Origin of the sequence: Leptospira vanthielii serovar Holland str. Waz Holland = ATCC 700522, assembly GCF_000332455.1 — a bacterium.
Taxonomy (GTDB): domain Bacteria; phylum Spirochaetota; class Leptospiria; order Leptospirales; family Leptospiraceae; genus Leptospira_A; species Leptospira_A vanthielii.
Window position 1 is genome coordinate 1 of the sequence record NZ_AOGY02000081.1, and the last position, 56,213, is coordinate 56,213.

The window sequence follows — 56,213 nt, forward strand, 5'->3', positions numbered from 1 at the left end:
ACGCCACGTATAAAAGCCAGTAACGGAAAAAATCGGATTAGTTTTGGTCAGTTGAAGATACTCATTACAGGGATCCAATCCATCCAAGCAAGTTCTGAATTGGACCGGTTGTATGTGAAAGAAAATCTTTTTGATACAAGGCCTGACTACGGATGGTCCTCCAAAAAGAAAGAAGAACCGGAAGAGGAATATTTGATTTTGGATATGGGTTCAGTGAACCGCATTGAAGAAATGCGAATGCTCACAAAAAATGATCCAATCACAAATTTCCCGGAACGTTTTGTTACTTATTATAGCGAAGACGATATTACTTGGCACCAACTACATGAAGAGAATTCTTTTATCCGAGCCAGGTACTTGGTATAAATGGAGATTCTCTGCTGTAAATTTAAGGTATTTGAAATTGGTTTTCTTTCAGGAGAAACAACCAAACAAAAAAGACTACATTACAGAAGTCATAGAACTTGAGTTATACTCGAGTCCAGATAAAAAAGATTATGGTGGCCCAACAAGAGAACCCCTCCCCTATGCCTCAGTTCTTAGGTCAGGGATCATTCGCCTTGCTGTGGATGGAGAAGTCAAAGAAGGAGTTGTCGTTCAGGCAAATGACAGGCGCCTTCGAGATGCGACTACGGAATACCGTGGGATTGTGGAACTCGCATCTGACGGGGAAGAAAAACCTGGGGTTGCTGTACAAGGAAATGATAAACGCCTAAAAATCGCCACCGAACTAGGTCATGGTCTTGTTCGATTGTCAAGAAGTGGAGAAGCAAGACCTGGACTTGTAGTTCAATCAGATGATGAGCGTTTGCGAAGTGCCTCCACCGACCATCCAGGAATCGTTGAGCTTGCGTTAGACGGAGAAACTCGTCCTGGTGTGGTTGTTCAAGCCAATGATTCTCGTCTTCGTGTTGCCACAAAAAAATCCATTGGTCTTATACAACTGGCGGATGCAGGAGAAGTTGCCGTTGATAAAGTGGTTACTGGAGATGACCCAAGACTCAGGGATGCTACCAATACTGCAAAAGGGATTGTACAATTGGCATCAAACGGTGGAGAAGAACCAAACACTGTTGTCCAAGGCAATGATAAACGTTTGAAACATGCCAGTACAGAATTACATGGGATTGTTCAATTAGCGCACTCAGGTGAAACGAAACCCGGTACTGTTGTGCAAGGAAACGATAAACGATTGGCGAAGGCTGGGTTTCAGGATGCCGGTATTGTTTTACTCGCAAACCACGGTGAAGCTGTTCCTGGTAAGGTGGTTCTTGCGGATGATCCTAGATTGTCTGACAAAAGAGATCCAAAGCCACATACCCATCCTTATGCAGAAAAAGAACATGATTTTAATTCACATACAGGACTTTTGAAAATCACAGGAGAGGCGGAAGCTTCTTCTAAAGGATTTGTACCTCCGCAAGCAAACGATGCAGTGATCTACGGAAAAAATACGAAAGTGGGGACAGGTGTTGTGGGTGTATCCTCCGGCACGGGTGTTTCTGGGTTTGGGGATTCTGTTGGTGTGTATGGAGTTTCCAAAGGAAAGTTTTCCAAACAGTCGGCAGGAATTTTAGGTGCCGGTACGACGGCGCCGGGTGGTCGGTTTTTATCTCAGTCTGATTTTGCGCTCGTAGTGGATGGGAAAGGAATTCCTGAGATGGAGCTTTCTGGATCCGGCAAAGCAATTTATGCAAATGGAGAATCTCTGTTTGAAGGAAATCTTCGCATTACAAAAGAAGGTGGTGAGGAGTGTATTGCTCGTTACTTCCGCTTGGATGGAAAGGATGTTGTGACTGCGGGGGACCTACTTGTGGCAACGGAAGAACCAGGAGTTCTTGGAAGGTCCAAACACCCCTACTCCACAAATGTCATAGGAGTTTGTGTCACAAATGCTCATGTGGTTTTTGGAAAACAAGAAAAGGCTGTGGAGTATGTTCTTGTGGCACTTCTTGGAATTACTAAAATGCATGTGGACGCATCACAAGTACCGATTTATCCGGGAGATCTTTTGGTTTCTGGATTATCGTCTGGTCATGCTGTAAAAGCAGACCCCACAAAATTAAAACCGGGAATGCTTGTGGCAAAAGCAATTGAAGCCTGCAAACGAGACAAAGGAAATATCCTTTGTTTATTAACTTTCTCCTAAAAACAAAGGTAACGGGGTGGGTTTTTTGATAAAACCTGCCTCGATGGCCCGTTTCAAAAGATATTCCACTGCCTCGTGTCCTTCTTTCCCTAAATTTTTTGTAAATTCATTCACATACAAATTGATGTGAGATTTGATTACTGCATCTTCTTTGTTTTGCGAATTGGTCCGAATATAATCCATCATTTCTTTTGGTTCCGCATAGGCGGCACTCAGACTTTGTCTCAGATTGGTTTGGAATTTTAGTGCCTCATCTTTAGGTATATCGCGGCGGATGGCAATGGCACCTAAAGGAATGGGATAACCCGTAGATTCCTCCCACCATTCTCCAAGATCCACTACCTTTTCCATTCCCCGTCCTTTATAGGTAAATCGTTCTTCGTGGATGATCACCCCAAGGCTATCTTCTTCACTCATCACTTTCGGAATGATTTCATCATAACGGAGTGCGCTTGGGTTATGTTTTCCATTAGTATATAAGGACAAAAGAAGGTTTGCTGTTGTTAACATCCCTGGGATATAGAGTTTTTTGTAATTCGTAAGATCCGTTTTGGAATTTTTCTTTCTAATAAGTAAGGGACCACAACCTCTCCCGAGCGCGGAACCGGTTTCGAGTAAAATGTATTTGTCGATGATCTGGAAATAGGCAGCAAACGAAAGTTTTGTGACAGGAAATTTTCCTTGGAAGGCAAATTCGTTTAAGTTCTCTACATCGTATAATTCTTCTTTGACCGGGTAACTTGCGTTACGGATTAGGTGATAGAATAGAAAGGTATCATTGGGGCATGGGGAGTAAGCAAGAGATATCATAGATTTAAGAAAAACTCCTTTGTGGGTGTGATCCAGAGGATCCGAATGATTAAAAATACAAACAGGGTAATGGAGATGCCAAGAAATAGGCGCAAAAAAGGCCTTTTTAGTGCCCCTTCCAATAATAAGGAAAAAGGTAAAATGAGTGTGAACATTCGACTTAAGTTATCAAAAGACCTCCAATAACCCTGTTCTGCAATCAGGATTACAAAGAGACTTCCGAAGATCGGGAAAAGTAGATCAATATTTCTGGAAAAGGATTCTTTGAGCGATTGGATGCTGACAACAGACAGAGCAATTAAAGAGATAAAAAAAAGAATTTTTGGGAATTCTTTCAGTTTGAATTGGAAAGATCCACCTTCTTGGAAACTTTTAAAAAATCCAAATAGAGGAAGGTCTGTCATATCACGAAATCCAAGGGGATTTGTTCCCAGGTGGTTTGGAGGATGGATTAAGCCATATCCCACCAAACAAAGAAAAGCGATTCCAGGGAGGGAGTAAAGAACCATTTTTCTCCATCTTTTTCCGAAGAGTGCTTTGAAAACAATGGGCACAAGAAATAAAACTCCTAACTCACGAGTGATTACCATAAGTAGGAAAAAGAAAACAGCGAGAAGGTCTTTTTTGTTTTTAAAGAAATAGAAGGCGATGATTCCAAAGCTGACAAAAAGAGAGTCGGCAACGAGAAGTAGGTTTGCATTTAGTGAGAAAGGAGAAAATAAATAAAAGACAACAAACCATTTTTTTCTTTCTGGAAGTAGAGAATACAAACAAAAAACCGATACGGAAAATGTCAAAAATAGAAAAAGGAGAGTGACCAGGGGATAATGAGAGAACCCAACTACCTTTGAGACTGCGCCAACAAATAGAGAAAGCCCCATTCTATGAAAACGAAAGTGGTAAGAATCAACTATAAGGTCCCAATCACCACCAACAAACAGATCTTTTGCGAGAAAATAGAAAAATTGTCCATCGTAACCACCTGATGTATAGATTACAAAATTTGAATCGACAAGGTTTGGATTGATTTCGTAGAACCCTTCCCAAATCCCGATGAGTGCCGAAAGGGAGTGTTCATAGGGAGCTGTTTTGCAGTAGATAAGTCCCCCTACCCCTAAAAGGAAAAAAAACAATAAAAACCAAAGTTGGTGCCGCTTCACACTTCCATTTTGCAAAATTTAACAGATTCGAAAAGGAATTTCTCTGGAATTTTACGAAGATTCTGACAGTTTGTATCCAAAGTTGGGGCAAATGAAAGAAGTTCTCGTTACAATCCAAAGTGTGTATCAATATTTAGAAAAACTTGGCCCCAAAAAATCCTTTCAGATTTTGAAGAATCTTGGTTATGAAAAATTACTTTCGTTAACCGGAAAGGTTCCTAAAGAAAGACTTATTGTTCTCACTCAGAAGTTAAGTGAAGATACTGTAGTTGAACTAGTAAAACAAATCCCGGAAAAAATCCTCGTGGAGATGATTCGGGAGAATGATGACGATGATTTGGTTTATTTTATCCACTCTCTTCCAATGGCAGATTTAGCCCTTGTTTCACGGAGCATACCTCCGCATGATGTGGGTTTACTTGCAAAAACTTTGGGTAAAGAAACTAGTGTGGAAATTCTTAAAACTTTAGGAATTGAAAAATCCATTGCTCTTCTCAAAGAGATTCCAATGAAAGACTTCCTTTGGTTGGTGGATGAAATTCATGTGGGACCAGTCATCCAACTTGTGAGTGAACTTTCTGTTGCAGATTGTAAAAAGTGGATCAAACAACGGGGCCTTGCGGAACTTCCGATACTCGTAAAATTTTTTGGAGTCACAAATGCTCTTGTAATTTTTAAAAAAATGGGTATGAACCAAGCTTTAGAAATGATGCAACTGTTAGGAACTCGAGAGATGTTGGAATTATCGCTTCTTTTGTCGGGAATGCATTTAGAAGAAAAGAATATGCCGGGTTTGGCTGTGCTTAAGCCAAACGAATTAGGTTCAAAAAATAAAACAAAACCGGTAGCGAAGAAAAAACAAATTCCGAAGAAGAAAAAAACATCTAAACGCTAATATTAACTTTGGGGAAGTAAAGGGTAAATCTGCTTCCTTCTCCCATGGAGCTTTCTACAAAGATTTCTCCGGACATTTTGTCCACTAGGGATTTAACAATCGAGAGTCCAAGTCCAGTGCCTCCAATTTTTTTATTATCAGAAGATGGGATTCGAAAGAAACGATCGAAGATTTGGTTTTTGTAATTTGGGTCAATACCTATTCCTGTGTCTTCCACGGTGATTTCAATTTTACCGTTAGTTTCGCGGATAGAGATTCCTATTTTACCTTTGAATGTATACTTCAAAGCATTCACATAAAGATTGGTGATGATTTGTGAAAATTCAAATTTGATTCCTCGTAAGAAAAAACCTTTTTTGAGTGAGAGGTCCCATTCGATTGGTTTTCCTTTTGCAAGGTGAGAGTTCATGTGAATGACGTCTTCAATTACAGAGACTGGGTCAAAAATCTCTACCACTTCCGCTTCTTTATCCTTTTCTCTGGATGTAGTTAGCTTCAATAAGTTTTCAATTAAAAAGCTAAGTCGTTTGGCATTTTTGTCGATGACTTCCAACATATTTTTATGTTCGGTGTTAAACGGCAAAGAAGTGTCGGATTTAAAAAATTCCAAATACCCTCTAATGTTTGTCATTGGGCTTCTGAGTTCGTGACTTACGTTAGAAATGAATTCGTGTTGCAAACGTTCTTGTTCTTTTCTTTCCGAGTTGGGCCGGAATTGTACTTGGTAACGTTTTTTTGGTGAAAGTAAAATGGATGTAAAACTTATATCGACTTCTAGTTTGGTTCCATCTTTTGCGAGGATTTCCACATCGGGAAGAGATAACATTGTATCTGAAGAGAGGTCGGAACCAAAGCGGAGTTGGTTGGATACTTGGTTTCCTAAAATGATATCTTCAATATTCATTTTTGTAATGTCGCCACGCGTATAACCGGTTAGTAAACGAAACTGGTTATTTGCTTCTAATATGCTGCCGGTATCTGCATCCACTAGGGCAATGGCTTCTCTGGAAAACTCAAACAAATACCTATATTTTTCTTCTGAGTATTGTAAATCTACAGCAGACCTATCTAGTTTAATTTCTAAAATAGAGATCAAATTTTCGAGTTCGGTGATCTCCTCTCTTTGTAGTTCTAACTTTGCATTAAAAGAGTCTAACATCGAGTTTACGAGAACTTTGACTCGATTGTCTAGTTGTAATGTTTCATCTGAGTTGAGTCTTGAGTTGTAATTGCCTTGGAGGATGTCCAAAACTACAGAATTCACGTCAACGATGAGGTGCCTAACGGCATTGAGTTTTCTGTAGTTAATTTGGGAAGGAGCATGGAGTTTTGTTTCGGTTGGCTCTTGAAAACTACTAAGTTTACGCACATCAAATAATTTCTTTGGTTCCAGTGCCGTTAGGATTTCATCAAAATCGAAAGCAGTTTTAACAGCATCTGGTTGTATGACCCTTCTTATGAGTCGGAAATACACGTCTTTTAAGAGAGGGTAAAGTGTGGTAACATCTCCCTTGTAAGAGAAGATTCCCTTTTGGATAAGAGGGTGCGCATTGAGAAGGTTTTTTGTCTCACCTACTCGGAGGTGTGGGTAAAAATGAGAGAGTTGTAAATCTTCCCAAAGATTTCCGTTATTGAGCTGGTTTGTGTTTTGTAAGAGATCGATGGCTTTTTTGACAGCAAGAAGTACGCCTGAGACTTCCCTCCCTGTTTTTAACACAGCATCACCACTAAATGCGAGTAAGGTGGACGGGAAAAGGGATTTTGTTTCTAATATCGGCAGCTCTAACGTATTGGCAAAATCTTGGAAATTTCGAAGGAAAGGGCTAGAGAACGGATCGGATACAAGGCCAAGACAAGACGGTTTTAGAAATTCTTTTTCCTCTAAAAAACCTGGTGTGTCGATGTATCGGACTTTGACTGGATTTTTTGGAGCATATTCTTCTAGAAATTTCTCCGCGTAGAGTCTTTCTATTGAATATTGGTGCGGAACGGGTAAGATGTATGCTTTGTTTCTTGTGAGATCTTCTGGTTTGAATTGGAACCGGGAGTAAAATGAAAGTGGTGAGTGGTAAAGATAGATTCCTTTATAGATACGTTTGAGTTTGGATTTTTTTAAGTAACTATCTTGTAAGTAGGCAATGGTCGGAACTTCTCCCGCTTCTACTCGACCAGCGTCTAGTAATGGCATAATTGCCTTATGATGTGTGTTGACGTGGAGAGTTACTTTGACGCCAAATTCTTCAAAGTATCCCTTTTTGTAGGCAACTACTACCGGTAAAGAACTAAGGCGACTTGTTATACAAATCTGGATCACATGGCAACAATTCCAAGATTAGGAATCATTGCCAAATCTTTCTATGTGGTTTTGTCTCTAAGCAGAAAAAATCTCTTGGAGGAATTCCGTTGTTCTTTTGGTATATTCTGAAACTTCTTTTTCATCCATAACCTTTGCCGAGAGTAAGGAAAGGTCATAAATGATCCTCGCCAATTTTTTTCCTTTTTCTGGATTCACGCCTTCAAACGCTTGTAAGGCGGATTTTACTAATGGGGATTTCGAGTTAACCATAAGTGTATGTGATTTCAGGATGTTTTTCATGTCTTCACGGTTTAACATTGAATTCATTTCCGACATTCGTCTCATAAACTCTGGCAAAAGGATGACACCAGGTACATCTAAAGATTTTAAGGCCTCTACTTTGACTTCCACACCTTCGGAAGGTAACGAAGATTGGAACAAGGATTGAATTCTGTCGGATTCTGTTTTGTTGTCTTCATTTACCAATTCTTTGGGAGTTTCCTTGTCTACGATCTGGTCTGCAATTTCCGAATCCACTCTTTGGAACTTCCAATCTGGATTTTTCATTTCTAAGTGTTGAATGAGGTGGAAATCGATTTTGGAATCAACGAGGAGTGCTTCTAGCCCTTGAGACTTTAGAAGCTCCATATAAACAGAACCCATTTCCGTTTCATTTGCGTAAAAAATTTTGTTTTGGTTCTTCTCTTTATTTTTTTCCCAATATTCGGAAGTAGTGGAATACCCACCTTCAGAATTTTTGAAAACCAGATGGTCCTTCATTGCATCGTAAAACTTTTCGTCAGTGAGGACTCCATACTTTACAAACAAAGATATATCATTCCAGTTTTCTTCGTAATTACTTCTATTCTTTTTGAAATCATCAATCAGGCGATCAGCTACTTTTTTGATGATATGGTTTGAAATCTTTTTTACTAATGGATCGTTTTGTAAATAAGACCTAGAAACATTCAAAGGAAGGTCGGGGATGTCGATGGTTCCTTTGAGAATGGTAAGGAATTGAGGGATGAGTTCACTTGCATTGTCACTTACAAATACATGGTTACAAAACAGTTTGATCCCATTTTTGGAAGCTTCTAGTTCATGTGTGAGCTTTGGGAAATACAGAATTCCTTGTAATCGGAATGGATAATCCACATTCAAATGAATATGAAAAAGTGACTCACCAGAAAATGGGAATAGATAGGAATAAAAATCTTTGTAGTCCTCTTGAGAAATCTTTGCCGGTTCTTCTGACCACAGCGGTTTTTCTCTGTTTGCTTTTTCACCTTGTATATATATTCCTACTGGTAAAAAGTCGCAGTATTTTTTGATTAACTCTTTTAGTTTCCATTTGTCTAAGTATTCGCCGGATTCACTATCTAAGTAGAGAGAAATTTTGGTTCCTCTGGTTTCTTTTGTTATTTGGGAAATGGTAAAGTCAGTTCCTGATTCACTAGACCACAGAACGGCTGCTTGGTCTTTTTTGTAAGACTTTGTTTCTATCGTGACTTTTTTAGAAACCATAAATGAAGAATAGAATCCAAGTCCAAAATGACCAATGATTTCGGCTTTGTTTTCTGCATTTTGGTATTGTTTTGCAAAATCAGTAGCACCAGAAAATGCAATCTGGTTAATGTATTTTTTGACTTCTTCAGTGGTCATTCCCACGCCGTTATCCTCAATGGAGAGGATTCTGTTCTCTACATCGAAGTTTAAGTCAATTTTGTATTCGTTTCCACCTTCGAATTCTTCCGATAAGGAAATTTTTTTTAATTTTGTGATGGCATCGCTTGCATTGGATACTAATTCTCTTAGGAAAATATCTTTTTCTGAATATAGCCATTTTTTAATAATGGGAAAGATGTTTTCGGTTTCGACACTGATTTTTCCTGTTTCTTCAGCTGACATATGTTATTCCTTGATTTTTAATTGTTTATTTAATAGTAAAACTTTGGTTCTTTCCGAGCTGGATAAATTCCTGAAAGATTCTTTTATAGTTTGATTATCAAAATCTCCTAGAAGGGTTACAAGAAATTGTGTATCTTCCTTCGAGATTTCTTTTTTTTCTAAAAAGTCGGCCAGGAATACATTTCTTTTTTTTCCAAAGTTCTGAACCATTCCTAGAAATTCCTTGGACTGCTTGTTAAACGTATAACGTTTATATCCTAGAAAGGAAAAACCAGCTAAAACGGCAAGAAAAACTAAAAGAAAAATGGATGGAGGGTTTGGTAAGTTTGGTTTTGTCGGTAGAGTTTGCGTCTCTCGTTTCTTTTCAGGAAGAACTGAGATTTCTGGAAATTGAATGGATAATGTTTTATATTGATTTTCTTTCAAAGAGAAATAACTGAACTGAAATGGTGTAAGTTGTAGTTTATTTAACGATTCGATTTGATAACCGTAAAGGAACTGGACCACCGAATAGAATCCGTATTCTCCCGAGTCTAGTTTTCGAAAGGTTTTGGATCTGTTCTGTGAAATGAGTTGGATTTTTTGGTCTGATTGCGGGAGAGGAGAAATCCCTTCGTATCCACCCTCCCCTTCAACTGTGACTTCAAAATATGCGGTTTCCTTTTGGTGGACGTTTTTAGGAAAGTTAGTTAGGTTTAATTTGAAATTTCCAATAGCTCCCGTGAATTCTTTTGGTTTATTTGGGGGAAGGTCAAGGACGGTTACTGTTGCAGGAGTTGTGTTTACGGTCTCTTGTAGGGAGTTGAATCGTAAACTATCTCCGGAAATGAATTTAGTTTTCCCAATTTGAAACCTTCCTGATTTAATAGCCGTTAAAGCATAGATTTCTTTATCATATACTAAGGTTTTTTTTAAACGATTGTTTCTTAGAACTTCTGGTTCAATTTGTACGGATACTTGCCTTAAGGTTTCTGATAGAAAATAGGGGAAGGAAATGGACTGGTTTGGATCTCTTTCTAAGAAGGGTTGTCTGTATCCATCATAGTAGAGCACGTAGTATCCTACTATTGGTTCCCCTTTATAAAAAACAGATTTATTCGTATGAAATGATACTTCAGGAGATTCGTTGGAGGGAGTTTCATCGATTTCTATAGGGAAGGGATTGAAAAATTGGTTTTGGGAGTGTTTACTCCTTTTGCTGACTTTAAACTGAATGGGCGGAGCTGTATAGGTTTTGTTGTCATATTCAACAGTAATTTCGGGAAGTCTGAATGTCCCTTCTGATTCTGTATCTACATAAAAGTTTAATATTTGAGACTTTAAAACTTTGAAATTGATAATTTGTGTTTCCGTACCACTGCCAACAAATCGGACGCGAACTCCATTTTGTTTTAAATTGGTTTGCCGGGCTCGAAAAGTTTTATCGCCATGGGCCTTAACTTCTAGTTTTGCGTGTTCTCCAAGTGAGAACTCATTGGGGAAAAATTGAAATTCCACATCAGAGGCAATGATCGTAGTAAAAGGAATAAAACAGAAAAGGAGATAGAAACTAAGTTTACCAGAATTTTTCATTATCAAAAGAACCTCCTTTTTTATTTTTTAATATACTGTCTTGTGAAAAAGGGTCTAGAATTTTCTCCGCATCAGACTTCTCTTCCTTTTTGTTTTCTTTTTTGTTTTTCTGTGTGGGTCCTTGCTTCGGTTCATTCTCGTTTGATTTTGGATTTTGCTCTTGGTCTAATTTTTTAGTTAGGTGCTCTATGTTTTTTTTCGCCGCAAGATAGTCGGGATCTATTTCTAATGTTTTTGTATAGGATTTTAAGGCATTCTTTTTATCACCTAATTTTGAGTAGATGTTTCCGAGATTAAAATTGGCTTTTGCTTTTAAGTCGTTGTCTGCTTTGGGATGGGTAAGTATTTTTTCGGAGAGTTCTTTGGCCTCCTTGTACTGTCCCAACTGGTAAGCAGATGCCGATTCATTGTAAATAAGTTTTGGATTGTCTTTAATATAATCTTTTGCTTTTGCAAATTCCTTTTGGCTTTCATTGAAGTTTTTATTATTATACGATTTAACTCCACGTTCAATAGAATTTCCTCCTGGATCGAGTTCCCAGGCTTCCAATTTTCCCCAGCTCAAAGAAAGTAATAGTAGAAGGGCCGTATAAATGCCTGCTGGTATTTTTTGTAAGAACAGATTTAGGATGCGTTCCAAAACTAAGAAGAAAAAAGCAGTAATTAAAAATGGATGGGCTCCATCTTCATTTTTGAAGTGTTCAATAGTTTGGATTTTCTTTTTTTTGACAGTTTGAATTGTATCTAAAAGAGCATAGGCGCCATCAGCTTTGAAAGAAATATTGTAGTAGGTTCCGTTGTTTTGGTCTGCTATGGATTTTAATCTTTCTGAATTCATTATTGAAGTAACTAAATTAGGTGCTGTAGGAGAATCTGAAATTCCGGCGTCCATAGTCACATAACCTCCCCTTCCTGTTCCGGGATCGCGGTATTCGATAAAACCACCCTCTGGTGTTCCAATTCCCCATACGATCACCTCGCCGTCGATAGGTGGTAAGTTCTGGTTTTCGTGATCTTCACCATCGGAGACTATAATGGTGATTTGGGAGGATATATTATTGTTTTTCTTTCTGATTTTGTTAACTCTTTCGAGTGCTAGAGAAAGATCTGTTCCTTTAGCACCAACCATTTCTACACCTAGTGCTTGTATGTAATCGGAGACGGCAGTAATGTCAGAAGTTAGGGGGCAAAAGGAAAAGGACTGACCTGCAAAGACAACGATACCCACACGATTACCTTTTAAGTTCGGAAGGATCCTTAGCGCTAAGTCTTGGAATCTTTTGAGCCGGCTCGGTTTAACGTCAATAGCATTCATTGATAAACTCACATCGACAACAAATAAGATGTCTGCGGATTCAAATTCTTTGGTAGATTCCATCTCTGTAGATTTAATTTTAAATAGCGAATAAAATGCAAAAATGAGAGAAAGTAGGAAACAAAGAATCCTTACGAGATAAATCTTGGTGTTGCCTGTATATATTCTGTTTTTTAGGTTCGGATGTTCCTCCTTGTATTTGTTAGCCTTTATATTTATATATAATTTCCATGAGAAAATAATGACCCAAATTGCAATCGAGAATATAGAAACAGTTGTGATAAAGTTTATACTCATCATAGTTTTTCCGTAAGTGGGTAGATTGTAAGTGCAGCTACAACTCCGAGCAGTGCGAAAAAAGCAAATACTGCAGAGGGGAAATATGTTTCGAGAATTTCTATTGGTTTGGATGGAAGTTCGACAGTCTCCAATCCATTAATCTCATTTAGAACTTCTTGTAATACTTCTGGAGATTCTGCACGAAAAAACCTTCCACTTGTACTTTGCGAAATGGTTTCCAATGATTCGTAATTGACTTCGTATTGGCCTTGTTCTTTCCCAATCCCTATACAATAGACTTTGATTCCAAAGGCTTTGGCAGCGTACGAAGCAGTTTCTGGATCTAATTTCCCTGTGTTGGATACACCGTCAGTGAGAAGTATAATGACTTTTGATTTTGCTGTGGAATCTTTGAGTCGGTATGTGGATAAAACAAGCGCATCCCCAACGGCGGTTCCTTGTTCGCTGATATCTTCATCGGATGTATCTGTGATCAGTTCGTCTAACGCATATCTGTCGTTTGACAAAGGAGATTGGAGATATGCAGCTCCCGCAAATAATACAATGCCAATTCGATCATACAGACGTTTTTGAATGAACTCTCTGAGTAGCTCTTTCGATACGGTAAGTCTATTTTTAGGTAAAAAATCATAAGAATTGACCATCGAACCTGATATATCTAAGGCAATCATGATATCTATTCCATTTGTAATGTCAGGTGTTAGTTTGTATTTTTTTCCTGGCCCCGCTGCGGCAAGTATGAGAAATATACCCGCTACATAAATGAGTGCTTCGGATAATTTTAAGAAGAGGATCCGAAGTTTTATATAAAAATTTGTCTCTGGTGGCTGAAATCTGTCAGACTGAATGAGTAAGATAACGCCGAGAGGTTTTTTTCTCCATTGGTAGATCCCAAGTAACAAAAAAGGAAAAATCAACAATAAAAGATAAGGTCTTTGGAACTGGTCCATATTTATAATGCAAAATCCCTTTTGATTTTTTCCCAAATAGAGTTTGCATCCTCTTTGTTAAGTTCAGTTTGGTTGTAATCATACTTTGTCTTTCTGAAGTAAATTCGTAATTCCCGAAGAATAGAATCTTCGATATGGGTTCTATCGAAGAGTTCTGCTAGAAATTCGGAATCTGTTTTTCCTCGTAAGTCTCTTTCTAATTTTTGTGAGTATACTTCTTTTAGGTATTCGCTTATTTTGAATGCCAGCTCTTTTTCCGAAATTAGTTCCGATTGCAGATAGGTTTGTATATTATGGAGACGTTTGGTTGTTTCCTCCAATACTGGTTGTTTTTCCCAAATAGCATCCATTACCTTGGGTTTAGATTTCCAGTATATGTATATAGCATACAACAAATAAACATTGATTGCCGTAATCAAAAGGATAATGAATAAACGAAAGAAATACGGTCCCGAAAAATTCATAGGAGGTTCGATATCTTCAATATCAGCCTCAGAGCCAAGAAGTTGTGACTTAACTTTGATTGTGTTTGTGGATTTGATTAGTTCTTTATTTTTGATCCAGCTGACAGGTATTATGTAGCTTCCTGGTTTGAAGAATATTATGGATGCTTTTAGTTTTGTTTCTTCTTTTGCTATGTTAAATATTTTATAAGAAGGCATTGTATCATCTTCGTAGATATCTCCTTCCAATAAATCTAAATTGGATTCATCAGGTTCTGTCAGTTCTATTTGGTAATGGATGGTATCCCCTACATAAATATCAGTTTCTAAAACGATTTCCTTTGGCTGCGCAAATACAGAAACATAGGATATTAGAAATGTTGCGATGTACTTAGCCATTTTTTTTGATTTTGAATAGAGGTAAAATCTGAGTTGAAAGTTTTGTGTTTGGATTGATTTGCACTAAATTAACACCAAAGAATGCCTTCGCTGCTTTTAAATCTTTGGAATATGCACTTTCTGAACTACGGAAGCTGATTTTTTCTTCCGAGATTTCTCGGAACATTCGAAGCCAAAATGGATATTGTAGGATATCCAATTCGTCTTCTATCCAAATACCAATCGGCTCCCAAACTTTGAATGGTTTGTTTGATTTTGTATAGTTCGCGAACTGGTTAAAATCAGAGATCCAGTAACTGGTTGCAAATTTTGGATAAAGTCTAAATGCAAATTGATATGCTTCTGAATAGTTGGTTCCATCACCTTTGGTTTGTTTTGTGATGTTGGTAAATGTAAAAAAAACTTCGGTTTCAGTCCGTAACCATTTACCTGGAGATTTTTGATTGTCGGAAAAACTGATCAGTAGAACCCGATTCCCCATTTTTACATGGAATAATGATAAAAAAAGAGCCATTTGAAATGCAGTATTTTTTTTTAAACCACTGAGCGATTCACTTATATCGTAAAAGATAATTATCGAAGCGTCGCGCTCTTCATAGAATTCTTTTGTATGTAACTCACCAGTTCTCGATGTTACATTCCAATCAATATAACGTATGTCATCGCCGTAGTGATAATTTCTTACTTCTTTGAAATCAAGCCCCCTTCCACGTTCTGACATTGCCAAAAATCCTTGCCTTGTGGAAGAAAACTTCTTTTTTGTTTCCCATTGTAAAACTTGAAGTAAACGTTTTAACTCTGGAGATAACATTTAGGGGACTTCCGTTACAGATAGGATTCGTTTAATAATTGAATCTGTGCTGATATCCTCGCTAATTGCATCGATTGTTAGGTGGAGTCGATGTTTTACAATTTCCGAGAAAAAACGTTGAATATCTTCCGGGATCACAAAGTCACGCCCTTCTAACAATGCATTGATTCTGCTGACTTTTAGCATGGCAAGACTGGCTCTTGGGCTTACGCCATGGTGAATGAAATTTTTCAACTCATTATCGGTTGTGGTCTCTGGTCTTGTGTTTCTTGTAAGATTTACAATATAGTTTTGTAGTTTAGGTTCGATAAATACTCGGTTTGAAATTTCTGAAATTTTTTGGATGTCTTTTGGGTGGATGGTCTTTTTAGGTTTTTTCTTTATGAAGTCTAAGTTGCCATGTTGGTGTAAAATAGCCACTTCATCGTCAAAGGATGGATAGGTGACGGTAACTTTAAATAAAAATCGATCCAACTGTGCTTCTGGGAGAGGATAGGTCCCTTCTTGGTCGATTGGGTTCTGAGTTGCTATGACAAAAAATGGTGGTTCTAGGTCAAAAGTTTGATCGGCGATAGACACTTGTCTTTCTTCCATACATTGTAGTAAAGCTGATTGAACCTTCGCAGGTGCTCTATTGATTTCATCAGCTAACAAAACATTGGTGAAGATGGGGCCTTTTCGGATCTCAAAGGAAGATGTTTTGGGATTAAAAATATTTGTACCAGTCAGGTCTGCGGGTAACAGGTCTGGGGTGAACTGAACTCTTGAAAATTTAGCATCTATGATGGAAGCTAAATTTTTAGCAACGAGTGTTTTAGCAAGTCCAGGCATTCCTTCGAGTAATACATGCCCATTGGCAACGAGACCAACAAAAAGGGATTGGATCACATTGTCCATCCCTGAGATTGATTCGGATAACTCCGACCGAAGTAGTTTTACTTGGTCGGATATTTCTGTAATTTGTTCTTTATTTATTTGCATTGTGATGGAGTCATTTTTGGCATTGGTTTATCAATCATATAGTATTCTGTTTTGCCTCCAATGGTCCAACATCCCATCTTTCTTCCTTGAGGTTCCACAGGTCCTTTTCCTAACTCTCTTCCATCTTCTGAATATTCAGTGGCATCTTCAGTCGAACGAATCACCATTCTTTTTTTTCCAGATGGATAGAAGTAAGTATAGGGTATACTTGGTTTGTAATTGAGTTTAAGGTCTTGAGTTTCTTCGTCAATTTTTACGAGTGAAAAGAATAGCTTCCCTTCTCCAAGAATTTTTCCGGTATTGTCATATACTTTAGCAGATTCTAACATACTTTCGTTTGCCATATTACCTTGGTATCCGATCTGTCCATTTTTATAGTAGAACTTCCATTCTCCGGTTCTCGTATGTTTTCTAGGTCCAGTTCCAAATATTTTTCCGTCGGCATAATATTCTTTCCAAATTCCAGTTCTTTCATACTTAATGTCTAAGTTTTCTGAATTTTCTTTTTTGGAATAAGTTCCCTCTGCCAAAATGTTCCCTTTGGGTCCAAACATCTTCCATAAACCGGAACGAACGTCTGACACATAAGATCCTTGGGATTCCACTGCACCGTCTTTGTAATAATTAATTTCTTGTCCGTTCTTTAAACCATTGTTATAGGAAACTTTCGTTTTGATTCCATTTCCATCGGCTCCCACAAAATGGTAGTTCCATTCACCATCTTCTTCGTTGTCTTTAAAAGATCCCTTTTCGACCCACTCACCTTTGTTATTCTTTCGATAGTAAGGCCCATTCTTTTTATCATCCACATAAGTTGTTTCTGATGTCACATTTCCTTGTTTGTCGAAAGTCTTTGCAATTCCTTCTTTTTTCCCATCGACCCAAGGAGTTTCGGCAAGAAATTTTTGTGGGCTTTCAGGATCTGGTTTTTTCCAAATTCCTGTTTTTTTGCCATCTACATACTCCCCCACTTGGTCCAAAGTGGATTTGTATTTTGGATTTTCGGCAGTGGAGCCGGGTTGTTCGAACTGAATGTATTCTTCCCAGGCTCCCTGTTTCGGTAGTGATTTTATTTTAGCAGGAGCGAACTTTGCGACTTGATCTTCTGAACATCTGGCTCCGCCGCATTCCGCTTTTACTTCTCCAACAGCGCGAATTCCTCCAGAGTTTTTGAAACGTTCTGTCCTGATCCATTTTCCTTTGGAAAATTTAAGTTCAAACTCTTGGTCGCCTGACCCGTCTTTTATGGAGGCACCGGAACATTGGATGACCAGTGTTGTGATGAGTAAGTAAAGAAGTTTTGGTTTCATGTTTCTATCCTATCAAAGAGATGTGCGCGTTTCAATTTATTTACCGAAAGCAATTCATTCGCAATCGCTATTTTTCCTCCGGTTAGTTTATCCGAAAAAAAACGTGGAGGCAAAATATGAAAGGCACCCTCCCCTTTTACATAAAGAATTTCTCCATCGAGTGATGTGAGTTCACATTCCAAAAGCACTTTACGTTTTGCTTTTTTAATTGGCCATGCACGAATCAGTAATTCTTTTTCAACAGGTGTAGCTTTATGGAATTTGAAACTCATTGTATCTGTCATGACAATATAACCTAAATGAAAACATAGTCCTCCCATGGCTTCATCCAATACAGTCGAAAGAATTCCTCCATGCACAAAGCCGGGAGCTCCGTTATACATTTTTTTGAAACTATAAGTAAAATTTACCTCTCCGGTTTCATCATGAAAAGTGAAGTCCGCAACAAGTCCTAATGGGTTTTCTTTCCCACATCCAAAACATGTGTCGTGATGGATTTCATAGCCATGTTTGGAGGGATTTTCTATTGGTTGATTCATTCAATGTCCTTAATTTTTTATTTTTCTAAAAATTCTATAATGGCAGAGGAAACTTCTTCAGGAGAATCCATATGTAAATGATGGCCACCTGGCAAAATCACTTGCGTTAGGAATTTCACTGCATCTTTTCGATGTTTGTATTTTTCGGCGATAGGAAATCCCGATTTGTCGCCTAAGATTAGTAATGTTGGGCATTCGATTCGGTTACAAAATGAAACAATTTGTTCTTCTGTATAACGGAAAAAAGAATTATAATGAAGCCGTAAATCTCTTCTTGGTTTTAATCCTTTCGAAGTTTTTTCAATCCCTCGTTCCATTAGAATTTCTGCGGATTCTTTTTTCATATCGCCTGCACGCATTCGCACGCCGATAGCTGATTCCATGTCAGGGAAAAATGTTTCTTTTTTCCCTCTAGGGTGTAATATTTGTTTGATAGCCTCTGTAAGTATATCTGGTGCTGATTCCGAAAGATTAGTGAGAGGACCCAGTGATTCGATTAAAACGAGTTTTTTGATTTTTAAAAGATTGGTTCCTGCAACTAACGTTGAGACTGCGGCACCCATAGAATGTGCCATTAAAATAAAATCTTCTAACCCAAGTGCTTGTGCTATTGATACAACTTCAAGAGCGTATTCAGCAAAATAGTAAACTGTATTCTCAGGTTTGTGACTAGATTTTCCGTGCCCAGGGAAGTCGATAGAAATGAAACGGTATTCTGGGAAAAACATTGCTAGAGGTGCAAAACTATTGGCATTGTCTAACCAACCATGGAAGGCAAGGATAGGTATTCCCTGTGGATTCCCCCACTCAACCCCCTCTATGGAGTGGAATTTTGTGTGAATCGAAATCGGCAACATATACCTAAGGCTTTTCGATTCGTTCCCATTGTAAACATTTATCTTTTGGATTTAAGCTTGATTCTTTTTTCCTTTCTTTATGAAATTTGTTCATGGATCGTTTTCTTTTGTTTGCCCTATTGATTCTTCTTGGACCGCCCCTATTGGCAGAGTCCAAACCAAAAACTATATGCCAGAGTTTATCTGACTGCGAAACAAAAGCCGATGCCACTACGATCCATCGAAAAAAAATCACCTTATTAAGTTTTGGACTTACTGAATATTCAAAGGATTTCCCAGTTCAAAAATTAATCCCGTTCTATTTAAAACGTGTAAGGTCTATTATCCTTGAAGCCAATGGCGATACAGGTTACAAAGGAGAAGTGATTCTAAAAGTAAGTCACAAACCTGAATACAAACATTCTCAATTAATCAAAGCAGAAGATGACCTGCGTTTTCTTGAGTCCAACCATTCATATTTATCTAAAGAACAATCTTTGGAATTAGGGGAATTACAGAGTCTACTAGGCCAGTCGAAATGATCCGGACCTTATTGGTTTTATTTTTACTTTTTTCATCCTGCGCACAATTCTCTCGCGAAGACCAATTTCGAGAGGAGTGTGAAAAAACTAGAAATAGAAGTTATCTCTTTATGTTGCCTATTCTTGAAAGGCATACAGCTAGCGGAAACACTGAGCTAAATGCATCTGTATGGATTGTCAATGCAGAATTAGCTTATAAAAAATGTGTTTCCGAGTCTGAGAAAAATCGCTACAACTTAAGGTCGAATTGAAAGTTCATCCATTTCTTCTTGGATGAGCCTAGATCCCGCGCGGAATGTTAGATAACTCCACACCCAGCTAAGTAGAGTACTCACTTTGTTTTTGAACCCAACTTGATAAACAAGATGGACAAAGAGCCAGCCAAGCCATCCCAAAATTCCTTTCAAACGAATTTTACCAAATTCGGCAACAGCATCGGTTCTTCCAATAGTTGCCATGTTACCTTTATCAAAATAATGGAATGGAGAAATGGATTTCTTTTTTTCGATCGATTCAATATTTTTGGCAACGTATCTTCCTTGTTGCATGGCGACTGGAGATACTCCGGGCAGTGGCCTTGTGAGTCCCTTACTATAATTGGCTGCGTCTCCAATGACAAATACTTCTGGATATTCAATCGTCCGACAAAATTCATCTACGAAAATTCTATTCGCCTTATCCTTGTTAAGCGAAATATTTTTTGCTAACTCTGATCCTTCTACCCCTGCAGCCCAGATTACAGTTTTGGACTCAATAGTTCTATCTTTGAGTACAACACCGGTGTCTGTAATGTCTAAGACCGGGGAGTTCGTAAGGACTTCCACTCCTCTACTCTCTAATTTTTCTTTGGTAAAGGAACTGGACTTTTCACTAAAGGCTGTGAGCAACCTAGGCCCGGCTTCAATGAGTGTGACTTTTGTCATACCGGAATCAATATTACGAAAGTCCTTGCGAATGATATTGTGAGAAAGTTCTGCAATAGAGCCTGCAAGTTCCACTCCCGTTGGTCCTCCTCCAATAATTACATAGTGCATAAAACTTTTTGCTTTTTCGTAGTTACCTATTAACTCTGCCTGTTCAAAAGAAAGTAGAATCCTTCTCCTAATTGCCAAAGCATCTTTAAGGTTTTTTAACCCCAGTGTTTTCTCTTTCCAACTATGGTTCCCAAAATAACTAGTTTTTGCTCCAGTTGCGAGGATTAAGTAGTCGTAAGTTTCTGAGTTATTTTGGAATTTCACTTGGCGGTTTTTGAAATCGATTTCGGTGACATCACCTAAGAGGATTTTGACGTTTTTGTATTTTGTTGTAATGGATCTAGAGGGAATTGCAATGTCAGCAGGTGATAATACCGCAGTAGCCACTTGGTATAAAAGTGGTTGGAAGAGGTGGTGGTTTTTTTTATCAACAACAGTGATGTCAAACAACTTATGGTTTGCAAGAGTTTTGATTACCTGTAATCCACCAAACCCAGCTCCAATGATTAAAACTTTTTTCTTTATTTGAGACATTCATCTACTCCTAAAAAATTTAAAAAACCTAAAGAACAATCTTCCACAAGATCCTGAACGTTTTCAAATGCAGTTTCGTTTTTATAATATGGATCAGGTACAATGGGTGCACCTGCATCACTTCTAAATTTACCAAACAGGAATATCTTTTCTTGAATCTTTTTCTCATTAGTTAGACTAATAACATCTAGAAAATTGTTCTCATCCATAACCAACAAATAATCAAAATGAGCCAAATCTGTTTTCTTTAGTTTCCTGGACCTGTGAGTTAAGCGGATCCCTCTTTTTTCTGCTATTTTTCGAGTTCTTGGATCAGCCAAATCACCGTCATGATATCCAGAGGTCCCGCAGGAATCGATTTCAAATATATGTTCCAACTTTCTTTGGTTTACCAGGTTTTGAAAGGCACCTTCGGCGGCAGGAGATCGACAAATGTTGCCTAAGCAGATAAAAAGGACTTTGATTTTTTCTTTCATTTAATTAAGATAATATATATATTTTTTCCCAACTTCTTTGAGCCATTTCTCAGCAATTTTGTAATTAGGATTTTCTGATTCAACTATCTTCCAAAATCTTGAGGAGTGGTTGTGTTCGATAGTATGTGCGATTTCATGTAAGATAATGTATTCAATAATCGAATCTGGGCAATGAACCAAACTTAAATTCAAAGAAATTTGGTTTTTCGAATTACAACTCCCCCAGAGGGAACGCATCGTTTTGATTGAGACTTTCTCAACTTTAGTATTTAAGTTAATAGATGTTCTATTTACCAATGGTTTTATTTTTTCTAAAAGTAATTCCTTTAATGCCAGTTTCCCTTTCCGAATCCGAGATACTTCGTTGTTAACATTTGGGATCTGAAGGATTTCGGTATGGAAGTTATATTTTTTTTTCGGACTTAACTGGATGGTTGTTGGATTCCCAAAAATATGGGTTTTTTCTCCGTCTTCGAATTTTAATCTTTGAGGAATGTCTTTCGGCAGCTGTTTTAGTTTGGAGAGAATCCATTCTTTTTTATCAGATAAGAATTCTTCCAATTGTTTATTTGGAACTTTTGCTGGATGTTTTAATACTACCTTTCCATTCTGATATACTACTAACGAAATGTTTTTCCCCTTTGTAGTTTTTCTTTCGATTTTTAAATCTATCATTATATGTTCGTAAATTTTACTCTTCTGTCTTCGGTGTTACTTTTTCAGAGTTCTCTGGTTTTTGGTCCCAATCTAATTTATTAAGTACTCCGATTTCGATTGAATAGTCTTTTATATTGATATGTGATTTAAATCCGCTCACTAAATTGGAAGCAATGTCTTCACTTGTTAACCCTCCTTGTGATGTAAATCGACCTTCAGAAAAAAACCTTCTGTGGTTAACCCTCAAATAACTTAACCAACTTGGTCCCATTTTGTAGCCAATTTCTGCTTTAGATGCCCAACCTAAACCATAGTTTTCTGAGAAAAAGTTGATAGATCGTTGTACGTGGAAATCTCTAGTTTTGATTCGTCCAAAAGAAGGCATTAAGCTGAGATCTAGGTAAAAATCGCCAGCGGAGTAACGATACCCACCTCCACCAAAAAATTCCCAAAGATCGTTTGAAAAACTCAGACCGATTCCGATAGGACCGTAAAAAACAGGATTAGATTCTACAAATTGATTCACATCATAGAATAAATACTTGAAATAAGAATACCTGACGCCTGCAGATAGAAAAAAACCAGAGCCATCTGCCCAGTAGTTTGGATTTGCACTTTGGAAGTAATATCTTCCGTAGAATTCAGCTCTATTTTCGGAGACTGTTGATTTTCCTTTGCCGTCAGCGAAGTTTCGACTCCCAGCATAAACGGTTGCAGAGTCTCTATAACTCCATTCACGTGTTGCGATATTTGTCGTATTTTCTGTAGATATGGAACCAAGAAAAAAATCTTCATCACGGGCTTCGCCTGATTTTTGATGCCAACCTGTTGTTTTAAAGACACCACTTACTTCCCATCGATCTTTGGTGATGATACCTTGAATGCCGAATAACGGAAACGTTCTTGGGAATGAGATCCGCGAGCCTCCGCGAATTCCTGATAGGTTTGGATATTTGTTTCCAGTTTCAAATAGATACTCTCCACCAGACTTTTCAATTGTAGGCCCCCAAATTATTTCTGCGGAAACTGGAGTTTTGCTCAAGAGTAAAAATAAAAAGGCAAATTTGTATATTTTAGGCACCAACTTAGGATCTTTTTTACCCCTAAGTTGTAAATTCCTAAATTAAATCTTAGGGTAAGGTAATCTCTGGTTTTTGGTTTTTTCATTCGAGGAATATATGATTTTAGGGGTGAAATGATTTCACCCCTAAGAGACATAATTAAATTGACAGGTCGGACAGACTCACACAACATTTGGTAGGTTATGAGCAAAACGGATCCAACATTGACTGAAGAGGAAGCGGCAAAATTCGTTGGTTTAAACACTGGTGAGTTTTCTGAAAAGGTATCATCTTTAAAGGTACCTGGGTGGAAATCTGGTGAGTTTAAACAATCGGTTTTGCTAAAGTATTTTGAACCAACCCAAACAGATGGTTTTGATAGCCATGTTATTGCTGTATCAAATCAAAAAGGAGGGGAGGGGAAAACAACAATCAGTTTGTATCTAGCGGAAGCTCTCGCAGAAAGTCATAAAGTGTTGTTAATTGATTGGGATCCGCAAGCAAATGCGACTCAGTTGTTTCTGAAAGATGATGTCCCATCGGTGATGGATTATTTAGGTTACCGGGGGAAAAAAGCGCGGAATATTGAACCTGCGATCAAAACAATTGGAGAAAATTTTGATTTACTTCCTTCTACATTGGAACTTGCAAATTTAACTACTCCTTATGAAAGAGATGATTTTGAATTATTAAATGAAGCAATCCTTCCTCTACGTTCGAGGTATGAGTTCATAATTATAGATTGCCCTCCTTCTCTTGGCCTTATATTGGAAAATGCTTTGATCTGTGCCGACTACATACTTGTTCCGATTCAAACGAGAGCTTTTAGTTTGCAAGGAATTAGAGATTTATATGAAACTTTCCAGAAGATTCAAAGAAAGGCAAACCAAAGACTTAAATTGTTAGGTGCTGTTCTGAATCAATACGAGGGTCAAAAGGCTCTAGCTGGTTTGGCGGAAGGGGTGAAAAAATATTTTCCTGTTTTCGATACCGTTATCCAGAGGCGGGAGGCCATTCCTCAGGCTCAGGCAAAGATGTCTTTTTTAGCAAAAATTGATTTAGCCACAATGAAAAATTTCAGAGAACTTGCTGTAGAGGTTAAAAGTAAAATCAATGTCCAAAAAAACTGAGTTTCAAGCTTTAGATTTAATCTCTGCATACTCCGAAAAGAAAAAGAATCCTTCTCATTTGGAGCTTAGCCAGATTTTTCCAAACCCCACTCAACCTCGCTTAATTGGTCGTGATGATACAATGGACTTGGTGCCTTCAATGGAGAGGTTAGGACTCATAGAACCAATTTTAGTCCGGAAAGATAAAGGAAAATATCTGATTGTAGCTGGCGAACGTCGTTATCGTGCAGCACTCAAACTGGGTTGGAAAGAAATCCCCGCAATTATCACTGATGCGAATGAAGATGTTTGTTATGAAATGTCTCTTGCGGAGAACGAAAAAAGGAAAAACTTGAATCCTTGGGAAGTAGGTAAAGCAATTCAGTTCCTTCGAAAAGAAAAAAGGAAAACGGCAGAAGAAGTTTCCGAATTGTTGGGTTACAGCGGAAGGTATGTAAAACAACTTAGTAGTATCGCTAGGTTGGATCAAAAATCTGTAATGGAACTAATGATCAGTGGAAAACCACTTTCAGTAAAGAACCTTGAAGAATTACTAAAACGTAAGGAAAACAGAGGGGGTGAAATGATTTCACCCCGAGTTGGAGCTGGAATCAGCCGTATTAGTATCAATGTAAGTAAACTTAGTGGGAAAGTGAAAGATAACTTTTTGAAAGAATTAAGTTCACTTAAAAAGAAATACGGAATCAACGAGTAGAGGAAAAATGAAGTCAATTTTAAAACTTAAAACGATAGATGATATCGAAAGAGAGTTATCAATCATTATAACTTGTGAGAAAAAACAAAAAGCAGATATTAGTTTAAGCCAAGTTTATGATTTTTTAGCAGAATCCATCGAATTATCCATACAAAGAATCGGATCTACAAACAAAAGAAATACAATCAATAAAATATTGGGCAAGTACAAGTTTGCGAAACTCCTATCTAAAGGAAGTTACACAAAAGCAAACCAAATTCCGGGGTTCCCACCAAAAGACTTGGGGGACGCAGAGTCAGCACTACTCAGATTAAAAACATCTTTAACTGCTTTTAAATTGCATTCAGGTCCTTTTGCCGAACATTCGGTCTTTGGCGAATTAGATAAAAAACAATGGGAGCGAATTCACGGAATCCTTGCTGCATTTTTATTTGGTTATATCCAACTGTATGGAGATGAAAAATTAAGGTTTGCGAAAGACAGGGAACAGAAAAAAGAAAAGGCTTTCGCAGAAAAAAAACACCATCACCACCAACATCCACAAAAGAAAAAAGACGACCAAGAAACAAAACCCAGTGGTCACAATAGCCGCAAATGGAAAAATAAAAAGAAACCTCACCACAAAGGAAACAAAAACCAAGGTGGTGGTCCTCGATGAAATTTTGTTTAGTAGCTGGTAGCCATCGCAAAAATTCGCAAACATTGAAAGTTGGTAAATTTCTTGCTAAAACATTAGAAACAAAAGGAATCCAAACTACACTTTATGATTTGGGCGGGAACCCACTTCCTCTCTGGGAACCGGCGATGTGGGAGAAGGATTCCGATCTTAAAAAATTCTGGTTGGAGTATAGTGCCGGATTTGGAAGCGCAGATGCATACATTTTCCTCTCTCCTGAGTACGCCGGCATGGCTAGTCCTGCTTTAAAAAACTTTTTTCTTTATCTCAGTGGTGGCGAAGTCTCTCATAAACCAGGACTTATCATTACAGTATCCAGCGGAATGGGAGGTAGTTACCCCAATGCGGAACTTCGAATGTCTAGTTATAAAAATACACGGATTGTATACTTGCCAGATCATCTGATTGTTCGGCATGTTGAATCTATATTAAATTCTGAACTTCCCGAAGGGAAAGACGACGAATACATCCGCACTAGACTGAATTATACGTTAAATGTTTTAGAGGAATATGCAAAAGCTTTTATTGCAATTCGCCAGAGTGGTGTGATCGATACAAAAACTTACCCTTTTGGACTATAATGGCGATAGCAATGGGAATCCCCACATTCAAAATCATAGTCACAATATAACCTAAAAAGGGACCTCCAAATGTATAGGGATCTAAACTATGCATCATGTGAATGATAAACGGGTGTAGTAGGAATATAAATAGACTATTGTTTCCTATAAAAGATATCCAATTCGATACCTTGTGGTTAAATTTAGGCAAAATTTCCCAAATTCCTAAAAAGAAAAAAATGGGGTATACTAAGTGGTGATTTTTGAAATCTATCGCGTAAACTCCACTAAACAAAATTAGAAAGAAAAAAAACAATAGGGCAATTGCTCCGAATGGAAACAATAACTCAGCTTTAGGTTTATTTTTCTCTTCTTTTGAAAGTCCGATTTGGATTCCTAGTATAAAGAAGAATATATAATTAAAAATGGAAACTGAATGGTATTCATTTGGGAGTATTGAATCGAAAAATCCTAAGTTTGAGGATAAGTTTACCAAAAAAGAAAAAAGAAGTAATAGTTTCGAAAACGACTTATTGATGAGAAATTTATCAAATAGATAAAACAAAATGTAAAATTGGATTAAAAGAGGAACAAAATAAAAGGGTGCAAATACTTTCCCTAAAAAGTAGAAATGTATAAATTCGATCACATTGTAATTGTTATATTTTACCAAATACCCAATGACTGAAGCAATTGAATAAGGTAAAATAAGATTCTTTAGTTTAGAGATCCAATACCCTTCTTTTTTCCTTAAGAATATAGCGGATGTTAGTATAAATAAAGGGACGGAAAACCTTGATAAATTGGAAAAAAACAAAGTAGTTCGGACGACCATTTGATCTGCTGGATGAAAGAACTGAAAGTAAGAATGGATATGGATGAGTACGATTCCAACCATTGCAAAACCTCTGAGGATATCGAATCGATTCTCTCTACCTTGTTTAGTTGCGAGTGGATGCGGTAGTGAGTAGGGGATTTGAAAGATCCAAAGATACAAGGCTCCAAGCCCCGTTAGTATGATCCCTAGTAATTCCCATTCCATAAATGCTATCTCCTTTACGGCATTTTCTTTTCAGATTTCCTGGTGCAAAGGAAAATGAATTCAGATTTTAGGCAAAATAGCCAAAAATAGATACAGGAGCCACGAATCAATGAGCAAACTCAACATTCCGCCAAATCAGAGGATCTTCAAAGAAGGGGAACTGAATAATGCGATGTACATCATCCTCCAAGGGAACGTTGAGATTTTTTTTACGGTGAACAATAGCCAAACTCGATTGGCATTGATGAAACCAGGAGATTTTTTTGGTGAGATGGCTTTATTTAGTTCCAACCCAAGAAGTGCAACTGCTAGAACGATTACAAATTGCGAAGTGGCAGTCATTGAAAGTAAACAACAGTTGGAAAACTTTCTTGTTAAGAATCCAAAGTTTGCTGCAAAAATGGTTTCGATTATGGCAGACCGCTTGGCTCGAACAAATGAACTTCTGATCAGTAGTATGGAAAAATCCGTTGCGAAGAAAATTGAATTCAGCACGGAAGTAGGGAAAGAACATCAAATCGGAATCAGTGATGTCCAGGATGTGGAATGAGACTATCCGTAGATGGTAGGTAAGTTTTTTTTGATTAAGGTGATTTCTGAGATGGGTGCGTAATTTAAAAGATTTTTGATGTTAACCATTTGACCCTCTGCCATCAAAAACTCTTTTAAAATTTCTAACGTTTCTTCCGGTGGAAGTGAGGATATACTTGGGTATTCGGGATGTCCCACTAAATTAAATTCATCTGCGAGTTTAGGGTCTTCTAATTGTTGGTCTTCGAGGTTAAGTAATTCTTTCCAGTTCATAATTAAGCCAAGAGAGTTTGGTATTCTTCTCTATGTTCCTCGAATTGTAGTTTAAACCTTTCTTGCATATCGCGAAATTCCTTTTCTGATGTAATTTCAAAATATTCCAATACTTCAGGTTCCACAGTAGAATAATTTCCTTTACCACGTCCAATATTGGCTAAAATATCTGCAAGATAGATGATTTGGCAGAGGATATTGTTTCTAGTTTTGCATTGCCAAGGTTTGTGGTGGTAACGGATGACATCGAGAATTTCCTCCGGGAAATTCCATTTCTCAGCCATTAAATGCCCAATTTCAGAATGTGTTGTTCCTAAAGTGTATTCTTCTACCCATTCTGAAATTTCATTAGTGTCATCACTTCTAAGAACTCTTATCTGATTTACTTGGCTCAGATCTAAGGAAAGAAGAACCATCCTCCCTAAATCGTGGAGTAAAGCCGAAATGATTGCAGGTTCCAACAGTTTTAAATGTTTTTTTCGGTCTTCTATTAGAAATCTTGCATACATGGAGGTTTTGAATGAATGAGTCCATACTAATACTTGTTTCGCATAGCGAGAGTTAAGTATTTTTTTCGCACCTAATGTTAAAAAGATAGACTCAAGATTTTTGAGACCAATCCTCTTTACACCTTCAAGCACTGAAATAATTGGAGTATGTGCACCAAATAAGGGAGAGTTCGCAATTTTTAAGATTTCTGCTGTAATGGCTGGATCTTTCTCCACTTGGGCTGATATTTCATGCCAATCGACATCTTTTTTCTTCGCGATAAGAATCAACTTTTGGATTTGTGGAGGAAGGGGAGGAAGGCTACTGACTTCGCGAACTAAAAGATTTTTTATATTGGTTTGATTTTCTTTTGGGATAAGCTGTTTCGGAATTCGGATGATTACTTCTGTATATTCATCGGTTGTCATCAACTGAAAGAATTGATTAGATATTCCTGAGTTTCTGAGTAAAATATGAATTAATACAATTCCAAGTCCGGAACTTTCTTCATTATCAACTGACTCACGATAGGCGTCATTTATATTTTTGTATTTTGTCGAGGCTTGAACACGTTTTAAAATTCTGTTTTTTTCTTCTGGAAGAATTTTGGCGTTATTTCTGACTCGAAATTCTATATATTCTTCTTTGCAAATTGTACTTAGGGTTATCTTGTAATTAGAGTGATCGAGTCCTAAAAAAACACGTTTGCGGTTATGGCCAAATTCATCCTTATACATTGGGATTCCTCGGCTGTAATCCTTCTCATCCCATAGGTTCAATCCTTGTGTTTGAAAAAAACACGTTTACCATTGGCTTTACATCCGTTTACTAGTAGTTCACTGAGAATTGTAAAAAGGATTTCATGTAGGAATTCTAAGGAAATACTACGAACCACTCTGCCGATCCAAACGTCTAGTTCCGGGCAGTCAATTTCCGAAAAGTGGACATATTCTTTGGAAATCAGTTTTCCGGAAAGAAAGTCCTCCTGGAAGGTAATGAGTGGGGGAATCGACATGATAAACCTGTTTTGAACCTTGTTTCTCTTTTTGAAAACAGAAAATTTTATTTTGAAATTTGGGTCAGGATTCCGATAATGAAGACTATGGAACTCTCGAAAAAATCCCTTTTGATTACCTTTGTGTTATTTGTAGCAGTTGTGTCTATTTCTGCTCAGGACACAAAACCACAAGTAACCCCCACCGATGTGAACCAAGAGAATCACGATGCAAAAGAGGGACAAGATAAAGAGTTATTCGAATACTATTATAAAACTCGCCCTGAAAATTTACCACCTAATAAAGCAAAACTAGAATATAACCTGATTAAGACGCTTAAAAAAGAAATAATGAGTCGTGACTATTCTAAAGAGTCTGTGGAAGCTATCAAAAAAATTGACGCAACCAACGTTCAATATGAGAGAGTGTATCGAGAGAGTAAATGGCTTCGTGGTTTTATGACGCAAAACACTCACCTGAATTATTTAGAATTTATGTATGTAGTAAAACACGATAAATATATGTGTTTTGTAAGTTTTGATGTTAATCCAGAGACTTATTTACAACAATCTCGTCAATCTCATTTGGTTTTTGCTGCGAAGGATAAGTTCGAGATAGTAATCCCAAAACCCTAACTATTAAAGTAACACCAACTAATACGAGTAAATAGATAAAACCATATTGAAAGTATCTTTCTAAGTTTTCCAAGAGGGGGAGCGATTCTTCATTCCCCCGTATTCGCGAAATTGCTGTTTGTTTCCCAAAAATTCTGATTTCTCTTTTATAAACCTCGATCGTGTCACCTAACCGCAGTTTTTTGTAAATGGAGTAGGGGATCCTTTCCGTAATTTCATAGAGAGAACCACTGCTGAGCCCGAAACTGTAATGGCATTGGTAAGCAATTGGGAATTGATTTTTTACACGCGAGAGTTCCTGAACAATCGCAAAACTTCTGTTCTTTTCCTCGTTTAACGTTGTAGTTTCTAATTTTAAGTATTTGTTCTCGAAATGAACGAGAGAATAGAATAGGGAAATGACAATAAAAGATACAAAGACCGAATTGGCGATCCAAACGGATACTCGTGGAGACATCTAGGACTTAGATGGCTCCTCAAAGGATTTTAATGCTTCTTCACGATCTGCATAGAATTGAAAAGCATTAGAAAGACCAAGCAGATGAAACACTTGCAAGATGGAGCTGGTCACTCCGACGAGCGCCATTTCTTTATTTCTTTTTTGTAAGTTCATTTTAACATCCAAAATCATTCGAATCCCAAGACTAGAGATGTATCGAAGTTCTGAAAAATCCAAAATGAGATGTTTTCTGTCGGTTCCGACCATTTCGTCTAGGATCGTTTGTGTAATGCGGTCCAGTGGGCCTGATTCCATACGACCTTTGATTTGGACGATGACAGTTCCATTGATGCGTTTCTGCTCTATTTCGTATGGTAAGTCTTGCATGAATTCCCCTCTCTTTAGCGGAACAATTACAAATAATTTCTCCGGCGATAACCGAATCGTCGCCTTTGCGTAAGGTGGGAACGGGTAGTGCCTCTCCGTAAGAGAATCAACTGCGAGTCCACCATTCATTTCGGAAATAACTTCCACTTGATCTAAGGCCCTAAAATCTGCCAAGGAAAACTCTGTTTCTCGAGACTTCACTCGTATTTCTCGGGAATAAACATGAAAAAAAGGTTCGTGCTTTGAAAATGGTGGGAATTTCTTTGGAAAACAAGAACTAATCCAACCTGTGGATCCTGCACCTGTATAAACTAGTAGTCCGGAACATTTTTGTTCTTCTTTTTTGCCTTGGTAAGAAATCCAAAACCGTGAGGTGAGATCGGGGCTGTTATTCCGTATAGAAAGTTCGCAAATGGCAGGTACAGTTTTGAGTTTTGTTCCATTGGGATATTGAATTTCGGTATCAAGTAAGGACCATGACTCCACCTGAGCTTGTGCGAAGTTGTTTTGGACGGCATCTTTTAATTCATCTGCAGTAAAACCGAGAAGCGCTCCTACAGAGGAATCAGGATCGGAATTACACCCTATTAGATGGGTATTTCCAGCTAAATGAGCCACATAAGTGAAATGGTTATCACCACCATGAGCTACAATCAAATCGTATTTTGCCCCACCTTCGGGATCAAAATTTTCCCGAAAAACAAAGTCGGCCTTTGGAAACACTTGAGATTTTAGAAATTTGCGTGACTCCAATTGTCTTTCATGGGATTCAAAAGTCCTTTCAAAGACTTCTGGATTTTGGCGTGCGACTTCTTTATAGGCCTGAACGGAGCCGTAAGTTTCCAAATCCAATTCGTATTTGGTACGTTTAAATACCACTACGACCTTTTTATACTTGGTTGAAGTCATGAGTTTTGGAAGAAATTCCTATTTTCATTAGGGAAATAAAGGTTTTTTTACAAAAACTTTGTTTTTCTTAGGAAATTTGCAGAAAAATTGTATCCAAAATCAATTTAGTCTTGTACCAAATCATGTAGTTTTATAAATAATGTGTAACCGTTAAATGGTTTAGAGGAAAATCAAAGTATGGCAACAACTCCTACCCCAATGAAGAAGTCCGAAATGCTCAGCGAACTAGCTGAAATAACTGGTATGACCAAAAAGAGCGTAGCCGCGTTCTTAGACTCCTTTGTTGATCTCGCTTATAAAGAAACCAAGAAAAACGGTGCATTTATCATTCCAGGTTTAGGAAAACTTGTTAAACGCAATCGTCCAAAACGTAAAGGAAGAAACCCTGCAACTGGTGAAGCAATTGTAATTCCTGCTAAAGTAGTTGTTAAATTCACACTTTCTAAAACTTGCAAAGATGCAGTTGTGCCTCCTAAAAAATAATTTAGTTTGTGAACCCAGGAGGATGTCCCCCTGGGCATTTTATGGATAAAAAACCTTATCCTTTTTTACCTTTTGAAGATTCTCTCGTAGGAGAGAAAATTCTCCTCGTTTGGCAAGAAAGCCATCATTCTGAAAAAAATCTCAAAGACCATTTATTAAAAGCCCTGGAGCTAACAGAAAACCAATTGGTTTTTACTCCGAACGCCATTAAACAAAAGTTAATGGTATCTTACCCCACTGAAATTCGTAGTTTCATCGAAAAAAAAGAGTTTTCTAAGATCACCAATCTGCTGTTACAGATCGCTAAAGGGAAATCTGAGTTATTTCCCACACCAGCACTCGACATAACATTTGAATTAATAGAATGGATTTTAACAGGGTTTGATATAGATGATGTACTAGTGGACACCTTATCCGCATTATTCGGGACGTCTCTAACCAATGAATTTGTGGATCAAGTCAGAGCTGAATACATCAAAGAACTCCGCGGGTGAGAAAATTTTTGCCTAAGGTTTTATTTTAATTGTCAAACATTGAACTTGGTTCAAATTCTGGAACAAATAAGGACTTTTGGGTACAAATATGCAAACTCGTACGATTTATAAATGGGGATCTCCCGACGTAGAAGAAAAATTACCGGAACACACATTAAAATTTCTAGAAAAACAGTTCCCCGTAGATAAAGAGTTCAAAGCATCACTTCCCAAAGGAGAGCTCCCGCTTAATTCATTAAAAAAGTCTAAAATTTCCCAAACAACGCTCACAAAGTTAAAACAAATTGTTGGTAAAGACTATGTTTCGTTAGACGATACATCACGAGCAAGACATTCGATAGGAAAGTTCTACACTGAAATATATAAAGCAAGATTTGGTGAAGTATCTGATGTTGTGGATGTAGTTGTTTCACCAAAAAATGAACAGGAAGTGATTGAAATTATCGCAGTAGCGAATGCGGGTAAAATTCCTGTCATTCCTTATGGAGCCGGATCCACAGTCACCAAAGCTTTGCAAGCTCCCAAAGGTGGTATCTCTTTAGATTTATCTCGCCTCAATCGTATCATTGAGTTCAATGCCATTGATTCTACTGTGACGGTAGAGGCAGGGGTTTATGGTCCTGTTTTGGAAAAACATTTGAATGACCGCGGTTATACTTGTGGTCACTTTCCTCAATCATTCGAATTTTCTACTGTTGGTGGTTGGATTGCCGCAAAAGGTGCCGGTCAAGCCTCCACAGGTTATGGGAAAATAGAAGATATACTTCTTAGCCTAACGGCGATTACTCCGTCAGGAAAATTTGAATCCAAAGCCTATCCTGCAGCATCCATTGGTCCAGATTTATTTCGATTGTTTCTTGGAACTGAAGGGAGTTTTGGAGTCATCACTAAGGCAACATTAAAGATACGCAAATACCATCCAGAAAATTCAGCCAAAGGTTCTTTTATATTTAAAAACTTTGAAAAGGCTGTGGAAACAATGAGAGATGTGATGCAAGCCGGTTTTGGAAAACCTCATTTCTTTCGTATCCAAGACCCGGAAGAAACAGACATTTCTTTCCAGATGAGTGGACTCCATGGTGGAAAAGAAGATTTGTTTCTAAGATTCATTGGTTACAAACCAATGGAAAGATCCCTCATGCACATTATTGTGGATGGTGATCCGGCATACGCAAAAGAAGTATTAAAAAAGATTAAAAAAATTGCGAAACGAAATGGTGGTTTTTCGACCGGAGAATCACCGGTGAATAAATGGTTACACCAAAGGTATTCCAGTGCTTATCTTAGAGATTATCTTATGGACGAAGGGATTCGAATTGATACCTTAGAGACGGCTGTTAGTTGGTCCAATCTGCATGAGTTGTGGGAAAAAACTCGTGCTTATATCAAAAGCCATGAAAACACATCTTGTATGGTTCATATCTCTCACGCTTATGAAAATGGAGCCAATTTGTATTTCATATTCTTAAGTCCTATGGGCAAAAAAAATGAAGTCACTGACTTTGTAAAGTTCCACAAGGGAATCATTGACAGCATCCATAAACATGGGGGCTCTTTGTCTCACCACCATGGTATTGGTCGGATGTTATCTCCATGGATGGAACAGGAAGTAGGGAAAGAGGGGCTTAGAATTTTATCTTCTGTAAAGAAAACATTTGATCCTAAGGGAATCATGAATCCAGGCGGATTGTTAGGACTTAAATAATGGGTGTTTCTGAAAGGAAAAAAAGAGAATTTGCGCAAAGAGAAACTGATATTCTCCATTGTGCCATTGAACTCTTTAGAATCAAACATCCTTCCCTTGTAAAGATGGATGATATTGCAAAACAATTGGAGATAGGTCGGGGAACGATCTATCTCCATTTTAAGAGTAAAGATGATTTGATGGCTCGCATTTCCTACGAGGACTATGTACGGCTCCGTGTGCGTTTGGAGAAAGCCTTTGAAGCACAAACTGCAATTGAAATGTCAAGGAAAGCAATCAGGGCTTATATTGATCATTGTTTAGGGGATCGCCATATGTATCTTGTTGCAAAACAATGCGGAGTCAATTTAAACATTGATAATGTTTCCGATGACTTGCGGAAACTTCTAACAGAGGAAAGGACAAATCGTTTAACACTTTTAGAAAAAATTTATAAACAAGCAAAACAAGAAAACCTAATCAATACTAGGGGAACGTATCCAAACGTTGCCGTTGCCTGGGGTATGATCCGTGGTGCGGTAGAAGTGATATTAGATGGGCATTTCCAAAACGAAATTAAAAGTGAAAAAGCCTATCTCGAAACGATTGAACATGTATTATTCTATGGATTATTTTCTGGTGGTAACAAAGGAGAGACTTGATGAGAAAAATTAAAGTAATTCTAAATCCCGTATCAGGTGGAGGTCTCTCAGCAAAAGTCTGGAAAAAAGTAGAACCCGAGTTACAAAAAAAAGGGATTCCTTATGAATATGAGGCCACGACAAAGGAAAGGGCGGCCCGCGATATTGCAAAAGACGCCGTCAAACAAGGGTTTCATTGGATCATAGGCATTGGTGGAGATGGCACATTTTCGAATGTTATCAATGGTCTTTTTGAAAATGGAAAGTTAATCAACAAAAATGTTATTTTTAGTCCCATCCCTGCGGGTAGGGGAAATGATTTTATAAAAACAGTCAAAGTTCCCAAAGATCCCGTCAAAGCATTAGAACAGATATTGAACGGAAAAGAAAGGTTAATCGATTTAATCGCAGTCACTTATACCAAAGTCGACAAAACAAAAGGGAATTATCTCTGTTTGAATTTGGCTGACTTCGGAATGGGTGGAGAAGTAGTTTATAAAGTCAATCGTTCAAGACTTGCCTCCATCATCGGAGGGAAGGGCGTGTTTTTGTTATATACGGTTCTCGGTTTGTTTACTTATACAAACAAAAAAATCACACTTACCCTTTCGAAGTTTGAGAAAATTACAAACAAATGTAGATTAATAGTATGTGCTAACGGTGAGTATGCGGGTGGTGGAATGTGGTTTGCACCTAGAGCAAAGCTTGATGATGGTAAAATGGATTTACTTGCCATCCAAGATGTGACTGTGATGGAAACCCTTCGAAAGTTTGGTTATTTGTATCGTGGGAAGTTATCAGACGATTCCAAAGTGATTTCCAAACAAATCACGGAGTTAACTGCAGATTCAGACGAAGATGTTTTTATCGATGTGGATGGTGAGAATATGGGCCAACTCCCTGCTCATTTTAAAGTGCTACCGAAAGTTCTGCCGATCAAATGTTAAACGAATGAAACATATTACAAAACTAGAAAACTCCCGATTAAAGAATCTCAAAAGTGAATATGACATTATCGTCATTGGTGGTGGAATCACAGGTGCCAATGTCCTTTGGGATGCTACCCTTCGCGGTTACAATTGCCTACTTGTGGAAAAAAATGATTATGCCTCTGGAACAAGCCAAGCCACTTCCAAATTGATTCATGGGGGACTCAGGTATCTAAAGAATTTAGAGTTTGCACTGGTTCGTGAATCACTATCCGAACGAAGGTATTTAGCAAAAATCTCTCCCCATGCAGTTCGTCCTATGGGTTTTATCATCCCGATCCGATCGTGGTTCCAACGTATTCAATTATTTTTAGGAATGGAATTGTATAATGCTCTATCCTTTGATCGGAATAAAGAAATTGATCTAGATGTGCAACTTCCTCGGTACAGATGGAATTCACTTGGTGAAACAATTTATAAAGTTCTTGGGCTTAATCGAAAATCTTTGAAAGGAAGTTTTCAATACTATGACTATGCCAATCCCAATCCAGAAAAACATACTACGGAGTTTATTTTGTCAGCCAAGGAAAAAGGAGCACATGCTTTTAATTACTTATCTGTCACTACATTAAAGAAACAAAATAGCGGTGGTTATACGGTCGGCCTTACAGATTCTATTTCTGGGAAAAAAGTATTGGTATCGACTAAGGTGGTCGTGAATTCAGCTGGTCCATGGGCTGACGTGATTGAGTCCATGACTGGTGTGACCGCAGAAAAAAAATTAGTTCGTTCCAAGGGAATCCATGCTGTGGTTCGTAATATTTGTGGAAATGAATGTGTGGTTTTATCAAAAAGAGATGGCTCGCATCTTTTTGTCATCCCATGGCGAGGAAAAACTATTGTAGGAACCACAGATACTGCCTATGAAGAGGATCCTGATGTTTTTAAAGTTAAACAATCTGAAATTGTGGATTTATTAGATGAAGTAAATTATAGTTTTGGTTTTGCAAAATTAACTCTGAAAGATGTGGATTATTACTACGGTGGCCTTCGTCCTCTTGTAGAAGATCCAGGGAGCACCGAAGGTACTTATTCTGCGTCACGGAAATCAGAGATTTTTCACTATGAAAAGGAAGGATTTCCTGGTTTCTTTTCTGCGTTAGGTGGTAAGTATACAACAAGCCGCGCTGTTGCAGAAACTTTAGTGAATGCGATTGATTTATATTCTAAAGGTATGAAGTCAACCTGTGTCACAAAATTTACCCCACTTCTTGGAGGAAGATACCAAAGTTTAAAAGAACTTACAAACGAATTAGAGTTCAAATTCCCGAAGGTTCCCGGATCAAAAATTGATACTTTGGCGAGACGTTATGGAAGTGTGACTTGGAAGATTTTGTCTTTGGAGGGAAATGATTCCTATCGTATTCCCAATGGAGAAATTTATTATGAAGAGGAAGTGGAATATTTAGTAAACCATGAAGAGATTTTCCACCTAACGGATTTCTATTTTAGAAGGTCAGGGGTAGGTACTGTTGGGGCTCTCGATTCTTCAGAACGGATTCGGTTGGATAAAAAAATTGCCAAGTTACTTGGATGGAATGCGGATCGAACCAAAGAAGAAATAAAAGCTGTTGACCAAAGATACAAGTGGTTTGTGGACTAAATGGCCAGAATCTCTATTGATATTCCAGAAAAACAAATTTATTCTACTGATCTTAGTGTTCGGATCTCAGATATTAACTTTGCGGGTCACTTAGCTCATGATGCGATTTTAACTTTAACTCATGAATGTAGGGCCCGTTTTTTCCATTTTCATGGTTGGACAGAAATCAATGTCGAAGGGAAAGGGATCGTTGTCTCTGATGTGGCCATTGTTTATAAATCAGAAGCTTTTTTTCCTGATGACCTAGAGATGCAACTCTACGTGGACAATGTATCTAAAAAGTCTTTAGAAATGGTTTATGTCATCACACATAAAAATGGGGGAAAAGAAATTGCGAGAGCCAAAACTGCCATCGTATTTTTTGATTATGCGGAAAGGAAACCTTGTCCCATCCCTGATGTTTTTATAAAAGTATTGGAATAAACTAAGGATCCTTATTTAATTTTTGTTTGGATGGAGGAAACAATTTTACGTTCTTCTTCTTCATACTTTAATTTATGAATTCCACCGAGTGGGTTTCTTTTGACTGCCTGGTTCCATTTGGACGCCTCTAATTCCTCCCAAATCGAAATCCCCCATCTACCATATTCATTTCGAATCCATTGTGTGAGTTGGGTGAGTGTTTCTACATTTTTGTCCTTTCTCTTTTCATAATGAAGGATGTATTGTAATAACTCTTCGATTCCTTTTCGCTTTGTCACTGATGTTTTGAAAATAGGAGGAAGGGTGTGGTTCGGAAGAATGTCTTTGATAAATTCCAAAGTAGATTGTAACATGTAGTAACTGGAGTTCGCTAGTGATTCTTCGTCACATTTGTTGATGATGAAGGCTTCTGGAACTTCCATAATTCCTGATTTCATAAATTGCACTTGGTCACCACCTAGGGGTTGCATCACAAGAAAGGACAAATCAGAAATCAGGGAAACAGAAATTTCATTCTGGCCAATCCCAACAGTTTCCACAAATACATAATCAAATATTCTACGTAAGAAACGGATGACATGATACGTATAAGGATTGAGGCCACCAAGTTCCAATTGGGATGGTTGCGATCGAAAATAGAGTCGGATGTCACGTCTTGGGAGTGTGACGCGAGTTCTATCTCCAAGGATGGATCCTCCACTTACGTTGGAAGAAGGATCAATGGCAACAATAGCCATTTTTTTATCCGGAGCAAATTCTAAAAAAAGACGACAAAGTTCACCAAGTAACGAGGATTTGCCGGCCCCAGGAGTTCCTGTAATCCCAATAGTGAGTCCTTCTTTAAAATCTGGTTTTTGGAGAGAGAGTTCCTGGAATAATGATTCCCGAAATTCTAAATTTTTTTCGGTTTCAATTCTTGAAATGATTTTTGCAATAGGATATTTTTCCCCTAGCAGGGCATCAGAAACCAATTGGGATAAAGATTCTTTCGTATCAATCAAGGGATGTTGCCATAGTTTAGAAATAAAATAGAGTCGTGGAAACTTCCATTACAGATCCGGATTAAAGGTTGCAATGGAAGTGAAAAACAACTCTTCGCTTAAACGAGAACTGGTTCTATGGTAATGATGTCGATGATTTTGTTCATAATCGACATTAAGTCATAATCTTTTGGTGTAAAGATTTCACGAATCCCCATAGCCCTTAGTTCTTCAAAGTCGGATTCAGGAATGATTCCCCCAATTACAACAGGGATTTTTGCCTTGTAGTGAGCGAGTTCATCAAACAATTGTTTCACGATTTCTTTGTGAGAACCAGAAAGAATCGATAACCCAATGACATTGGCATTTTCTTCCACGGCGGACTGAACGATTTCTTCTGGAGAAAGGCGAATTCCTGAATAAATCACATCAAAACCACTGTGTTTTGCAGATACAGCAATCATTTCTGCTCCATTCGAATGGCCGTCAAGTCCTGGTTTCCCCACAACGATTTTTGGTCTATGGCCATTTGCTTTGGTAAAGGCTTCCACTTTTCCTCGAACGGTAGAAACTTTATCATCAGACAAAAAAAGTTTTTGGCCTTCCACACCAGTCGGTGGATTGTATTCTCCATACACATCGCGAAGTGCATCGGCCCATTCCCCTGTTGTTACCAGTGCTTTTGCACAAGCAATCGAATAAGGCATCAGGTTTTTCCCATCTTTTGCGGCTTGTTTTAGTTCTTCTAAAGATTTTTTGGCTGTCTCTGCGTTACGGCGAGTTTTAGCTTCTGCCAAAACGTTTAATGTTTGTTCTGCGGATTTTGGATCTACTTTAAAGATACCACCATCCGAGTCAGTCATGAGTGGAGACTTAATTCCGTCGGTCCATTTGTTTTTACCAACAATCACCAGTTCGTTGGAATTGATTTTGGAAAGTCTTTCTGTTTGTGATTTCACAAGTTGAGATTTCATATATCCATTTTCAATCGCAACGAGGGCTCCCCCCATATCGATGATCTTTTGAATTTCAAGTTTCGCTTCTTCTTTGAGAGCTTTTACTTTCGATTCAATGACTTTGGATCCTTCGAAGATGTCTGGGTATTCGAGAAGGTCTGTTTCATAAGCAAGGACTTGTTGCAATCGGAGCGACCATTGTTGGTCCCAAGGTCTTGGAAGGGAAAGTGCTTCGTTCCATGCAGGTAGTTGGAGGGCACGACATCTTGCGTTTCTAGAAAGTGTCACACCAAGGGATTCGATAAGAATCCTCCATGCGTTGTTCTCCGGTTGTTCTTCTGTAAGGCCAAGGGAGTTTACTTGTACACCATAGCGGAACACTCGGTATTTTGCCGTTTTTACAGCATATCTTTCTGTTGTGATTTCTTCCCACATTTCTGTGAAGGCGCGCATTTTGCACATTTCTTCTACAAAACGAATCCCTGCATTGACAAAGAAGGAAATCCGACCCACACACTGTTCAAATTCTTCCGCTGTAAAACAATTTCTTTCTTTAATGGCATCTAACACGGCAATGGCGGTAGCTAACGCAAAAGAAAGTTCTTGTACGGGAGTGGCACCCGCCTCTTGTAAGTGGTAGGAACAAATGTTAGATGGGTTCCATTTTGGAATTTTGTGTAAACTATACTCATACATATCCACGATGATTTTCATGGATTCTTTCGGAGGGTAGATATAGGTTCCGCGTGCAAGGTATTCTTTGATTAAATCGTTTTGGGTGGTTCCATTGAGTTTTTCGAGTGGGACACCGCGTTCTTCTGCGAGGGCCACATATAGCGAAAGTAACCACATGGAAGTTCCATTGATGGTCATGGAAGTGTTCATCTCTTCAATCGGGATCTGGTCGAATAAAATACGAAAGTCTTCTAAAGAGTTGATGGGAACTCCCACCTTTCCGATTTCTGGGCGCGATACCTCATGGTCGGAACTATAACCACACTGAGTTGGGAGATCAAATGCAATGGAAAGCCCTGTTTGGCCTTTAGAAAGGTTCTTTCTGTACAACTCATTGGAGGCTTTTGCATTGGTATGCCCTGCATAAGTCCTAAAAATCCATGGTTTGTCAGGTTTTCCCTGTCCATTCTCGTCCACGAGAAGGTATTCTTTTTTTTCGGCGGACATTCTTTGCCTCGTTTTATAAATTCTATGTATAATTGAAAATCTTCTGGAATATTTTCACCTAAAAATTTATACAGGATTAGGCAATTTGAGCCTTTTCCAAGATGCGCGACCCAAAACCTTTTTCACCACTTCCTTTCATTTTTAGCATCTTACTCTTAAGTTTGGGCTTTGCTCTGTTCTCTTATTTTAGACCTTTCCCCACTACCGAGACCGAATGGGAGTTTTTGGCAAATACCAAGGCCGCTACCGAAGAAGGGGGACTCGTTTCTGCGAGAGAACCACTTGCTATTTGGTTTGTTGTGGCTTGGAAAAAACTATTTGGGATGAACTACATTCCTTCCTTTCTCGTGTTAGCCGGACTATTTTATAGTCTTTTCCTACATTTGTTTATGTTGTTACTTAGATCGGAAGAGTGGAAACGAAACCATTATCTGATGGTTTATTTGGCTGCTTTTTTACCATTTTCCTACGGGTTTCCCACATCTTATTTCACAGAAACACTTTGTCTTGTGTTTTTACTCTTGGTGTTTTTAACCTTTCGATTGGAGAAGATGACAGACCTTTTAATTTTCCCCACATTTACTGCTCTTGCGTTCTTCTCCAGTTTTATTATGTTTTATCTTGGGTTTACTTTTTTTGTCATCTTTACGGGGATTCGTGGATCTCGTAAGGCTGCCCAAAAAACATCTGTGTTCTATAAAAAGAAAAACATGCCCTTCCTATTTTTACTTGGCTATCTAGGATTTTTTATCCTCTCTCTAGTTTACTTTTCTTATACAGATTTTTTTGGACCAAACTCCATTGGATTTTTATTCAAAACTTGGTATACTTCAGCGTTACTCATTCTTCTGCCACTTGTGGTTCTAGGGATTGGGCACGTGTTATTAAAAACCGAAAAAGAATTAAATACAATTACAGCATCGATTATCATTGTTCTTTGCATTATAGTTTCCATCTATTTTGTTTTTAAAAATTTAAAATCTGCAGATAAAGAACCCTGGGATCTCCAATCCAAAAATCTTACAAAAGCCTTTGGACAAGCTCTCATTTTAAAATCTGATCCTATTTATTTACCAAAAGAATTTTCCTTTGCCTTTTACTTCCAAACGGGAACTAAAACGAAATACATGCGGGAGGAAAAGGTTTCTGATAAATCGTTTTTGTATGTGGATGGAATTTGGAACCAAGACATCCAGCTAATACAAAAGTCAGGACTATTCCGACGTAATTCTAGATCCTTTGCTATCGTTCCTATCAGTGAAGATGATGTCCTCATTCAAAGAGCTACGGCAGAAAAGATTAAAAATGAAAAAAGTCTGAATTTTATCGTGAAAAAAGTTGATGATGCATGGCTAGAAACTGCCACAAAACGCCCGTTTGATGTGTATACGGCAGGTTTGCAGAAAAAGTTCGGATACCTGACTTTTTATTAGATTCTAAAATTTAAGAACTAAAATCTTTATAGTAACGTTTGACTTTGTTTACGTATTTTTGTGTTTCTTCATAAGGAGGAATACCTTTGTGCCGTTTCACTGCCCCGGGCCCTGCATTGTAAGCTGCAATGGCTTTTTCTGGATCTTTGAATTCCTTCATCAGACCTTTTAAAAATTTCACTCCACCACCAATATTGTCTTCGGGATCAAAAGGATCGGATACGCCTAGAGACTCTGCCGTTTCTGGCATCAGTTGCATAAGCCCCATGGCACCTTTTGGTGATACAGCTTTGGGTTTAAAATTAGATTCCGCTTTGACCATGGCTTTCACCAAATTCGGATCCATCCCTTGGGCTTTCGCAATGGATTCAATGGTTCCGAAAATATCGGTAGGTTTGTTTCCTAAATCCGATTGCAAAGAGGTTTTGGGTCTTTCTTCCGGAAAGGGGAGGGAGATGGAATCAACGGGTTGTATCTGAGAAGGAAGAACCGGTAGGTTTTGTGTTGGGTTCTGTTTGTTCCATTCCCTTTCTAAAACGTCAGGAAAAGAAACGAGAGACTTCGGATTTTCCGAAAGTTTGGATAGGGATTCCATTCGATTTAGCACAGAAGATACAGAAGGAATATCAGTCAGTCTCACAATTTTAAGATCGACAAAGTTGGGGAAAACTAAAGAAAAAAAATATGTCTCATTAGCCCAGGGAAGGGTTGATTGACTGCAAATCCTTTAGGGATAGGGGTTTTACAAGATAACCTTTTACATTTTTGAATTCTGCAGACCGCGCTTTGTCTGTGGGGTCAATCGAAGAGGTCAGAATGTAGATAGGGAGCTTTGCATATTTAGGGTGTTTACTTATGGCACTTAGGAACTCCCATCCATCCATGATGGGCATATTCAAATCTAAAAATAATAAGTCAGGATCTGCCGTGCTATTTAGGAGGGCATTTAGGGCATCCTCTCCATTTTGGAATCCATGAATTTCGTTTGCAAAAGAAAATTTCTCCATCAAAGTTTTGATGAGAAATGTTGTGATCATGTCATCTTCAACTAGGTAAACCATACTTAATTGTTTCATAAATTACGAATAGAGCCGAGCGTATTTTCCAAAAAAACAAAAAGAAAGCAAGAAATAAACCAACTTCAAAGTGTATGTGGTGACGTTAGGATTTCGGGTCTCAGGATCTCTTTTAATTTTTTTTCTTCTAACAGGCCTAACTCGAGAACTATGGATTCGACAGATCGGTTCTCCGATAGGGCCTTCTTCGCTACTAGGGTTGCATTTTCGTACCCAATGTATGGATTTAAGGCCGTGGCAAGGCCTGCCGAAGTTTTGACTCGCGATTCTAGTAGTTCCCTGTTTGCCGTAATTCCAATGATACAATTGGTCTCTAGTGTTTTACAACCAGCTGTTAGGTGCTCAATACTTTTAAAAAGACTGTGGGCGATAATAGGTTCGAAAGCATTTAATTGTAGTTGTCCTGCTTCTGCTGCCATTGTGATGGTGATATCGTTTCCAATCACTTCATAAGCAATTTGGTTGACCACTTCTGGAATGATGGGATTGACTTTCCCTGGCATAATGGAGGATCCTGCTGCTTTGGCAGGAAGATTGATTTCGTTAAACCCACCTTGTGGCCCACTGGAGAGAAGGCGTAAGTCATTACATACTTTAGAAAGTTTGGTCGCAATCCGTTTTAGTACACCAGATAACTGGACAAAGGCGCCTGTGTCTTGGGTGGCTTCGATCAAATTGGGTGCGGCAATTAGACTAAGCCCTGTGTCGTTGGATAAAATATCAGTGACAATTTGAGAATACCGAATATCAGTATTGATTCCAGTGCCGATCGCAGTGGCACCTAAATTGATCTCTCCGATGAGTGAGGTTGCTTCTTTTAGCCTATTGATGTCCTCACCTAACATAACATCGTAAGTGGAGAATTCTTGTCCTAAGGTCATAGGTACTGCATCTTGTAATTGGGTTCTCCCAATCTTTAAAATATCTTTAAATTCTTCTGATTTTATTCGGAAAGAGGCTTGCAGATTTTCCATGGCTGCAAGTAACCCTTTGATGGCAAACACTGCCGCTATTTTGATGGATGTGGGATATACATCATTTGTACTTTGCGACATGTTGACATCATTTAATGGGTGCAAGTGGGTATAGTCCCCTTTGGAAAACCCATACATTTCCAATGCGATATTTGTGATTACTTCATTGGCGTTCATATTCGTGGAAGTTCCTGCCCCACCTTGGATCACATCTACAACAAATTCCGAATGGAACTCTCCTTGTAAGATCCGATCACAAGCATCGGTGATCATTTTTGTGGTTTCTTTCGAAAGTTGGCCGAGCTGCAAATTGGCTTTGGCAGAAGCCCTTTTGATATAGGCAAGGGCATGCACTAGGTCCGGGTAGGATCCGATGGTTTTCCCTGTAATCGGATAGTTTTCTAAGGCTCTTAGCGTGTGTATCCCCCAATAGGCATTAGCGGGGAGATCTCGTTCTCCCAAAAGGTCGTGTTCTCTGCGAATCGATTTGTTCATAGGTCTCTAATTTCTCTTGGATAGGACGAAAGATACTCGACCAAATCCAAATGGGAAGAAGATTTATGTAGTCGATGTATAAAATCCCATTATCATTCCACATCCTATTCTTTTTAGTCTTCCTTACTTCGTTGTCCGGAAAGGAAAAACAACCCACCAGCGTTTCTTGCAAACAAAAGGAAGAAACAGTGAAAACCATTTTCCAACTTTTGCCAGAATCGGAAAGGTCTTGTGTCGATATTGCCAAACTGGTTTTGACAGAAGAGGATGAAGATGGCGAAAAATTGGACAAAGAGTATGCCGAACTTTTTTTGAAAGTATGTGAACTCAAAAGGAAAAAACTTTCCTTGGAAGAAATTCGAGAGAATCTTGGAATCACAAAACAATGCACTATTGCGGTAAATGTATCGAAAAAGAATTGATTCTTTCAATAGTCGGCCTATCGTTTTTCCAGGTTTTATGCTAAAATACAATATAGTTCTTTTTTTCTTCCTTGTCCCAACGGTTTTGTTTCCCTGTGACCCTTCCCCGGCAAAAACTTTAACACCTATCGATCATTCGGCGAAGGATAAAAGTTTTAACGAATTTAAAAACAAATTCCAAAAAATTCTAAAATCCAAAGATCGTAAGGCCTTAGAAGAAGTAATCGACAAAGATATCCATTTTTCTTTTGGTGGGGAAGCAGGAAAAAAGGATTTTTTAAAATCATTCCAACTAACAGAAAAACCATCCTCTTCTAACTTCTGGGAACTTATGGAAGAGGTTGTCAAATTGGGGTTTCGCCAGAACAAAGAAGGCCAAATGGTGGCACCTTACTTTTTCGAAACTTTCCCTGGTGATTATGATCCCTTCACGCACTATTTGGTCATTGGAAAGAATGTAAATGTAAGAGAAGAAGCATCCAAAGAATCGAAATCAATCACTCAGCTCAGTTACCAAATTGTAAGAGCAGAAGCTGATGATTTAGATGGAAGACGTCTCGAAAAAGAAAGTAATTGTAACTGGAAAAAAATATGTACTCCACAAGGGAAACCTGGGTATGTATGTGATCGGTTTTTACGTAGTCCTCTTGACTACAGAGCTTTTTTTGAAAAAAAGAAAAACAATTGGGTCCTCACTATTTTTATTGTGGGCGATTGACTGCTGTTAAATAAAGATTCGTCTTGGATTTTTCTTGAATCAAAGGTATATAGGATTTAGGATTGGTGAAACCATTATCGAAGGAAACATTTATGTTAAAAAAAATTCTGTTTGTTGCTTTAGCGTTTTCGCTAACCAATTGTCTTGTCTTAAATCCAGTGGGAGCAACGGTCGATCGCGAAAAGGGTTCTGAGGTAGCTTCTAGAATTACGGATGCTGCGATCCAGACAGACCTGATCAATTCAACCATTTTGGTGGGAAGGCCTTTTATCTCTATTTACAGTTTAATAGCTGCGGACATTGCTAGTATTGACTCAGCTAAATACTATGTGAAAGCGGATGTGGATCAGTGTGTTTCTGATATCAAAGGTTTTAAAGGTTTTGTACTTGGTTCTGTGATTGCAAACATCCTTTCCTGCCAAGATCTAAAAACCGATGGATACTTAACTGGAGATCCGTTCCCAACTTTCTAATTTAATTTTTTTTACATTCCCTGCCTCTTTTTCCAGAGGTAGGGAACTCTCCTTCAATCTTCCGGGTCATATTCACCAAACAAACAAGGAAGGTTTTATGATCTCTCTCAAACAAGTTCTAAAAATCACAACAACAGTCGGTCTTGTATCGGTTATGGCATTTGCTTTTGGAAATTGCCGTGGACATAAAGATTTCGAAAAACGCATCGAATGGGTTGCTTCTAAACTTACTTCAAAACTAGATTTGGATGAAACACAAAAAGCAAAATTGGAAACCATCAAAGCCGAACTTATTGCCAAACACAAGGAAATGAAACCAAAACACGAATCTTGGGCAAAGGAAATGGCTACACAGATTCGTGCTGAAAAAATTGATACCAAGTTATTGGATAAAATGAGTATCGAAAGAGAAGCTCGTCACCAAGAAATGCGTAAGTTTTTTCAATCCAAACTCGTAGAATTCCATGCCGTTTTAAAACCAGAACAAAGGGAAAAATTTGCTGATCTAGTGGAACGTTTCGCAAGTCGCCACCAACCACCGGAAGAGTAAACAATGCCAGAGTTTGACTTCGAAACGGTAGTCAAAGAAACCAAATATTTGGTTCTGAAAACGGTCGGTGATACCCTCATCGACCGTTTTGATGATGCTACAGAAGATGTAGTCCAGGAAGTTTACTTCCGCGCCTTCAAATCATTGGAGAAGGGTGGGTTTGATGGTAGGTCTAAAATTTCTACTTGGATCTACACCATTGCTCGTAACGAGTCCCTTCGTATGAATGAAAAACGATTACGAGAAGAAGAGAAAGCAAAACGATACTTAGTGAAAAACAAGGTTCAACTTTCGGGTGCGCGTGACGCCGCTACATGGGAAAAGGAAGAATGGATCGAATCCATGCTTGACAGGATCCCTGAAGTGTATCGGCAAACCCTTCGCCTGTATTTGGCCGGTAACACAATGGAAGAAATTGCAAAAGAATTAGAGATCCAACAGGGAACAGTGAAGTCACGTTTGTTCAGAACCAAAGAATGGATCCGCAAACATATACCAGGAGGAAAAAATGAATTCCAAGAATCCTAAAAAATGGGAACAACTTTTGAATGATTCTGATTTCGAATTACGTTTGGTAAGACAAACCAAAGCTAGGATTAGGACCGAGAAGACAAAGCGCAAAGTTTATGTCGCTTTAGCCACTTCTAGTTTGGTCTTTTCCCTATTGTTTTTTAATGAGTTGATCATTGAACCAAGTGAACTATCAACTAATGTCCATTATCTGGTAGACGAACTCAGTTCAGAATCGATTGTGAGTCTGAGTATGGATTGACATTTATCAATGATTAAAGTCAAAAAAGAGAACAGGAGGTTTTTTTAAAAAGAGTGTGATTTTGTTTTCCTTTGCGTCATAATTAAGTAAAGGGAAGTGAAAATATGAACGCCTGCATCCTATACCTCAACAAAAAACGAATTGAGATGATCAAATTTGAATCAGATCAAATGCAATCTAAAACTTGGGAGAAACCGATGGAATCGGATGTTTGGGATTTTGAGGACATCACCAACACCTTACAATCACCAAGCGAAGTAATCCTTGTGGGGGAGTCTGAACTGAATACTCAGTATAGACGTTGGCTAGTGAACCATGACAGAAACTTAGCAAAGAAACTCATCGCAGTAATTGGCAATAACAACGAGACCAATATCAACCAAGACTTAGTGAGTCACTTCAAAGAAAAATATTTCCGTGGTGGAAATTTTTAGAGAACTTTGGGCCTACAGTAGATGGTCGCAAGATTCTCCATGATTATGGAAAAACAATCTATAGAGTAAAAAACTGAGAGAAGTTAAAATCACAAGAGTTCCAAAGGCTGGGATCCATTTCGGTTGGATGCGGTGCCTCCATTTTCCCACAAGAAAACTAAGGCCAGTGAGAGCCGGAACCGTTCCCAAATAAAAGAAAAACATCACAAGACCACCTGTGAGTAGGTTCCCTGTAGCAAAGGATGCTGCATAAGCTGGATACAAAACGCCACAAGGGAGAAGGGCACTGACAATGCCGATTCCAAATCCAAGTCCATTTTTACTAAACTGAGAACGAACTTTTTCCAAAAACTTTCGAATCCCTTGGGGCAAAGATCCAAACGTTGAAGTTGATTTGAGAGAGTAGGTGCGAATGGCAAATACAATCAGAAATAAAAAGGTGAATACTCCTGCAACACCTTTGATCGCAGTTAGATCCCCTAAGGCATTGGCTCCTTTGCCAAGAAACCCGAGTACCATACCTAAAAAAGTATAAGAGATGACTCTTCCTAGATGGTAGAGGTAAATGGGGATCGGTTTTCCTTTTTCTGTTTGCAAAAGGGAAACAAAGGGGCCACACATCACCAAACAATGAAAACTACTGACAAACCCATACACAAGTATGGATACAAAGAAGCTAAGATTTGCTAGTTGGTCCATCGGTTTGATTTGGTTTGGCTTTGTTTTGCGGGTATTCTTCTTCTTCGAAGAACATTCTATACTTGGGAGATTCTATGTCCTCAAACTGGCCTTTGCGAAAGGCAGTGATAAAGACATAAAGAAAGAAGGCGGCAATACACATTGCCATAGGGATGGTTAAGTAGAGGGCTTCCATTGGGGGATCCTAAATCTAATGGAAAGAGAATTGAGAAGGACTGTCAAGCTAGAACATGCCATAAACACTGCACAGATCACGGGCAACATAAGTCCAAACATAGCAAGTGGTAACATGATGGAATTATAACAGAAAGATATGATGATATTTTGTAAAATCACCTCTCTTGTTTTTTTGGCAGAAAGTAGGGAATGCACAAGACCATTCAAATTGCCTGAAGTCAAAACAACATCTGATTTTTCTAAAGAGAGGTCTTCTGCTTCTGTATGAGAAATGGAAACATTGGCCTGTGCCAAAGACAAACTATCATTGATCCCGTCTCCCACCATAATGACAATATTTCCTTTGTTTTGCGATGCAGTGATGAGGCCGCGTTTGTCTTCGGGAGAAAGATCAGAGGAATACTTTTCGATTCCGAGTGTATCTGCAATGAACTTCACGGCAGCATAACGATCCCCAGAAAGGATTGAAATGTTCGGAACAAAGTGTTTGAGTAAGGAAACAAATGACCTGGCACCAGGTCGTATTTCATCTGCGAGTAAAAAACTCCCCAGGTAAGTTCCATTCACCGCCAGTAAAATTAAGGATCCTTCTCCTTCCGGCATTTTTTCCATCGGGATTTGTTCTTTTTCGAGTAAACTTCTGTTTCCAATGAGTACAGAAAGGGACTTAGAATCCATTTCTAATTCGGCTTTCACTCCACGCCCAGGGATGTTTTCTAAATGAAGCAGCCTGATAGAGTTTGCTCTTTTGGTGACAGAGCTAAATGGTTCTAAATATTTCACAAGTGATTTTGCCAGAGGATGGTTCACTTCTTTTTCTATTCGATAAACAAGCGGTAGGTGGTCATCGGACACAGATACTTGTCTTACTAAAAATTTACCTTCGGTCAGAGTCCCTGTTTTATCTAAAAAGATGGTGTTGGCTTTGGCGAGTGCTTCCACAACAGAAGGATTTTTTAAAAGTACACCTTTATCGGCATTGAGAATATGATTGGTAACAAGGGCTGTGGGAACAGAAATTCCCAAGGCACAAGGACAGGCCACAATCAGAACAGAAATGGTTGTCACAAGACTTTGTTCTAGGTTCCCACCTGATACATAGTACCAAACAAAAAAACATAAAAACGCCAGTCCAAAGACTACAGAGATAAAATACGAAGCGATTCGTTCGGTGAGAATTTGTAATTTTGGTTTGAGATGGAGTGCCTCCTCCAACCTGAGTTTGAGGGAAGAAAGAGTGGAGGCATGGTAATCAGAACCTGCAACGATTAGGGCTGGGTTGTCCATTGTTAGAGAACCGGCAAGGATCGTGTCCCCTTGTTTTTTCCGGATTGGTAAGGACTCACCAGTAAGAAAGGATTCGTCTACATACGTTTGTTCGGAGATAAGGATGGCATCCACTGGAATTCGTTTTCCTGGAGCCACACGGATTTTGTCTCCAGTTTTGATTTCACTACTCGGAATTGTTTCTTCCCCAGAGTCTGTCACTCGAATGGAAGTCTCTGGAAGTTTACAAAGAATGGATTCTAATTTATCAGAAGCAAACACTCTGGCTTTTTCTTCGAAGTACTTCCCAATCAATATAAAGAAGTAAATCATCGCCACCGAATCAAAATAGACCTCACCCACATCAGTCAGTGTTACATAAACCGAATAAAAATAGGCCATGGAAATTCCTAAAAACAATAGGAAGTCCATAGAAAGTGTGCGTCGTCTGACACTTGTTAAAAAACCAGACATAAAAGGATATCCGGAATATAAATACGCAGGAGTGGCAAATACCCAAGAGGCATAGTGGAAAAGTCGTTTGATATCTAAGTCAATTCCAGTGAAATATCCTGAATATAGGGCAACACTTAAGATCATAATATTTCCAAAACAAAACCCGGCCACACCGATACGAAGGAGTAGGGTTTTTAGTTGTTTTGTTTTTTCGAGTGTTCCTTCTGTCGGGGAAAAGAGGACAGGTTTGTACCCAATGGCACGAATGAGAGTTAGGATTCGAGAGATTTTGATTTTGGAACGATCAAACCGAACTCTTGCTCTTCCAGATGCAAAATTGATTTGAGCCGAGAGGATTCCCTCTTCTTCGTTTAAAACTTTTTCATTGATCCAAACACATGCAGAACAATGGATATTCGTGATTTGGATGGAAACTTCAGAATGATTTCCTGAAGTGCGAACAAACTTTTCGTATACAAGTTCGTTTTCCAGATCCAGATCGTTATCTTCAATGTTTACAGGATCGAGTTTTGTGTTTCCCTTTAAGTTGTAATAGTAACTTCCACCGAGTGAGTTGATGATGGAGTAAACTGTTTCACAACCTTCGCAACAAAAAACTTTTGTATCATTTGCGACCTTTGCTTCAATCCTTACCAATCGGATGGGATTTCCACAATGGTCACATTCTGTTTTGGTTAGGACTGAAAGGCTTTCGTTCATCGAACGGAGATCTTTCCTTCTCTTTCAAAGGATTTGCCATCAATATCTGCAACCAGCCGCAAATTCCAAGTTCCCTTTTCTAAAAGAGGGATTTTGCCGCTAAATCCATATGCGTTAGGTTTTAAGTTATAATGTACTGTGTTCTTTGTCGTTGCATTTCGTTCTAAATACACGACCATAGACTTTGCAGCAGTAATAGTTCCAGCTTTCTCTAGTTGGACTGAAATTTCGGATTCCCCGAACGGAATGAGGTTCAAGTTGTCCCAATTGGATTTTAAGACATAACCTTGTTTCAAAAGTTCCTTTTGGTTCTCAATTGCCTTTTCGTAGTTGAGTCCAATTTCGTAATAGTTTTTATCCATGACCGGCTCGAAGTTTTTGTAAGTAAGACGGATGGTATAGAAGGTAGCTGCTACAAGAGCAGTAAAACTAAAGAGAACCACATACATGGCGTTTCGTAGGCTTGGGTGTAATTCTTTAAACATCATTACCTCCTTGGTAATGTTAAGGAGAGTTTTTTCTCCAACCGTTCATCAGGATCTTGTGCATTGTTTAACACAATAGAACCTGGCAAATATCCTTCATTTAACTCTTGTTCCGTGAGGGTTTGTGTCTCTAAAACCACAGAAATACTTTTGATTTCGCCTGATCCCAATTTGAATTGGTTGTTTTCCTCACCGGAGCGAATTAAAATTTCTTTTCCATGTCTTGTATCAAATGCAGAGAGATGGAATTCCTTTTCAATTGGTGCAATATTTTGAATTCGTAGAGCCACGAATGCCCTGATTTTGTTTTCGGGAATTAGAATCGGGGGCATGGATTTATTGGATGCGGCAATCATCGACATAGGACTTCGTGTGATGAGTTGGATGATCGCTCCTGAAATGACCACTGTCAAAAGAATCGCATAAACAACGGTTCTTGGACGAATCCATTTGATTTTGGCACCAGTTTCAATTTGTTTCAGAGAGAAGTATCCGATCAGTGTTTTTTTGTCTTCTTTTGCCATGATGGATGTGCATGCATCCACACATTTTCCGCAAGCAACACAACCAACTTGTAGACCTTCACGGATATCGATCCCGGTGGGACAAACAACCACACACATATTGCAGGAGATACAATCCCCGATTTTGGTTTTTCCATCGCGGCGAGGTTCCCCTCGTTTGAAGTCATAAGTCACATTCCAAGAATGTTCATCCATAAGGAGAGTTTGGAATCTTGCATAAGGGCAAGCATAACGGCAGAACTGCTCTCGGATAAATCCGATATCGATAAACATAGCCGCAGTAAAGAATAATGTAAAATAAAAGTAAGTTTGTGAAAATGCAGCAAAATTTAAATAGTCAGCTAACATTTCATAGGGGCTTACAAAGTAAGCAATCCAATGGAAGGAAGCGATAAAGGACACAACAATCCAAAGAAAATACACTGTGAATTTTCCGTGAATTGATGCATCTTTCTTTCCATATTTAGAATCCAAAACAAACCGACCAATTCTATCAAATAGATCGGTATAAATGGTTTGAGGACACCCCCATCCGCACCAGACACGGCCAATGACGGAGGTGAAAAAGAAAAGAGAGAGACCCATTGTCAGAAGGAAAAACCATAAGATTAGTCCTTCTTGTGGGATAAAAAGACCACCAAACAGGTGAAACATCCTGTGTGGGATATCCAGTCGGATGAGTGGGCTACCTTCTGGTAACACCACCCAAGGAGCGATCAGAAATAAACCTACGAGAAAACTCATAACGAAGTTTCTTCGTGTTCTTACCTTACCTGCTTGCGGTCTTGAAATGATCATCTTACTTCGCCTTTACCAAACTACTATTTTTAGTGGCAAGCCATGCCATCACGGCATATACTTTTTCAGCACCTAAACCTTCCCAAGCTGGCATTCCACCTCGGTTGAGTTTTTGTCTTTCTGGGCCGATCCCTTTCATGATGTTGTTAAACACTTCTTTATCAGTGTTTCCATGAATCCAATCTTTATCGACAAGACTTGGTCCTACAGCACCTTCTGCCGTTGGGCCATGGCAAGCGGAACAAATTTGTTTGTAAGTTCCTTCACCTTCTTTGATAGCAACAACATCATCACGGTAAGGGTTTGATCCATCTTCTGTGTTCGCAACAATTGCTTGTTTGGCTGGAAATTGCGCTTCGTGTTCTGCAACTTCTTTTTCAAACGCAACTTCTTGCGGCCATTCAGAATACCAGTGAAAGTATACAACATAACCGATGGAAACGATGATACTGATGAGCCAGACCAATTTCCACCAAGTGGGCATCGGGTTGTCGGCTTGGAAGATTCCGTCTACTTCTTTTGGTTCTTTCATTCGTATTAATCCTCCTCAAGCATTCTATACTTGGGTTTCTCCATTTCGTCTTTCGTACGTTTTTTATAAACGTAGTAGGTGATGTAAGAGATTGCGATCACGAGGATCGGCAATCTCAAACTTTTATAAACGAGTAGAATGTCTGCGTCGTTCATGATCTTACTTCATACCTTTTTGCAACTCTGCAGAATCTTTTCCCAGTTTTTGCAAATAAGCTACGAGAGCTTGTCCTTCGGTTTTGTCCTTTAGAAGAGATGGTGCATTGGCAAAGTCTTCTTCAGTATAAGGAACTCCGATTGCTTTAAGAGCTTTCATGTTAGATACTACTTGTTCTACATCGATCTTATGTGAATCTTCAAATAACCATGGATAGGCTGGCATAATTGAGTTAGGTACTCCACCCACTGTTCTCGGATTGATCAAATGGTTTTTATGCCATTCGTCAGAACGTAACATTTGAGATTCATGCGCTAAGTCTGGACCTGTACGTTTGGATCCCCAAAGGAAAGGGTGATCATAAACATACTCTCCACCTTTAGAATATCCAGTTCTTCCGTAAGCCTTTGTTGGGTCAAAACGATCTACTTCCCATTTGAATGGTCGAACCATTTGAGTGTGGCATCCAATACAACCTTCTCTTTGGTAAGTGTCACGTCCTGCAAGTTCCAATGCGGAATATGGTTTTACAGTGGAAATTGGAGTTACCGTTTTTGTCAAAAAAAACGGTGGGATCAGTTCAAAAAGTCCACCAATCACAACGGCAATCGTTGTATAAAGAGTAAACTTAACACCTTTTGTATCCCAACGGTCTGCAATTTCTGAAAACCAATCTAAGAATTTGTTAAATCCAAACATTATGATTTCACTCCTATACGTAAGTCTTGTTCTACAAACCCACTATCTTTGTTTTGAATGGTTTTGATAAAGTTATACACCATAAGTAGAATCCCTGTTAGATAGAGTGTTCCTCCGATTGCACGGAAAAGTCTAAATGGTTTTAAGAACTCAACAATTTCCACCCAGTCTTTATAAACGAGTTCGCCGTTTTCGCCGACTGCTCGCCACATAGAACCTTCAGTAATTCCAGATACCCACATAGAAATGATGTAGAGTAGGATACCGAGAGTTCCGAGCCAAAAGTGTGCGTTTGCTAGTTTTTCGCTATAGAGATTGGAATTCCAAAGTCTAGGCACTAGGTAGTATAGAGCAGAGGCAGACATAAATCCGACCCAACCGAGTGTACCTGAGTGAACGTGACCAATGATCCAGTCAGTGTTGTGTCCAAGAGCAGAAACCGCACGAATGGAAAGAAGGGGACCTTCAAATGTAGACATACCATAAAAGGTTACAGCAGCTAACATCATTTTGAGGGTTGCATCCACTTTGATTTTATCTTTTGCCTGGGTCAATGTAAGGAATCCATTCAACATACCACCCCAAGAAGGCATCCATAACATGATGGAAAATACCATTCCTGTTGTTTGTAACCATTCTGGAATTGGAGAGTAAAGTAAATGGTGAGGACCTGCCCAAATATAAATAAAGATTAACGACCAGAAGTGAATGATCGAAAGTCTATGAGAGTAAATGGGTTGTTTGATGTGTTTTGGGAGGTAGTAATACATTAGTCCCAAAAACGGAGTTGTAAGAACAAAGGCTACTGCGTTGTGTCCATACCACCATTGGATGTTGGCATCAAACACACCTGCGTATACCGAGTAGGATTTTAAGAGTCCTGCTGGGATCACAATGTTGTTTACAATAAAAAGAAGTGGAACCGTAACAAAAGAAGCAATGTAGAACCAAATAGCCACATACATTTGTTCTTCTTTTCTTTTGATTACCGTCATCAAATAGTTTGCAAAGAAAATTACATACCATACAACAATCAATAAATCGATAGGCCATTCTAATTCGGCATATTCTTTTGATTGGCTGTATCCAAGTGGTAAAGTAATTGCTGCAAGGACAATTGTTAGGTTATACAATGCTAAGTGTATTTTGGAAAGTGTGTCGTTCCACATTCTTGTTCGACACAATCTTTGCACCGTATGGTAGGCTGTGGCGAAGATAACACTCAATGCAAATCCAAAAAT

At 38.5% G+C, this 56,213-nt stretch carries 57 protein-coding genes and 2 pseudogenes (1 of these 59 running past the window's edge); 24 read left to right on the forward strand and 35 right to left on the reverse strand.

Annotated elements, in window-relative coordinates:
- Positions 1-2,149 (forward strand): annotated as a pseudogene (locus LEP1GSC199_RS19895) (discoidin domain-containing protein); the annotation flags it as partial.
- Here LEP1GSC199_RS19895 and LEP1GSC199_RS19900 read toward each other — a convergent pair.
- Positions 2,135-2,959, reverse strand: a complete 825-nt coding sequence (locus tag LEP1GSC199_RS19900; RefSeq protein ID WP_002991640.1) for a 1,4-dihydroxy-6-naphthoate synthase — start codon at positions 2,957-2,959, stop codon at positions 2,135-2,137. The pseudogene LEP1GSC199_RS19895 and the gene LEP1GSC199_RS19900 overlap by 15 nt on opposite strands.
- Positions 2,956-4,134 (reverse strand): AZOBR_p60025 family cell surface glycopolymer formation protein, encoded by a 1,179-nt coding sequence (locus LEP1GSC199_RS19905; RefSeq protein ID WP_002991552.1) that lies wholly within the window; start codon positions 4,132-4,134, stop codon positions 2,956-2,958. Before LEP1GSC199_RS19905 ends, LEP1GSC199_RS19900 begins: the two co-directional genes overlap by 4 nt.
- A gap of 76 nt (positions 4,135-4,210) precedes the next feature.
- Between LEP1GSC199_RS19905 and LEP1GSC199_RS19910 the strand changes: the two genes are divergently transcribed.
- On the forward strand, positions 4,211-5,014 hold the full coding sequence (locus tag LEP1GSC199_RS19910) for a magnesium transporter (protein ID WP_232420863.1): 804 nt from the start codon (positions 4,211-4,213) through the stop codon (positions 5,012-5,014).
- Here LEP1GSC199_RS19910 and LEP1GSC199_RS19915 read toward each other — a convergent pair.
- The 11 genes from LEP1GSC199_RS19915 to LEP1GSC199_RS19965 are packed head-to-tail and all read right to left on the reverse strand — an operon-like array spanning position 5,004 to position 18,695.
- Positions 5,004-7,328, reverse strand: coding sequence for a sensor histidine kinase (locus LEP1GSC199_RS19915; protein ID WP_039927580.1), 2,325 nt, complete (start codon positions 7,326-7,328; stop codon positions 5,004-5,006). The genes LEP1GSC199_RS19910 and LEP1GSC199_RS19915 overlap by 11 nt on opposite strands.
- A gap of 57 nt (positions 7,329-7,385) precedes the next feature.
- Complete coding sequence (gene htpG, locus LEP1GSC199_RS19920) at positions 7,386-9,218, reverse strand: molecular chaperone HtpG (protein ID WP_002991623.1); 1,833 nt, start codon at positions 9,216-9,218, stop codon at positions 7,386-7,388.
- Between the two features lie 3 nt (positions 9,219-9,221).
- Positions 9,222-10,790, reverse strand: coding sequence for a BatD family protein (locus tag LEP1GSC199_RS19925; protein ID WP_002991526.1), 1,569 nt, complete (start codon positions 10,788-10,790; stop codon positions 9,222-9,224).
- The gene (gene batB / locus LEP1GSC199_RS19930; RefSeq protein ID WP_002991542.1) at positions 10,774-12,405 is read right to left on the reverse strand and encodes a VWA domain-containing protein BatB; all 1,632 of its coding nucleotides are present in this window, start codon (positions 12,403-12,405) and stop codon (positions 10,774-10,776) included. The genes LEP1GSC199_RS19925 and batB overlap by 17 nt, the downstream gene beginning before the upstream one ends.
- Positions 12,402-13,355: a VWA domain-containing protein BatA gene (batA, locus tag LEP1GSC199_RS19935; protein WP_002991646.1), complete on the reverse strand. Its 954-nt coding sequence runs from the start codon at positions 13,353-13,355 to the stop codon at positions 12,402-12,404. The genes batB and batA overlap by 4 nt, the downstream gene beginning before the upstream one ends.
- Positions 13,356-13,357: 2 nt before the next feature.
- Entirely contained in the window at positions 13,358-14,197 is an 840-nt protein-coding gene (locus tag LEP1GSC199_RS19940; protein WP_002991597.1) for an LB_053 family protein, read from the reverse strand.
- Positions 14,190-15,008 (reverse strand): DUF58 domain-containing protein, encoded by an 819-nt coding sequence (locus LEP1GSC199_RS19945; protein WP_002991617.1) that lies wholly within the window; start codon positions 15,006-15,008, stop codon positions 14,190-14,192. The genes LEP1GSC199_RS19940 and LEP1GSC199_RS19945 overlap by 8 nt, the downstream gene beginning before the upstream one ends.
- Positions 15,009-15,989 carry an AAA family ATPase gene (locus LEP1GSC199_RS19950; RefSeq protein WP_002991636.1) on the reverse strand — a complete coding sequence of 327 codons (981 nt, stop codon included), beginning with the start codon at positions 15,987-15,989 and terminating at the stop codon, positions 15,009-15,011. It lies immediately after the preceding gene.
- On the reverse strand, positions 15,980-17,299 hold the full coding sequence (locus LEP1GSC199_RS19955; protein WP_002991577.1) for an LIC20035 family adhesin: 1,320 nt from the start codon (positions 17,297-17,299) through the stop codon (positions 15,980-15,982). Before LEP1GSC199_RS19955 ends, LEP1GSC199_RS19950 begins: the two co-directional genes overlap by 10 nt.
- Positions 17,296-17,838 (reverse strand): PaaI family thioesterase, encoded by a 543-nt coding sequence (locus LEP1GSC199_RS19960; protein ID WP_002991511.1) that lies wholly within the window; start codon positions 17,836-17,838, stop codon positions 17,296-17,298. Before LEP1GSC199_RS19960 ends, LEP1GSC199_RS19955 begins: the two co-directional genes overlap by 4 nt.
- 17 nt (positions 17,839-17,855) lie before the next feature.
- Entirely contained in the window at positions 17,856-18,695 is an 840-nt protein-coding gene (locus LEP1GSC199_RS19965) for an alpha/beta fold hydrolase (protein ID WP_039927582.1), read from the reverse strand.
- 92 nt (positions 18,696-18,787) lie between these two features.
- On the opposite strand from LEP1GSC199_RS19965, the gene LEP1GSC199_RS19970 reads away from it, so the two are divergent.
- On the forward strand, positions 18,788-19,216 hold the full coding sequence (locus LEP1GSC199_RS19970) for a hypothetical protein (protein WP_039927583.1): 429 nt from the start codon (positions 18,788-18,790) through the stop codon (positions 19,214-19,216).
- Positions 19,217-19,452: 236 nt separating this feature from the next.
- On the opposite strand, the gene LEP1GSC199_RS19980 is transcribed toward LEP1GSC199_RS19970, so the two are convergent.
- The 4 genes from LEP1GSC199_RS19980 to LEP1GSC199_RS19995 are packed head-to-tail and all read right to left on the reverse strand — an operon-like array spanning position 19,453 to position 22,938.
- Complete coding sequence (locus LEP1GSC199_RS19980) at positions 19,453-20,724, reverse strand: NAD(P)/FAD-dependent oxidoreductase (RefSeq protein WP_002991531.1); 1,272 nt, start codon at positions 20,722-20,724, stop codon at positions 19,453-19,455.
- The gene (locus tag LEP1GSC199_RS19985; RefSeq protein ID WP_002991644.1) at positions 20,712-21,200 is read right to left on the reverse strand and encodes a low molecular weight protein-tyrosine-phosphatase; all 489 of its coding nucleotides are present in this window, start codon (positions 21,198-21,200) and stop codon (positions 20,712-20,714) included. Before LEP1GSC199_RS19985 ends, LEP1GSC199_RS19980 begins: the two co-directional genes overlap by 13 nt.
- Positions 21,201-21,875, reverse strand: a complete 675-nt coding sequence (locus tag LEP1GSC199_RS19990) for a M48 family metallopeptidase (protein WP_002991654.1) — start codon at positions 21,873-21,875, stop codon at positions 21,201-21,203.
- A gap of 16 nt (positions 21,876-21,891) precedes the next feature.
- Complete coding sequence (locus LEP1GSC199_RS19995) at positions 21,892-22,938, reverse strand: putative porin (RefSeq protein WP_232420864.1); 1,047 nt, start codon at positions 22,936-22,938, stop codon at positions 21,892-21,894.
- Positions 22,939-23,121: 183 nt separating this feature from the next.
- Here LEP1GSC199_RS19995 and LEP1GSC199_RS20000 point away from each other — a divergent pair, with 183 nt between their 5' ends.
- Genes LEP1GSC199_RS20000 through LEP1GSC199_RS20015 form a run of 4 tightly spaced genes read left to right on the forward strand, consistent with a single transcriptional unit; the run spans position 23,122 to position 25,999 of the window.
- A complete protein-coding gene (locus LEP1GSC199_RS20000) occupies positions 23,122-24,048 on the forward strand; it encodes a ParA family protein (RefSeq protein ID WP_002991554.1) in 927 nt (308 codons plus the stop codon).
- Positions 24,032-24,742, forward strand: coding sequence for a ParB/RepB/Spo0J family partition protein (locus LEP1GSC199_RS20005; protein ID WP_002991569.1), 711 nt, complete (start codon positions 24,032-24,034; stop codon positions 24,740-24,742). The genes LEP1GSC199_RS20000 and LEP1GSC199_RS20005 overlap by 17 nt, the downstream gene beginning before the upstream one ends.
- A 7-nt stretch (positions 24,743-24,749) precedes the next feature.
- Positions 24,750-25,400 (forward strand): DUF1569 domain-containing protein, encoded by a 651-nt coding sequence (locus tag LEP1GSC199_RS20010; protein ID WP_002991632.1) that lies wholly within the window; start codon positions 24,750-24,752, stop codon positions 25,398-25,400.
- A complete protein-coding gene (locus tag LEP1GSC199_RS20015; protein ID WP_039927585.1) occupies positions 25,397-25,999 on the forward strand; it encodes an NADPH-dependent FMN reductase in 603 nt (200 codons plus the stop codon). The genes LEP1GSC199_RS20010 and LEP1GSC199_RS20015 overlap by 4 nt, the downstream gene beginning before the upstream one ends.
- Here LEP1GSC199_RS20015 and LEP1GSC199_RS20020 read toward each other — a convergent pair.
- Positions 25,941-27,020, reverse strand: coding sequence for an acyltransferase family protein (locus LEP1GSC199_RS20020; protein ID WP_002991520.1), 1,080 nt, complete (start codon positions 27,018-27,020; stop codon positions 25,941-25,943). The two genes, LEP1GSC199_RS20015 and LEP1GSC199_RS20020, sit on opposite strands and share 59 nt — an antisense overlap.
- Positions 27,021-27,129: 109 nt before the next feature.
- On the opposite strand from LEP1GSC199_RS20020, the gene LEP1GSC199_RS20025 reads away from it, so the two are divergent.
- Positions 27,130-27,570, forward strand: a complete 441-nt coding sequence (locus LEP1GSC199_RS20025) for a Crp/Fnr family transcriptional regulator (RefSeq protein WP_002991522.1) — start codon at positions 27,130-27,132, stop codon at positions 27,568-27,570.
- A 2-nt stretch (positions 27,571-27,572) separates the two neighbouring features.
- Here LEP1GSC199_RS20025 and LEP1GSC199_RS20030 read toward each other — a convergent pair whose 3' ends face one another.
- Together LEP1GSC199_RS20030 and LEP1GSC199_RS20035 are read right to left on the reverse strand one after the other, a co-directional pair.
- Positions 27,573-27,824: a hypothetical protein gene (locus LEP1GSC199_RS20030; protein WP_002991584.1), complete on the reverse strand. Its 252-nt coding sequence runs from the start codon at positions 27,822-27,824 to the stop codon at positions 27,573-27,575.
- 2 nt (positions 27,825-27,826) lie between these two features.
- Positions 27,827-29,328 (reverse strand): annotated as a pseudogene (locus tag LEP1GSC199_RS20035) (HDOD domain-containing protein).
- 87 nt (positions 29,329-29,415) lie between these two features.
- On the opposite strand from LEP1GSC199_RS20035, the gene LEP1GSC199_RS20040 reads away from it, so the two are divergent.
- Positions 29,416-29,943 carry a hypothetical protein gene (locus tag LEP1GSC199_RS20040; RefSeq protein WP_232420865.1) on the forward strand — a complete coding sequence of 176 codons (528 nt, stop codon included), beginning with the start codon at positions 29,416-29,418 and terminating at the stop codon, positions 29,941-29,943.
- 457 nt (positions 29,944-30,400) lie between these two features.
- Here LEP1GSC199_RS20040 and LEP1GSC199_RS20045 read toward each other — a convergent pair whose 3' ends face one another.
- Positions 30,401-31,678: an STAS domain-containing protein gene (locus tag LEP1GSC199_RS20045; RefSeq protein ID WP_002991630.1), complete on the reverse strand. Its 1,278-nt coding sequence runs from the start codon at positions 31,676-31,678 to the stop codon at positions 30,401-30,403.
- A 177-nt stretch (positions 31,679-31,855) separates the two neighbouring features.
- On the opposite strand from LEP1GSC199_RS20045, the gene LEP1GSC199_RS20050 reads away from it, so the two are divergent.
- The 7 genes from LEP1GSC199_RS20050 (at position 31,856) to LEP1GSC199_RS20080 (ending at position 37,995) form a co-directional block, all read left to right on the forward strand.
- The gene (locus LEP1GSC199_RS20050; protein ID WP_002991590.1) at positions 31,856-32,161 is read left to right on the forward strand and encodes an HU family DNA-binding protein; all 306 of its coding nucleotides are present in this window, start codon (positions 31,856-31,858) and stop codon (positions 32,159-32,161) included.
- 41 nt (positions 32,162-32,202) lie between these two features.
- The gene (locus tag LEP1GSC199_RS20055) at positions 32,203-32,655 is read left to right on the forward strand and encodes a VanZ family protein (protein WP_002991524.1); all 453 of its coding nucleotides are present in this window, start codon (positions 32,203-32,205) and stop codon (positions 32,653-32,655) included.
- 88 nt (positions 32,656-32,743) lie between these two features.
- Positions 32,744-34,360, forward strand: a complete 1,617-nt coding sequence (locus LEP1GSC199_RS20060) for an FAD-binding oxidoreductase (protein WP_002991605.1) — start codon at positions 32,744-32,746, stop codon at positions 34,358-34,360.
- Positions 34,360-35,001 (forward strand): TetR/AcrR family transcriptional regulator, encoded by a 642-nt coding sequence (locus LEP1GSC199_RS20065; protein WP_002991548.1) that lies wholly within the window; start codon positions 34,360-34,362, stop codon positions 34,999-35,001. The genes LEP1GSC199_RS20060 and LEP1GSC199_RS20065 overlap by 1 nt, the downstream gene beginning before the upstream one ends.
- The gene (locus LEP1GSC199_RS20070) at positions 35,001-35,927 is read left to right on the forward strand and encodes a diacylglycerol/lipid kinase family protein (RefSeq protein ID WP_002991508.1); all 927 of its coding nucleotides are present in this window, start codon (positions 35,001-35,003) and stop codon (positions 35,925-35,927) included. Before LEP1GSC199_RS20065 ends, LEP1GSC199_RS20070 begins: the two co-directional genes overlap by 1 nt.
- Before the next feature lie 4 nt (positions 35,928-35,931).
- Positions 35,932-37,572 (forward strand): glycerol-3-phosphate dehydrogenase/oxidase, encoded by a 1,641-nt coding sequence (locus LEP1GSC199_RS20075; RefSeq protein ID WP_002991559.1) that lies wholly within the window; start codon positions 35,932-35,934, stop codon positions 37,570-37,572.
- Positions 37,573-37,995 carry an acyl-CoA thioesterase gene (locus tag LEP1GSC199_RS20080; RefSeq protein ID WP_002991592.1) on the forward strand — a complete coding sequence of 141 codons (423 nt, stop codon included), beginning with the start codon at positions 37,573-37,575 and terminating at the stop codon, positions 37,993-37,995.
- Positions 37,996-38,006: 11 nt separating this feature from the next.
- Here LEP1GSC199_RS20080 and LEP1GSC199_RS20085 read toward each other — a convergent pair whose 3' ends face one another.
- Positions 38,007-38,996 (reverse strand): P-loop NTPase family protein, encoded by a 990-nt coding sequence (locus LEP1GSC199_RS20085; protein ID WP_002991562.1) that lies wholly within the window; start codon positions 38,994-38,996, stop codon positions 38,007-38,009.
- Between the two features lie 98 nt (positions 38,997-39,094).
- Positions 39,095-41,113: a protein meaA gene (locus LEP1GSC199_RS20090; RefSeq protein WP_002991546.1), complete on the reverse strand. Its 2,019-nt coding sequence runs from the start codon at positions 41,111-41,113 to the stop codon at positions 39,095-39,097.
- A 224-nt stretch (positions 41,114-41,337) separates the two neighbouring features.
- Here LEP1GSC199_RS20090 and LEP1GSC199_RS20095 point away from each other — a divergent pair, with 224 nt between their 5' ends.
- A complete protein-coding gene (locus LEP1GSC199_RS20095; RefSeq protein WP_232420866.1) occupies positions 41,338-42,546 on the forward strand; it encodes a hypothetical protein in 1,209 nt (402 codons plus the stop codon).
- Between the two features lie 10 nt (positions 42,547-42,556).
- Here LEP1GSC199_RS20095 and LEP1GSC199_RS20100 read toward each other — a convergent pair whose 3' ends face one another.
- The 3 genes from LEP1GSC199_RS20100 to LEP1GSC199_RS20110 form a co-directional block, all read right to left on the reverse strand.
- Positions 42,557-43,186 (reverse strand): lytic transglycosylase domain-containing protein, encoded by a 630-nt coding sequence (locus LEP1GSC199_RS20100; protein ID WP_002991619.1) that lies wholly within the window; start codon positions 43,184-43,186, stop codon positions 42,557-42,559.
- Between the two features lie 52 nt (positions 43,187-43,238).
- Positions 43,239-43,622, reverse strand: coding sequence for a response regulator (locus tag LEP1GSC199_RS20105; RefSeq protein WP_039927587.1), 384 nt, complete (start codon positions 43,620-43,622; stop codon positions 43,239-43,241).
- 65 nt (positions 43,623-43,687) lie between these two features.
- Positions 43,688-45,091: an aspartate ammonia-lyase gene (locus LEP1GSC199_RS20110; RefSeq protein WP_002991557.1), complete on the reverse strand. Its 1,404-nt coding sequence runs from the start codon at positions 45,089-45,091 to the stop codon at positions 43,688-43,690.
- 188 nt (positions 45,092-45,279) lie between these two features.
- On the opposite strand from LEP1GSC199_RS20110, the gene LEP1GSC199_RS20115 reads away from it, so the two are divergent.
- The 7 genes from LEP1GSC199_RS20115 to LEP1GSC199_RS20145 all read left to right on the forward strand — a co-directional run bounded on the left by LEP1GSC199_RS20115 (position 45,280) and on the right by LEP1GSC199_RS20145 (position 48,460).
- Complete coding sequence (locus tag LEP1GSC199_RS20115; protein WP_232420867.1) at positions 45,280-45,513, forward strand: hypothetical protein; 234 nt, start codon at positions 45,280-45,282, stop codon at positions 45,511-45,513.
- 37 nt (positions 45,514-45,550) lie between these two features.
- Entirely contained in the window at positions 45,551-46,231 is a 681-nt protein-coding gene (locus LEP1GSC199_RS20120; protein ID WP_002991621.1) for an SH3 domain-containing protein, read from the forward strand.
- 92 nt (positions 46,232-46,323) lie between these two features.
- Entirely contained in the window at positions 46,324-46,704 is a 381-nt protein-coding gene (locus LEP1GSC199_RS20125; protein ID WP_002991642.1) for a TIGR04452 family lipoprotein, read from the forward strand.
- A gap of 97 nt (positions 46,705-46,801) precedes the next feature.
- Positions 46,802-47,254 carry a Spy/CpxP family protein refolding chaperone gene (locus tag LEP1GSC199_RS20130; protein ID WP_002991586.1) on the forward strand — a complete coding sequence of 151 codons (453 nt, stop codon included), beginning with the start codon at positions 46,802-46,804 and terminating at the stop codon, positions 47,252-47,254.
- 3 nt (positions 47,255-47,257) lie between these two features.
- Positions 47,258-47,782 carry an RNA polymerase sigma factor gene (locus LEP1GSC199_RS20135; protein ID WP_002991529.1) on the forward strand — a complete coding sequence of 175 codons (525 nt, stop codon included), beginning with the start codon at positions 47,258-47,260 and terminating at the stop codon, positions 47,780-47,782.
- Entirely contained in the window at positions 47,763-48,026 is a 264-nt protein-coding gene (locus LEP1GSC199_RS20140; RefSeq protein ID WP_002991649.1) for a hypothetical protein, read from the forward strand. Before LEP1GSC199_RS20135 ends, LEP1GSC199_RS20140 begins: the two co-directional genes overlap by 20 nt.
- A 146-nt stretch (positions 48,027-48,172) precedes the next feature.
- Positions 48,173-48,460 (forward strand): hypothetical protein, encoded by a 288-nt coding sequence (locus LEP1GSC199_RS20145; protein ID WP_002991518.1) that lies wholly within the window; start codon positions 48,173-48,175, stop codon positions 48,458-48,460.
- A gap of 12 nt (positions 48,461-48,472) precedes the next feature.
- On the opposite strand, the gene LEP1GSC199_RS20150 is transcribed toward LEP1GSC199_RS20145, so the two are convergent.
- The 9 genes in view from LEP1GSC199_RS20150 to ccoN are tightly spaced (at most 5 nt apart) and all read right to left on the reverse strand, a layout consistent with a single transcriptional unit that may run on beyond the window.
- Positions 48,473-49,159, reverse strand: a complete 687-nt coding sequence (locus LEP1GSC199_RS20150) for a sulfite exporter TauE/SafE family protein (RefSeq protein ID WP_002991509.1) — start codon at positions 49,157-49,159, stop codon at positions 48,473-48,475.
- Positions 49,137-49,334 carry a cbb3-type cytochrome oxidase assembly protein gene (locus LEP1GSC199_RS20155; RefSeq protein WP_002991550.1) on the reverse strand — a complete coding sequence of 66 codons (198 nt, stop codon included), beginning with the start codon at positions 49,332-49,334 and terminating at the stop codon, positions 49,137-49,139. Before LEP1GSC199_RS20155 ends, LEP1GSC199_RS20150 begins: the two co-directional genes overlap by 23 nt.
- A complete protein-coding gene (locus LEP1GSC199_RS20160; RefSeq protein WP_002991634.1) occupies positions 49,316-51,778 on the reverse strand; it encodes a heavy metal translocating P-type ATPase in 2,463 nt (820 codons plus the stop codon). Before LEP1GSC199_RS20160 ends, LEP1GSC199_RS20155 begins: the two co-directional genes overlap by 19 nt.
- A complete protein-coding gene (locus LEP1GSC199_RS20165) occupies positions 51,775-52,266 on the reverse strand; it encodes a FixH family protein (protein ID WP_232420869.1) in 492 nt (163 codons plus the stop codon). Before LEP1GSC199_RS20165 ends, LEP1GSC199_RS20160 begins: the two co-directional genes overlap by 4 nt.
- Positions 52,266-53,585 carry a cytochrome c oxidase accessory protein CcoG gene (ccoG, locus tag LEP1GSC199_RS20170; protein WP_002991627.1) on the reverse strand — a complete coding sequence of 440 codons (1,320 nt, stop codon included), beginning with the start codon at positions 53,583-53,585 and terminating at the stop codon, positions 52,266-52,268. Before ccoG ends, LEP1GSC199_RS20165 begins: the two co-directional genes overlap by 1 nt.
- A 1-nt stretch (position 53,586) precedes the next feature.
- Positions 53,587-54,117: a c-type cytochrome gene (locus tag LEP1GSC199_RS20175; protein ID WP_002991625.1), complete on the reverse strand. Its 531-nt coding sequence runs from the start codon at positions 54,115-54,117 to the stop codon at positions 53,587-53,589.
- 5 nt (positions 54,118-54,122) lie between these two features.
- Positions 54,123-54,272, reverse strand: a complete 150-nt coding sequence (locus tag LEP1GSC199_RS21070) for a hypothetical protein (protein WP_002991638.1) — start codon at positions 54,270-54,272, stop codon at positions 54,123-54,125.
- Between the two features lie 4 nt (positions 54,273-54,276).
- Positions 54,277-54,972 (reverse strand): cytochrome-c oxidase, cbb3-type subunit II, encoded by a 696-nt coding sequence (ccoO, locus tag LEP1GSC199_RS20180; protein WP_002991565.1) that lies wholly within the window; start codon positions 54,970-54,972, stop codon positions 54,277-54,279.
- Positions 54,972-56,213, reverse strand: partial view of a cytochrome-c oxidase, cbb3-type subunit I gene (ccoN, locus tag LEP1GSC199_RS20185; RefSeq protein ID WP_002991536.1) — the 3' portion only. Its footprint extends 189 nt past the window's final position; the window shows 1,242 of its 1,431 coding nt (coding positions 190-1,431); its start codon lies off the right edge, out of view; it ends in the stop codon at positions 54,972-54,974. Before ccoN ends, ccoO begins: the two co-directional genes overlap by 1 nt.

Excerpts from the sequence above, each read along its gene's own strand:
- LEP1GSC199_RS19900 (WP_002991640.1), bottom strand. The coding sequence starts at position 2,959 with ATGATATCTCTTGCTTACTCCCCATGCCCCAATGATACCTTTCTATTC.
- LEP1GSC199_RS19910 (WP_232420863.1), top strand. The coding sequence starts at position 4,211 with ATGAAAGAAGTTCTCGTTACAATCCAAAGTGTGTATCAATATTTAGAA.
- htpG (WP_002991623.1), bottom strand. The coding sequence starts at position 9,218 with ATGTCAGCTGAAGAAACAGGAAAAATCAGTGTCGAAACCGAAAACATC.
- LEP1GSC199_RS19925 (WP_002991526.1), bottom strand. The coding sequence starts at position 10,790 with ATGAAAAATTCTGGTAAACTTAGTTTCTATCTCCTTTTCTGTTTTATT.
- batB (WP_002991542.1), bottom strand. The coding sequence starts at position 12,405 with ATGATGAGTATAAACTTTATCACAACTGTTTCTATATTCTCGATTGCA.
- batA (WP_002991646.1), bottom strand. The coding sequence starts at position 13,355 with ATGGACCAGTTCCAAAGACCTTATCTTTTATTGTTGATTTTTCCTTTT.
- LEP1GSC199_RS19940 (WP_002991597.1), bottom strand. The coding sequence starts at position 14,197 with ATGGCTAAGTACATCGCAACATTTCTAATATCCTATGTTTCTGTATTT.
- LEP1GSC199_RS19945 (WP_002991617.1), bottom strand. The coding sequence starts at position 15,008 with ATGTTATCTCCAGAGTTAAAACGTTTACTTCAAGTTTTACAATGGGAA.
- LEP1GSC199_RS19950 (WP_002991636.1), bottom strand. The coding sequence starts at position 15,989 with ATGCAAATAAATAAAGAACAAATTACAGAAATATCCGACCAAGTAAAA.
- LEP1GSC199_RS19955 (WP_002991577.1), bottom strand. The coding sequence starts at position 17,299 with ATGAAACCAAAACTTCTTTACTTACTCATCACAACACTGGTCATCCAA.
- LEP1GSC199_RS19960 (WP_002991511.1), bottom strand. The coding sequence starts at position 17,838 with ATGAATCAACCAATAGAAAATCCCTCCAAACATGGCTATGAAATCCAT.
- LEP1GSC199_RS19965 (WP_039927582.1), bottom strand. The coding sequence starts at position 18,695 with ATGTTGCCGATTTCGATTCACACAAAATTCCACTCCATAGAGGGGGTT.
- LEP1GSC199_RS19970 (WP_039927583.1), top strand. The coding sequence starts at position 18,788 with ATGGATCGTTTTCTTTTGTTTGCCCTATTGATTCTTCTTGGACCGCCC.
- LEP1GSC199_RS19980 (WP_002991531.1), bottom strand. The coding sequence starts at position 20,724 with ATGTCTCAAATAAAGAAAAAAGTTTTAATCATTGGAGCTGGGTTTGGT.
- LEP1GSC199_RS19985 (WP_002991644.1), bottom strand. The coding sequence starts at position 21,200 with ATGAAAGAAAAAATCAAAGTCCTTTTTATCTGCTTAGGCAACATTTGT.
- LEP1GSC199_RS19990 (WP_002991654.1), bottom strand. The coding sequence starts at position 21,875 with ATGATAGATTTAAAAATCGAAAGAAAAACTACAAAGGGGAAAAACATT.
- LEP1GSC199_RS20000 (WP_002991554.1), top strand. The coding sequence starts at position 23,122 with ATGAGCAAAACGGATCCAACATTGACTGAAGAGGAAGCGGCAAAATTC.
- LEP1GSC199_RS20005 (WP_002991569.1), top strand. The coding sequence starts at position 24,032 with ATGTCCAAAAAAACTGAGTTTCAAGCTTTAGATTTAATCTCTGCATAC.
- LEP1GSC199_RS20010 (WP_002991632.1), top strand. The coding sequence starts at position 24,750 with ATGAAGTCAATTTTAAAACTTAAAACGATAGATGATATCGAAAGAGAG.
- LEP1GSC199_RS20015 (WP_039927585.1), top strand. The coding sequence starts at position 25,397 with ATGAAATTTTGTTTAGTAGCTGGTAGCCATCGCAAAAATTCGCAAACA.
- LEP1GSC199_RS20020 (WP_002991520.1), bottom strand. The coding sequence starts at position 27,020 with ATGGAATGGGAATTACTAGGGATCATACTAACGGGGCTTGGAGCCTTG.
- LEP1GSC199_RS20025 (WP_002991522.1), top strand. The coding sequence starts at position 27,130 with ATGAGCAAACTCAACATTCCGCCAAATCAGAGGATCTTCAAAGAAGGG.
- LEP1GSC199_RS20030 (WP_002991584.1), bottom strand. The coding sequence starts at position 27,824 with ATGAACTGGAAAGAATTACTTAACCTCGAAGACCAACAATTAGAAGAC.
- LEP1GSC199_RS20040 (WP_232420865.1), top strand. The coding sequence starts at position 29,416 with ATGGAACTCTCGAAAAAATCCCTTTTGATTACCTTTGTGTTATTTGTA.
- LEP1GSC199_RS20045 (WP_002991630.1), bottom strand. The coding sequence starts at position 31,678 with ATGACTTCAACCAAGTATAAAAAGGTCGTAGTGGTATTTAAACGTACC.
- LEP1GSC199_RS20050 (WP_002991590.1), top strand. The coding sequence starts at position 31,856 with ATGGCAACAACTCCTACCCCAATGAAGAAGTCCGAAATGCTCAGCGAA.
- LEP1GSC199_RS20055 (WP_002991524.1), top strand. The coding sequence starts at position 32,203 with ATGGATAAAAAACCTTATCCTTTTTTACCTTTTGAAGATTCTCTCGTA.
- LEP1GSC199_RS20060 (WP_002991605.1), top strand. The coding sequence starts at position 32,744 with ATGCAAACTCGTACGATTTATAAATGGGGATCTCCCGACGTAGAAGAA.
- LEP1GSC199_RS20065 (WP_002991548.1), top strand. The coding sequence starts at position 34,360 with ATGGGTGTTTCTGAAAGGAAAAAAAGAGAATTTGCGCAAAGAGAAACT.
- LEP1GSC199_RS20070 (WP_002991508.1), top strand. The coding sequence starts at position 35,001 with ATGAGAAAAATTAAAGTAATTCTAAATCCCGTATCAGGTGGAGGTCTC.
- LEP1GSC199_RS20075 (WP_002991559.1), top strand. The coding sequence starts at position 35,932 with ATGAAACATATTACAAAACTAGAAAACTCCCGATTAAAGAATCTCAAA.
- LEP1GSC199_RS20080 (WP_002991592.1), top strand. The coding sequence starts at position 37,573 with ATGGCCAGAATCTCTATTGATATTCCAGAAAAACAAATTTATTCTACT.
- LEP1GSC199_RS20090 (WP_002991546.1), bottom strand. The coding sequence starts at position 41,113 with ATGTCCGCCGAAAAAAAAGAATACCTTCTCGTGGACGAGAATGGACAG.
- LEP1GSC199_RS20105 (WP_039927587.1), bottom strand. The coding sequence starts at position 43,622 with ATGAAACAATTAAGTATGGTTTACCTAGTTGAAGATGACATGATCACA.
- LEP1GSC199_RS20110 (WP_002991557.1), bottom strand. The coding sequence starts at position 45,091 with ATGAACAAATCGATTCGCAGAGAACACGACCTTTTGGGAGAACGAGAT.
- LEP1GSC199_RS20120 (WP_002991621.1), top strand. The coding sequence starts at position 45,551 with ATGCTAAAATACAATATAGTTCTTTTTTTCTTCCTTGTCCCAACGGTT.
- LEP1GSC199_RS20125 (WP_002991642.1), top strand. The coding sequence starts at position 46,324 with ATGTTAAAAAAAATTCTGTTTGTTGCTTTAGCGTTTTCGCTAACCAAT.
- LEP1GSC199_RS20130 (WP_002991586.1), top strand. The coding sequence starts at position 46,802 with ATGATCTCTCTCAAACAAGTTCTAAAAATCACAACAACAGTCGGTCTT.
- LEP1GSC199_RS20135 (WP_002991529.1), top strand. The coding sequence starts at position 47,258 with ATGCCAGAGTTTGACTTCGAAACGGTAGTCAAAGAAACCAAATATTTG.
- LEP1GSC199_RS20140 (WP_002991649.1), top strand. The coding sequence starts at position 47,763 with ATGAATTCCAAGAATCCTAAAAAATGGGAACAACTTTTGAATGATTCT.
- LEP1GSC199_RS20145 (WP_002991518.1), top strand. The coding sequence starts at position 48,173 with ATGATCAAATTTGAATCAGATCAAATGCAATCTAAAACTTGGGAGAAA.
- LEP1GSC199_RS20150 (WP_002991509.1), bottom strand. The coding sequence starts at position 49,159 with ATGGACCAACTAGCAAATCTTAGCTTCTTTGTATCCATACTTGTGTAT.
- LEP1GSC199_RS20155 (WP_002991550.1), bottom strand. The coding sequence starts at position 49,334 with ATGGAAGCCCTCTACTTAACCATCCCTATGGCAATGTGTATTGCCGCC.
- LEP1GSC199_RS20160 (WP_002991634.1), bottom strand. The coding sequence starts at position 51,778 with ATGAACGAAAGCCTTTCAGTCCTAACCAAAACAGAATGTGACCATTGT.
- LEP1GSC199_RS20165 (WP_232420869.1), bottom strand. The coding sequence starts at position 52,266 with ATGATGTTTAAAGAATTACACCCAAGCCTACGAAACGCCATGTATGTG.
- ccoG (WP_002991627.1), bottom strand. The coding sequence starts at position 53,585 with ATGATCATTTCAAGACCGCAAGCAGGTAAGGTAAGAACACGAAGAAAC.
- LEP1GSC199_RS20175 (WP_002991625.1), bottom strand. The coding sequence starts at position 54,117 with ATGAAAGAACCAAAAGAAGTAGACGGAATCTTCCAAGCCGACAACCCG.
- LEP1GSC199_RS21070 (WP_002991638.1), bottom strand. The coding sequence starts at position 54,272 with ATGAACGACGCAGACATTCTACTCGTTTATAAAAGTTTGAGATTGCCG.
- ccoO (WP_002991565.1), bottom strand. The coding sequence starts at position 54,972 with ATGTTTGGATTTAACAAATTCTTAGATTGGTTTTCAGAAATTGCAGAC.